General features: G+C 66.6%; 60 protein-coding genes and 1 pseudogene (1 of these 61 cut by a window edge). 23 read left to right on the top strand and 38 right to left on the bottom strand.

The window, feature by feature from the left end; translation table 11 throughout:
- Positions 1–575 carry the 3' portion of an A/G-specific adenine glycosylase gene (mutY, locus tag ACFQ4E_RS10180; protein WP_386803176.1) on the top strand. 463 nt of this gene lie to the left of the window's left edge, so only the last 575 of its 1,038 coding nucleotides appear in the window; its start codon lies beyond the left edge, outside the window; it ends in the stop codon at positions 573–575.
- 77 nt (positions 576–652) lie between these two features.
- Positions 653–1,777, top strand: a complete 1,125-nt coding sequence (locus ACFQ4E_RS10175; protein ID WP_386803174.1) for an alkane 1-monooxygenase — start codon at positions 653–655, stop codon at positions 1,775–1,777.
- 145 nt (positions 1,778–1,922) lie between these two features.
- On the opposite strand, the gene ACFQ4E_RS10170 is transcribed toward ACFQ4E_RS10175, so the two are convergent.
- The 7 genes from ACFQ4E_RS10170 to ACFQ4E_RS10140 form a co-directional block, all read right to left on the bottom strand.
- A complete protein-coding gene (locus ACFQ4E_RS10170; RefSeq protein ID WP_386803173.1) occupies positions 1,923–2,714 on the bottom strand; it encodes a prephenate dehydrogenase/arogenate dehydrogenase family protein in 792 nt (263 codons plus the stop codon).
- 373 nt (positions 2,715–3,087) lie between these two features.
- Positions 3,088–3,651: a F0F1 ATP synthase subunit B gene (locus tag ACFQ4E_RS10165; RefSeq protein WP_386803172.1), complete on the bottom strand. Its 564-nt coding sequence runs from the start codon at positions 3,649–3,651 to the stop codon at positions 3,088–3,090.
- Between the two features lie 5 nt (positions 3,652–3,656).
- Positions 3,657–4,196, bottom strand: coding sequence for a F0F1 ATP synthase subunit B' (locus ACFQ4E_RS10160; RefSeq protein WP_386803170.1), 540 nt, complete (start codon positions 4,194–4,196; stop codon positions 3,657–3,659).
- A gap of 83 nt (positions 4,197–4,279) precedes the next feature.
- Complete coding sequence (locus ACFQ4E_RS10155; RefSeq protein ID WP_386803168.1) at positions 4,280–4,516, bottom strand: F0F1 ATP synthase subunit C; 237 nt, start codon at positions 4,514–4,516, stop codon at positions 4,280–4,282.
- A gap of 65 nt (positions 4,517–4,581) precedes the next feature.
- Positions 4,582–5,349 carry a F0F1 ATP synthase subunit A gene (locus ACFQ4E_RS10150; protein ID WP_386803166.1) on the bottom strand — a complete coding sequence of 256 codons (768 nt, stop codon included), beginning with the start codon at positions 5,347–5,349 and terminating at the stop codon, positions 4,582–4,584.
- Positions 5,339–5,656: an AtpZ/AtpI family protein gene (locus ACFQ4E_RS10145; protein WP_386803164.1), complete on the bottom strand. Its 318-nt coding sequence runs from the start codon at positions 5,654–5,656 to the stop codon at positions 5,339–5,341. Before ACFQ4E_RS10145 ends, ACFQ4E_RS10150 begins: the two co-directional genes overlap by 11 nt.
- Positions 5,657–5,927: 271 nt before the next feature.
- Positions 5,928–6,197 carry a hypothetical protein gene (locus tag ACFQ4E_RS10140; protein WP_386803163.1) on the bottom strand — a complete coding sequence of 90 codons (270 nt, stop codon included), beginning with the start codon at positions 6,195–6,197 and terminating at the stop codon, positions 5,928–5,930.
- A gap of 300 nt (positions 6,198–6,497) precedes the next feature.
- On the opposite strand from ACFQ4E_RS10140, the gene ACFQ4E_RS10135 reads away from it, so the two are divergent.
- Complete coding sequence (locus tag ACFQ4E_RS10135; protein WP_386803162.1) at positions 6,498–6,845, top strand: ArsR/SmtB family transcription factor; 348 nt, start codon at positions 6,498–6,500, stop codon at positions 6,843–6,845.
- Here ACFQ4E_RS10135 and ACFQ4E_RS10130 read toward each other — a convergent pair.
- Together ACFQ4E_RS10130 and ACFQ4E_RS10125 are read right to left on the bottom strand one after the other, a co-directional pair.
- Positions 6,781–7,725 carry a DMT family transporter gene (locus ACFQ4E_RS10130; RefSeq protein ID WP_386803161.1) on the bottom strand — a complete coding sequence of 315 codons (945 nt, stop codon included), beginning with the start codon at positions 7,723–7,725 and terminating at the stop codon, positions 6,781–6,783. The genes ACFQ4E_RS10135 and ACFQ4E_RS10130 overlap by 65 nt on opposite strands.
- Positions 7,722–8,597: a LysR family transcriptional regulator gene (locus ACFQ4E_RS10125; RefSeq protein ID WP_386803159.1), complete on the bottom strand. Its 876-nt coding sequence runs from the start codon at positions 8,595–8,597 to the stop codon at positions 7,722–7,724. The genes ACFQ4E_RS10130 and ACFQ4E_RS10125 overlap by 4 nt, the downstream gene beginning before the upstream one ends.
- Positions 8,598–8,730: 133 nt before the next feature.
- On the opposite strand from ACFQ4E_RS10125, the gene ACFQ4E_RS10120 reads away from it, so the two are divergent.
- On the top strand, positions 8,731–9,315 hold the full coding sequence (locus ACFQ4E_RS10120; RefSeq protein ID WP_386803157.1) for an FMN-dependent NADH-azoreductase: 585 nt from the start codon (positions 8,731–8,733) through the stop codon (positions 9,313–9,315).
- A gap of 34 nt (positions 9,316–9,349) precedes the next feature.
- Here the strand turns inward: ACFQ4E_RS10120 and uvrC are convergent, their stop codons facing one another.
- From uvrC to ACFQ4E_RS10090, 6 genes are all read right to left on the bottom strand, one after another.
- On the bottom strand, positions 9,350–11,227 hold the full coding sequence (uvrC, locus tag ACFQ4E_RS10115) for an excinuclease ABC subunit UvrC (RefSeq protein ID WP_386803155.1): 1,878 nt from the start codon (positions 11,225–11,227) through the stop codon (positions 9,350–9,352).
- 871 nt (positions 11,228–12,098) lie between these two features.
- Positions 12,099–12,881, bottom strand: coding sequence for an SDR family oxidoreductase (locus ACFQ4E_RS10110; protein WP_386803153.1), 783 nt, complete (start codon positions 12,879–12,881; stop codon positions 12,099–12,101).
- 17 nt (positions 12,882–12,898) lie between these two features.
- Entirely contained in the window at positions 12,899–13,858 is a 960-nt protein-coding gene (locus ACFQ4E_RS10105; RefSeq protein WP_386803152.1) for a calcium/sodium antiporter, read from the bottom strand.
- Positions 13,858–14,022, bottom strand: a complete 165-nt coding sequence (locus ACFQ4E_RS10100; RefSeq protein ID WP_386803150.1) for a hypothetical protein — start codon at positions 14,020–14,022, stop codon at positions 13,858–13,860. The genes ACFQ4E_RS10105 and ACFQ4E_RS10100 overlap by 1 nt, the downstream gene beginning before the upstream one ends.
- A gap of 1 nt (position 14,023) precedes the next feature.
- Positions 14,024–14,821: a S49 family peptidase gene (locus tag ACFQ4E_RS10095; RefSeq protein ID WP_386803148.1), complete on the bottom strand. Its 798-nt coding sequence runs from the start codon at positions 14,819–14,821 to the stop codon at positions 14,024–14,026.
- An 86-nt stretch (positions 14,822–14,907) separates the two neighbouring features.
- Complete coding sequence (locus ACFQ4E_RS10090; RefSeq protein WP_386803146.1) at positions 14,908–17,097, bottom strand: primosomal protein N'; 2,190 nt, start codon at positions 17,095–17,097, stop codon at positions 14,908–14,910.
- A 104-nt stretch (positions 17,098–17,201) separates the two neighbouring features.
- Here ACFQ4E_RS10090 and fsa point away from each other — a divergent pair, with 104 nt between their 5' ends.
- Positions 17,202–17,855, top strand: coding sequence for a fructose-6-phosphate aldolase (gene fsa / locus ACFQ4E_RS10085; RefSeq protein WP_386803144.1), 654 nt, complete (start codon positions 17,202–17,204; stop codon positions 17,853–17,855).
- Between the two features lie 88 nt (positions 17,856–17,943).
- Here the strand turns inward: fsa and ispH are convergent, their stop codons facing one another.
- Positions 17,944–18,894, bottom strand: coding sequence for a 4-hydroxy-3-methylbut-2-enyl diphosphate reductase (ispH, locus tag ACFQ4E_RS10080; protein WP_386803142.1), 951 nt, complete (start codon positions 18,892–18,894; stop codon positions 17,944–17,946).
- Between the two features lie 134 nt (positions 18,895–19,028).
- On the opposite strand from ispH, the gene ACFQ4E_RS10075 reads away from it, so the two are divergent.
- Complete coding sequence (locus ACFQ4E_RS10075; protein ID WP_386803140.1) at positions 19,029–19,475, top strand: c-type cytochrome; 447 nt, start codon at positions 19,029–19,031, stop codon at positions 19,473–19,475.
- Here ACFQ4E_RS10075 and ACFQ4E_RS10070 read toward each other — a convergent pair.
- Together ACFQ4E_RS10070 and ACFQ4E_RS10065 are read right to left on the bottom strand one after the other, a co-directional pair.
- Positions 19,472–19,909, bottom strand: coding sequence for a YqaA family protein (locus ACFQ4E_RS10070; RefSeq protein WP_386803138.1), 438 nt, complete (start codon positions 19,907–19,909; stop codon positions 19,472–19,474). The two genes, ACFQ4E_RS10075 and ACFQ4E_RS10070, sit on opposite strands and share 4 nt — an antisense overlap.
- Positions 19,910–19,936: 27 nt before the next feature.
- Positions 19,937–20,524, bottom strand: a complete 588-nt coding sequence (locus ACFQ4E_RS10065) for a LabA-like NYN domain-containing protein (protein ID WP_386803136.1) — start codon at positions 20,522–20,524, stop codon at positions 19,937–19,939.
- A 109-nt stretch (positions 20,525–20,633) separates the two neighbouring features.
- Here ACFQ4E_RS10065 and folK point away from each other — a divergent pair, with 109 nt between their 5' ends.
- The 10 genes and pseudogenes from folK (at position 20,634) to ACFQ4E_RS10015 (ending at position 29,149) form a co-directional block, all read left to right on the top strand.
- Entirely contained in the window at positions 20,634–21,233 is a 600-nt protein-coding gene (folK, locus tag ACFQ4E_RS10060; protein WP_386803134.1) for a 2-amino-4-hydroxy-6-hydroxymethyldihydropteridine diphosphokinase, read from the top strand.
- A gap of 81 nt (positions 21,234–21,314) precedes the next feature.
- Positions 21,315–21,668: a DNA-directed RNA polymerase subunit omega gene (gene rpoZ, locus ACFQ4E_RS10055; protein ID WP_386803132.1), complete on the top strand. Its 354-nt coding sequence runs from the start codon at positions 21,315–21,317 to the stop codon at positions 21,666–21,668.
- A 36-nt stretch (positions 21,669–21,704) separates the two neighbouring features.
- A complete protein-coding gene (locus tag ACFQ4E_RS10050) occupies positions 21,705–23,849 on the top strand; it encodes a RelA/SpoT family protein (protein ID WP_386803130.1) in 2,145 nt (714 codons plus the stop codon).
- Positions 23,850–23,870: 21 nt separating this feature from the next.
- A complete protein-coding gene (locus tag ACFQ4E_RS10045; protein WP_386803128.1) occupies positions 23,871–24,524 on the top strand; it encodes a DUF2062 domain-containing protein in 654 nt (217 codons plus the stop codon).
- Between the two features lie 32 nt (positions 24,525–24,556).
- Entirely contained in the window at positions 24,557–25,306 is a 750-nt protein-coding gene (locus tag ACFQ4E_RS10040) for a pyridoxine 5'-phosphate synthase (protein ID WP_386803126.1), read from the top strand.
- Positions 25,303–25,761, top strand: coding sequence for a hypothetical protein (locus ACFQ4E_RS10035; RefSeq protein ID WP_386803124.1), 459 nt, complete (start codon positions 25,303–25,305; stop codon positions 25,759–25,761). Before ACFQ4E_RS10040 ends, ACFQ4E_RS10035 begins: the two co-directional genes overlap by 4 nt.
- Positions 25,758–26,210 (top strand): nucleoside deaminase, encoded by a 453-nt coding sequence (locus tag ACFQ4E_RS10030; protein WP_386803122.1) that lies wholly within the window; start codon positions 25,758–25,760, stop codon positions 26,208–26,210. Before ACFQ4E_RS10035 ends, ACFQ4E_RS10030 begins: the two co-directional genes overlap by 4 nt.
- Positions 26,207–26,620, top strand: a complete 414-nt coding sequence (acpS, locus tag ACFQ4E_RS10025) for a holo-ACP synthase (RefSeq protein ID WP_386803120.1) — start codon at positions 26,207–26,209, stop codon at positions 26,618–26,620. The genes ACFQ4E_RS10030 and acpS overlap by 4 nt, the downstream gene beginning before the upstream one ends.
- 284 nt (positions 26,621–26,904) lie before the next feature.
- Positions 26,905–27,861 (top strand): annotated as a pseudogene (locus ACFQ4E_RS10020) (IS1595 family transposase).
- 556 nt (positions 27,862–28,417) lie between these two features.
- Complete coding sequence (locus tag ACFQ4E_RS10015; RefSeq protein ID WP_386803118.1) at positions 28,418–29,149, top strand: hypothetical protein; 732 nt, start codon at positions 28,418–28,420, stop codon at positions 29,147–29,149.
- Between the two features lie 215 nt (positions 29,150–29,364).
- Here ACFQ4E_RS10015 and ACFQ4E_RS10010 read toward each other — a convergent pair whose 3' ends face one another.
- The 5 genes from ACFQ4E_RS10010 to recO form a co-directional block, all read right to left on the bottom strand.
- Entirely contained in the window at positions 29,365–29,691 is a 327-nt protein-coding gene (locus tag ACFQ4E_RS10010) for a hypothetical protein (RefSeq protein ID WP_386803116.1), read from the bottom strand.
- Between the two features lie 346 nt (positions 29,692–30,037).
- Positions 30,038–30,475: a molybdenum cofactor biosynthesis protein MoaE gene (locus tag ACFQ4E_RS10005; protein WP_386803114.1), complete on the bottom strand. Its 438-nt coding sequence runs from the start codon at positions 30,473–30,475 to the stop codon at positions 30,038–30,040.
- Positions 30,475–30,723: a molybdopterin converting factor subunit 1 gene (moaD, locus tag ACFQ4E_RS10000; protein WP_386803250.1), complete on the bottom strand. Its 249-nt coding sequence runs from the start codon at positions 30,721–30,723 to the stop codon at positions 30,475–30,477. Before moaD ends, ACFQ4E_RS10005 begins: the two co-directional genes overlap by 1 nt.
- Positions 30,720–31,385, bottom strand: a complete 666-nt coding sequence (gene pgsA / locus ACFQ4E_RS09995; RefSeq protein ID WP_386803112.1) for a CDP-diacylglycerol--glycerol-3-phosphate 3-phosphatidyltransferase — start codon at positions 31,383–31,385, stop codon at positions 30,720–30,722. The genes moaD and pgsA overlap by 4 nt, the downstream gene beginning before the upstream one ends.
- A gap of 44 nt (positions 31,386–31,429) precedes the next feature.
- Entirely contained in the window at positions 31,430–32,164 is a 735-nt protein-coding gene (gene recO, locus ACFQ4E_RS09990; RefSeq protein WP_386803110.1) for a DNA repair protein RecO, read from the bottom strand.
- Positions 32,165–32,283: 119 nt separating this feature from the next.
- Between recO and ACFQ4E_RS09985 the strand changes: the two genes are divergently transcribed.
- Positions 32,284–32,925, top strand: a complete 642-nt coding sequence (locus tag ACFQ4E_RS09985) for a Pr6Pr family membrane protein (RefSeq protein ID WP_386803108.1) — start codon at positions 32,284–32,286, stop codon at positions 32,923–32,925.
- Here the strand turns inward: ACFQ4E_RS09985 and ACFQ4E_RS09980 are convergent.
- From ACFQ4E_RS09980 to ACFQ4E_RS09935, 10 genes are all read right to left on the bottom strand, one after another.
- Complete coding sequence (locus ACFQ4E_RS09980; RefSeq protein ID WP_386803106.1) at positions 32,867–33,202, bottom strand: DUF1491 family protein; 336 nt, start codon at positions 33,200–33,202, stop codon at positions 32,867–32,869. The genes ACFQ4E_RS09985 and ACFQ4E_RS09980 overlap by 59 nt on opposite strands.
- A complete protein-coding gene (gene era / locus ACFQ4E_RS09975) occupies positions 33,195–34,106 on the bottom strand; it encodes a GTPase Era (RefSeq protein ID WP_386803104.1) in 912 nt (303 codons plus the stop codon). Before era ends, ACFQ4E_RS09980 begins: the two co-directional genes overlap by 8 nt.
- Before the next feature lie 74 nt (positions 34,107–34,180).
- The gene (locus tag ACFQ4E_RS09970) at positions 34,181–35,041 is read right to left on the bottom strand and encodes a DMT family transporter (RefSeq protein ID WP_386803102.1); all 861 of its coding nucleotides are present in this window, start codon (positions 35,039–35,041) and stop codon (positions 34,181–34,183) included.
- Complete coding sequence (rnc, locus tag ACFQ4E_RS09965) at positions 35,038–35,724, bottom strand: ribonuclease III (protein ID WP_386803100.1); 687 nt, start codon at positions 35,722–35,724, stop codon at positions 35,038–35,040. Before rnc ends, ACFQ4E_RS09970 begins: the two co-directional genes overlap by 4 nt.
- The gene (lepB, locus tag ACFQ4E_RS09960) at positions 35,721–36,560 is read right to left on the bottom strand and encodes a signal peptidase I (protein ID WP_386803098.1); all 840 of its coding nucleotides are present in this window, start codon (positions 36,558–36,560) and stop codon (positions 35,721–35,723) included. The genes rnc and lepB overlap by 4 nt, the downstream gene beginning before the upstream one ends.
- A gap of 78 nt (positions 36,561–36,638) precedes the next feature.
- Positions 36,639–37,952 (bottom strand): NAD(P)/FAD-dependent oxidoreductase, encoded by a 1,314-nt coding sequence (locus ACFQ4E_RS09955; RefSeq protein WP_386803096.1) that lies wholly within the window; start codon positions 37,950–37,952, stop codon positions 36,639–36,641.
- Entirely contained in the window at positions 37,949–38,770 is an 822-nt protein-coding gene (locus tag ACFQ4E_RS09950) for an ABC transporter permease (RefSeq protein WP_386803094.1), read from the bottom strand. Before ACFQ4E_RS09950 ends, ACFQ4E_RS09955 begins: the two co-directional genes overlap by 4 nt.
- An 82-nt stretch (positions 38,771–38,852) precedes the next feature.
- Positions 38,853–39,743: an ABC transporter permease subunit gene (locus tag ACFQ4E_RS09945; protein ID WP_386803092.1), complete on the bottom strand. Its 891-nt coding sequence runs from the start codon at positions 39,741–39,743 to the stop codon at positions 38,853–38,855.
- Positions 39,744–39,746: 3 nt separating this feature from the next.
- Positions 39,747–40,871 (bottom strand): ABC transporter ATP-binding protein, encoded by a 1,125-nt coding sequence (locus ACFQ4E_RS09940; protein ID WP_386803090.1) that lies wholly within the window; start codon positions 40,869–40,871, stop codon positions 39,747–39,749.
- A gap of 84 nt (positions 40,872–40,955) precedes the next feature.
- Positions 40,956–42,041 carry a polyamine ABC transporter substrate-binding protein gene (locus ACFQ4E_RS09935; RefSeq protein WP_386803088.1) on the bottom strand — a complete coding sequence of 362 codons (1,086 nt, stop codon included), beginning with the start codon at positions 42,039–42,041 and terminating at the stop codon, positions 40,956–40,958.
- Positions 42,042–42,186: 145 nt separating this feature from the next.
- Here ACFQ4E_RS09935 and ACFQ4E_RS09930 point away from each other — a divergent pair, with 145 nt between their 5' ends.
- From ACFQ4E_RS09930 to ACFQ4E_RS09920, 3 genes are all read left to right on the top strand, one after another.
- Complete coding sequence (locus tag ACFQ4E_RS09930; RefSeq protein WP_386803086.1) at positions 42,187–42,900, top strand: GntR family transcriptional regulator; 714 nt, start codon at positions 42,187–42,189, stop codon at positions 42,898–42,900.
- Between the two features lie 150 nt (positions 42,901–43,050).
- A complete protein-coding gene (locus ACFQ4E_RS09925; RefSeq protein WP_386803084.1) occupies positions 43,051–44,454 on the top strand; it encodes an aspartate aminotransferase family protein in 1,404 nt (467 codons plus the stop codon).
- Positions 44,455–44,516: 62 nt separating this feature from the next.
- On the top strand, positions 44,517–45,500 hold the full coding sequence (locus ACFQ4E_RS09920; protein WP_386803082.1) for a zinc-binding metallopeptidase family protein: 984 nt from the start codon (positions 44,517–44,519) through the stop codon (positions 45,498–45,500).
- On the opposite strand, the gene ACFQ4E_RS09915 is transcribed toward ACFQ4E_RS09920, so the two are convergent.
- From ACFQ4E_RS09915 to ilvD, 5 genes are all read right to left on the bottom strand, one after another.
- Positions 45,484–46,404 (bottom strand): DMT family transporter, encoded by a 921-nt coding sequence (locus ACFQ4E_RS09915; RefSeq protein ID WP_386803081.1) that lies wholly within the window; start codon positions 46,402–46,404, stop codon positions 45,484–45,486. The two genes, ACFQ4E_RS09920 and ACFQ4E_RS09915, sit on opposite strands and share 17 nt — an antisense overlap.
- Before the next feature lie 84 nt (positions 46,405–46,488).
- Complete coding sequence (locus ACFQ4E_RS09910; RefSeq protein ID WP_386803079.1) at positions 46,489–46,866, bottom strand: hypothetical protein; 378 nt, start codon at positions 46,864–46,866, stop codon at positions 46,489–46,491.
- A gap of 20 nt (positions 46,867–46,886) precedes the next feature.
- Positions 46,887–47,660, bottom strand: a complete 774-nt coding sequence (locus ACFQ4E_RS09905) for a DUF6478 family protein (protein ID WP_386803077.1) — start codon at positions 47,658–47,660, stop codon at positions 46,887–46,889.
- Between the two features lie 155 nt (positions 47,661–47,815).
- Positions 47,816–48,526, bottom strand: coding sequence for a dihydroxy-acid dehydratase (locus ACFQ4E_RS09900; RefSeq protein WP_386803075.1), 711 nt, complete (start codon positions 48,524–48,526; stop codon positions 47,816–47,818).
- Positions 48,507–50,240 (bottom strand): dihydroxy-acid dehydratase, encoded by a 1,734-nt coding sequence (ilvD, locus tag ACFQ4E_RS09895; protein ID WP_386803073.1) that lies wholly within the window; start codon positions 50,238–50,240, stop codon positions 48,507–48,509. The genes ACFQ4E_RS09900 and ilvD overlap by 20 nt, the downstream gene beginning before the upstream one ends.
- A gap of 109 nt (positions 50,241–50,349) precedes the next feature.
- Here ilvD and ACFQ4E_RS09890 point away from each other — a divergent pair, with 109 nt between their 5' ends.
- The 3 genes from ACFQ4E_RS09890 to ACFQ4E_RS09880 all read left to right on the top strand — a co-directional run.
- Entirely contained in the window at positions 50,350–51,261 is a 912-nt protein-coding gene (locus ACFQ4E_RS09890) for a CPBP family intramembrane glutamic endopeptidase (protein ID WP_386803071.1), read from the top strand.
- 87 nt (positions 51,262–51,348) lie between these two features.
- Positions 51,349–52,269, top strand: coding sequence for an acetyl-CoA carboxylase, carboxyltransferase subunit beta (accD, locus tag ACFQ4E_RS09885; protein WP_386803069.1), 921 nt, complete (start codon positions 51,349–51,351; stop codon positions 52,267–52,269).
- 21 nt (positions 52,270–52,290) lie between these two features.
- Positions 52,291–53,179, top strand: an 889-nt coding sequence (locus ACFQ4E_RS09880) for a bifunctional folylpolyglutamate synthase/dihydrofolate synthase (protein WP_386803067.1), incomplete at its 3' end; no start/stop codon positions are given.

The following is a 53,179-nucleotide window of genomic DNA, read 5'->3' as shown; positions in this document are numbered from 1 at the left end:
ACGAGCACCAGCCGCTGCCGCAGTCGAAGCCGGTGCTTACCCGCTATGCCGAGGCGCTCACCCCCGACACCCGCCCCGGCGATTACGCGCAGGCGGTGATGGATCTCGGCGCCACGATCTGCACGCCGCGCAGCCCGGCCTGCGGTCTCTGCCCCTGGCGCTCCGACTGCGCCGCCTGGGACGCGGGCACGGCGGCGGAGCTGCCGAAGAAGAGCCCCAAGAAGCGCAAGCCCACGCGCTTCGGCATCGCCTATCTCGCCCGCCGCGTCGACGGCGCCTGGCTCCTCGAGCGCCGTCCCGAGCGCGGACTTCTGGGCGGCATGCTCGGCTGGCCGGGGTCGGACTGGGGCGATGCCCCGTTCGAGGCCCCGCCGATCCGGGCCGAGTGGAAGGCCTTGCCCGAGGACGCGCGCCACACCTTCACGCATTTCCATCTCCGCCTCAGCCTCAGGACCGCGCTGGTGCCGATGGACCGCACCCCTGAGCGCGGCGAATTCATCCCGGCCGAGGCGTTTTCGCCCGACGATCTGCCCACGCTCATGCGCAAGGCCCACGCCCTTGCGTCAAAGGGCTGAGCGGGGCTTGGCGCGCGGCCCGGTTCGCGGCATTTTGGAGCCGAGGTGATACAGGCTCAGAACCCGGAGAATCGCATATGATACCGGCCGCCCGGCTGTCCGCCGCCCTGCCCTTCTGGATGTCGCTTCTCCTGCTGCCGATGCCCTGGATCGGCGCGGTCTGGGGCGGCTGGTGGCTGGCGCTGACACCGCTCTGCACCTGGTATCTCTTCGGGATGCTCGATGCGGCCCTGGGTCTCGAGACCGACAATGCCGATCCGAACACGCCCGAGGACCGGCTGCGCTGGTACCGGGTGATCACGCTGATCTGGGCACCGCTGCAGGCGGCGTCGCTCTTCGGTCTGATCTTTTACGCGACACGGGCCGAGCACCTGGGGTCTGGAGAGCGGATCGCGCTCTTCTTCGGCGTCGGCGTTCTGACCGGAACGGTGGGCATCAACTATTCGCACGAGCTCATGCACCAGAAGAACCGGCTGGAGCGGCGGCTGGCCGACGTTCTGCTGGCGATGGTGCTCTATTCGCATTTCCGCACCGAGCATCTGCTGATCCACCACCGCTATGTCGGAACGCCGCGCGACCCGGTGACGGCGCGCTACAACGAGGGCTTCCACCGGTTCTATCCGCGCGTGCTCTGGGAAAGCTGGACCTCTGCCTTCGAGGCCGAACGCGCGCTCCTGGCCCGCAAGGGCCTGCCCTGGCTGCATCACCGGAACCCCTTCGTGCTCTACTGGAGCCTGCAGGCACTGTTTCTCGGGCTCGCCTACGGGCTGGGCGGCTGGTCCGGCGTCGGGCTCTTCCTGGTGCAGGCGGGCGTTGCGGTCTGGCAGCTGGAGCTCGTCAATTACGTCGAGCATTACGGGCTGACGCGAAAGCATCTGGGCCACGGGAAATACGAGCACGTTCTGCCGCGCCATTCGTGGAACGCGTCCTTCAAGGCGTCGAACTGGCTCCTGATCAATCTCCAGCGCCATTCGGACCACCATTACAAGCCCGACCGACGCTTCCCGCTTTTGCAGAGCTATTCCGAGGACGAGGCGCCGCAGCTGCCCTACGGCTATCCGGTCATGTCCATCGCCGCGATGATCCCGCCCATCTGGCGCCGGGTGATGAACCCGCGGGTGCGGGCGTGGCGGCGACAGTTCTATCCCGAGATCGAGGATTGGTCGGACTACAACAAGGGCCGGACCCCGCTGCCCCGGTGACGCGGTGTCCCGCTGGCCCGGTGCGGGGCTCTTGGTGAGCGGCGCGCGGGGATGACAGCGCTGGTGCGTGCGGCAAAATCAGGAGTGTGGCTAGGAACGGGTCTGGTCAGCTCTGAGGATGGCGCTGCCGTTGGGCGCCGCTCACTCAACGTCCGCTGTCGTCGCATATCGGTGTTCGCAAGGCTGTTTCCAGCTCGGCACTCAAATCCGCGGCCAGATCAAAAAACCGTCGTCGCACTGTCTCGGCATAGGGGTTCGCCTTCTCGATCGCTTCGAACACTTCCGGTGCATCGTGCTGAACCATGGAGACTGCCTCGGACAACAAATCAAAACTCTTCGTTGTCATGCGCGTCGGCAAAGGCCCCATGCGCAGCAACACCTTGGCGATGAGATGTGTCAGCCCTTGGACAATCGCGGCGTCTTTGTCGTGATCTTCCGGGGTCGATATGAGGACGGTCAGACCCAGAGCCTTGCGCAGGAATGCAGCCAGCCGCGCATGCCGACTTCCCCGGATGGGGCAGACCGCGATTTTCAACCCCTCGATACCCCTCGCGGCGCTTTGAGGGCCGAACAAGGGGTGCGTTGCGACGATGTCCACATGGCTCGGTAGCCGCCGCCGCATGATGTCCGATGGGATGGTTTTGACCGAGCCAACATCGACAATCAGCGCCCCGGGTCGACACGCCACCGCGATCTCTCCGACAACCGTCTCAAACGAGGACACAGGCGCCGCAATGAGGATCACATCCGCCCGCGCGACCGAGCGCAACGATGTCAGCGTCACTCCGAGGCGCTTGGCGGACGCGGCAACGGACGGAGACGGATCGTGGGCCGTGATTTCGAAATGCTGGCCGAGATGACGGGCGGCAAGTTGTCCGAACGCACCGAACCCGGCGATGCCGAGCGTCGGCTTCTGAAAGCGATTGTTGTTTTTCATTTTTCGACCTCTGAAGTGCCGCCTGGCAAAAGGTCGAGTGGATGTTGACCGCTGTCAGGGGCAGCGGAAAACCAATGATGAATGATCCGCAGTTATGAAAGCTGCGGATAATAGTCCTGCGATGCGAAGAACATGTTCACCATGCGGGCAGAGATAGAGCACCCTGGAACGCAGCGTCAATGCGATTGCTCAACAGCGGTCCTTGGTCGTGGCGTAGCATCGGGGAGGTATGGGCTCGATGCCGAGCCGCGCTGCGCTTTGCCCAAAGGCTTCGATCCGTTGGATATGATCGACCGACGCTCCTCGCGGACAGTCGAACAAAAAAACCCGGGCCGATCGGCCCGGGTTTTTCAATAAAGTCTGGATCGAAAGATCAGTGCAGTTTCTGCCCGACCGTCTCGATCGACTCGTCGATCAGCTTGGAGCGCTGCTCGGCGCTCATCTGCTGCGCCATGACCTGGCGCGCCGCCTCGACGGCGACCGCGATGGCGCGTTCGCGCACTTCGCGGACCGCATCGTCCTGCGCGGATTCGATCTGCTCCTCGGCGGCCGCGAGGCGGCGTTCGATGGATTTCTGCAGATCGACCTTGGCCTGCTCGGCCTGCGCCTTGGCGTCTTCGCGGGCATGCGCGACGATACGGTCGGCCTGGTCCTGGACCTCGCGAGCCTTGCGCTCGTAGGAGGCCAGAAGGCTCTGGGCTTCCTCGCGCAGCGCGCGCGCCTCGTCGAGCTCCTTCTGGATGCCCTCGGCACGCTTGTCGAGCATGCCCGCCAGAAGCGTCGGGACCTTGAAGTAGATCAGGACCGCGATGAAGAGCAGGAAGGCCAGGAGCACAACGAAGTTGGTGTTGTGCAGCGAAAAGAACGGGCCGGACGCCGCGGCGGCGGGGCTTGCGACAGCCCCCAGCGCGGCAGCGGTCAGAGCAAGATGTCTCATGTCGCTCATCCTTTCAGCCGGTCGTTCACGGCAGCGTCGATCTGGCCCTTGTCGGCAGAGCCGCCCAGCGCGGCCACGAGGGCCTCGGCGGTGTCCTTGGCGACAACCTCCACGTTCTCCAGCGCCGAGGCGCGGATCTCCTGGATTGCCTTCTCGGATTCGGCGGTCTTCTCGGCGATGCGGGCGTCGGCCTTGGCCTGTTCCTCGGCCACCTGCGCCTTGATCTCCTCGCGGGTCTCTTCGGCGATCTTCTGAGATTCGGCCCGCGCGTCGGCGAGCGCCTTCTCATAGGCGGCCTCGGCCTCTTCGGCCTGCTTCTTGAGGTCTTCGGCCCGGGCGAGGTCGTTGGTGATCGTGCCCTGGCGTTCCGCGAGGATCGCCGCGATCCGCGGCAGCGCGATCCGCGACAGCACGAAGTAGATCACGACCAGCGTGACCACGAGCCAGAAAATCTGGTTGCCGAAGGTCGAGAAATCGAGCTGCGGCATGCCGGGTGCGGTTTCGGGGCTCTGCGCCACGCCCTCGGCTACTTGTTCGGTCGCCATGTCGTTCTCCGGATCAATCTGGTGTCACGGGCGGGCCGGGAGACCCGGCACCGCCCGCGCGTAAGGATCGGTGTCGGAGCGTCTTAGACGGCGAACATCAGCAGGAGCGCGACGAGAAACGAGAAGATCCCCAGCGCTTCTGCGAACGCGATGCCGATGAAGAGGGTCGCGGTCTGCGACGCGGCTGCGGACGGGTTGCGCAGGGCACCGGCAAGGAAGTTGCCAGCCACGTTGCCCACACCGACGGCTGCGCCACCCATGCCCATGCATGCGAGGCCCGCGCCGATGAATGCGCCCATTTGTACGATATCGCCTTCCATGATCTTCTCTCCTTACGATGGAATTGCGTGGATGTCGGAGGGGATGCGCACCCTGCGCACCGCCCTTAGTGATGCGGATGCAGCGCGTCCTTGAGGTAGACGCAGGTCAGGATGGTGAACACGTAGGCCTGGATGAAGGCCACGAGGATTTCCAGCCCGTACATGGCGGTGATCGCCAGGACCGAGAGCGGCGAGATCGCGGCGATGGCGGCGAAGGCCGCGAACACCTTGATCACCGCGTGACCGGCCATCATGTTGCCGGCAAGACGGATGGAGTGGCTCACGGGGCGCACGAAATACGAGATCACCTCGATCACGGCGAGGATCGGCCGAAGCGCCAGGGGCGCCGAGCTCACCCAGAACAGTTCGAGGAAATGCGCGCCGTGCTTGATGAAGCCGAGGATGGTGACCGCGAGGAACACCGCCATCGCTAGGATGCCGGTCACGGCGATGTGGCTGGTGGTGGTGAAGGCCATCGGGATCAGGCCCAGCACGTTCGCGAGCACGATGAACATGAAGAGCGTCATGATGTAGGGGAAGTACTTGACGCCTTCCTTGCCGGTGACGTCCTCGACCATCTTGTAGATGAAACCGTAGGCCAGCTCGGCCACGGATTGCAGACGGCCCGGGACGATCGAGCGGCCCGAGGAGCCGACGACCAGGAGCAGGATCACGGCGAGCACGGTGATCGCCATCCAGAGCGTGACGTTGGTGATGGTGAACATGCCCACCGGCCCGTCTCCGAAGAGCGGGCTGACGATGAACTGGTCCATCGGGTGGAAGACCAGACCGGTTTCCGCTTCGCCGTGCCCGCCTGCTGCTTCAGTCGCCATCGCGTGTTCCCTCGTTCTCTCCGGCCTGTTCGGCCAGCTTCGTCTCTTGGATCTCGTTGGCGCTGCGGATCATCGTTTTCACGCCCGCCACGAAGCCCAGCAATGTAAACAGCACCAAGGCCCAGGGACGCGTTCCCAGAAGGGCGTCCAACCCGAAGCCGATGCCGAAGCCGATCCCCAGACCGGCCACAAGTTCAATCACCATCCTCCAGGCAAGATGCGCCTGAGAATAGTGCTCCTCCTGGTGCTTTCGCTGCGGCGCTTTGGCCGCCTTGGCCGCTGCGATCCGGGCCTCGAGTGCGGCCATGCGGCTCTTGTCCTCGGGGTTAGCCACGGGCGCGAAGCTCCACTTGGAGTGTCGCGCTGGTGCTACGCGGAGAGTTGACAGGAGTCAACTTCGCGCAATTGACTGGATTCAAAGGAAATTTTCACCCGCACCGGGCATCCTCGACGCCATCTGGCGGAAATGCTTATTCAACCCGTCGGTTGAGGATCTGTGCGGGGGCCGGAAAAGAGAAAGGCGCGCCCATTCGAGCGCGCCTTTCAGGAAACCTTTGTGCAGCTATGCTGCGGGCAAATTACTCTGCGTCTTCTTCGGTCGAGGTGTCGCTCTCGTCGTCGTCCGACAGAACGGCTGCCAGAGCGGCCGCTGCGACGATGCCGCCTGCGACGAGCGCGCCGGTCGAGCCCATCGGGAAGCTCGAGGAGGAGGGAGCGACCATTTCGTCTTCGACGACGATCACGTCCGGCTCCATCATCACGGCATCTTTGCCGCCAGCGAAGGCCGAGGTTGCGGTCAGTGCGGTGGCTGCGGCCGCGGTGATCAGAGCCTTGATGGTCGTGGTCATGAGTCTCTTCCTCAATAACTATGGGTTCGCCTGGTCGCGTTTATACACGTCTCCGGCTTCGGGTTACCATCGCCCAAGCTATACTGGCAACACGCAAAGTCAAAAACTGCGGCCATGCAATCACACAAGTCTTGATAATGTGCCTATTCGCGCGGCTTTTCGCGCATTCCCGGAGAGTTTTCCGCAATTTTCCCACCGTCTGGCTCGGTTTTTGCCCCGATCCCGCCGCCTCCGGCGCACCGATGCTGCGCGACAGAATCGCGCTTGACCCGGAGCAAGGCGCGGCGTCTATGCTCCCGCATGCCCCGCCCCGCCCCGGATCTCGACGCCGTTTTCGCCGCTCTCGCGGACCCGACCCGGCGTCGCATCCTCGAGATGCTGCTCGAGGACGACATGGCGGTGACCGACGTGGCCGAACCGTTCGAGATGTCGCTGGCGGCGATCTCCAAGCACCTCGCGATCCTCGCCGCCGCCGGTCTGATCAGCCAGGACAAGCGCGGCCGGGTGAAGTGGTGCCAGCTCGATCCCGACGCGATGCGCCATGCCAGCGTCTGGATGCAGAGCTTCGGGCAGTTCGAGGCGATCAATCTCGATGCGTTCGAACGGTTCCTGACGCAGGAGCGGCTTCAGCCGCCCGAGGAGACCTAGCCTCCTCGTCCCGCAACAGGAGAAGCAGCGCGATGGCCGTCAGTCCGACGCCCACGAGGATCGTGCCCGCGGGCGTGCCGTTTCCGAGCGCGAGCTCCCAGACCAGCACCCAGCTCGGGACGAGATAGGTGTAAGCCATGACCTTGGCCGAGGGCAGATGCTGCGCGCCGAAGCGCAGGCAGGCGAAGCTGACCACGGTGGCGAAGGTCGCCGTGTAGCCGAGCGTGATCCAGACGATCGGCGGCAGGCGCGCCCAGTCCGTATCAACGATCGACGGCCCGCCCCAAAGCAGGAGCAACACCGCGCCGGTCACCAGCACCCCGGTATTGAACTCGGCCGCGCTCTCGCCGCGGTTCAGGCGTTTCAGGAGCGGGGTGTAGAGCGCATGGGCCAGGACGCCAGTGAAATAGATCGTCTCGCCCTGCCCAACCGCGAATCCGAGGAACGCCTGCCAGTCGGCGCGGAACACCACCCAGAGCGCACCGATGCCTCCGATGGTCAGGGCCAGCGCCATGCGCAGCGTCGTGGCCTGACGCAAGAGCCACCAGCCGAAGACCGCGCTGATCACCGGGGTCAGCGTGAACACCGCCGAGAGGCTGACCGGCGCCGCCGTCTTCAGCCCTTCGAACATGGTGACGAAGTAGAAGACGAAGAGCCCGGCGAGCAGCAGATAGCGCCAGGGCGCCGCGAAGGCCGCGGGACGGATCGGTCCGGAGGCCCGCAGCCAGACCAGCATGATGCCGCCCGCGATCACGAAACGCACCGCGTTGAACGCGTCGGGCGAGATCAGAGGCGCGGCCATGCGCCCGAGCGAGAACGACCCGGCCACGAGGGCCGAGAAGGCGAGCATCGCGAGATGGCCCCTGGCCGCGCCGCTCACGCCTCGCCCGCCGACTGCTCTTTGAGATGCTTGAGGAAGGCCTGCACCTTCGCGGTGCGGTGCAGGTCGACATGTGTGACGAGCCAGAGCTGCACGCTCCAGTCGTCCAGGGGCGGCATGATCTCGGTCAGGTCGGGATGCGCGGCCGCGGCGCGACCGCCGACGAAGCCGATGCCGATCCCCTCGACCACGGCGCGCTCGAGGACACGCGTGTCGGCCGAGCGGAAGACCACGTTCTCGCGCGGGACGGTCGACGACATCCAGCGGAAGAAGGGCGCGCGGTTCTCGTGATTGTCATGGCCGACGAAGCGGTGCTTGGCGAATTCCGAAGGCGCGGTCGGGAGGCCGTGCTCGGCGATGTAGGACTTGGCCGCGTAGAGACCGACCTGAGCGCGCTGGAACGGCTGGACCACGTTGTCCGGCTCCTGCGGCTGCGGTCCGGCCCGGAGCGCCACATGCGCCTCGCCATATTCGAGCCGGAAGACCCGGTCATCGGTCAGGTAGCGGAGCGTCACCTCGGGGTAGAGCTCGCGGAAGCTCGCAAGCGCGGGAAGGAGCTGCGGCGCGAAATTGATCAGCGAGGTCACGAGCAGCTCGCCCGAAACCTCGGAGCCGCGGCCCTTGATCCGCCCCGCAAGCTGCTGGAACTGGTCGTCGGTGGCCTGCGCCACGCGCATCAGGTCGGCGCCCGCCTCGGTCGCGGTGTAGCCGCGCGCGTGCCGCTGGAAGAGCTTGACCCCCAGCCGACCTTCCAGCGCGTCGATATGCCGGATCACCGTGGCGTGGTGGACGCCCAGCACCTCGGCCGCGCCCGAGACCGTGCCCATGCGCGCGACCTGAAAGGCCGTTCGGATCTCGTCCCAGTTTTCCATCGCGTCCTCTTATGTGCATCGATCCACGCTGTCTGTGTGTGTGGCGCGATTGCGTGATTTTTTGCAATACCCAACTCAGGCGGGAACGCGGCTGACACCGCTCATTGGCTCAGAAAACGAACTGGACAGACAGATGACCGCACATACCGTTCTCCGCATCGACAGCTCCGCCCGTCACCAGGACTCCGTGTCCCGCCGGTTGACCGACCAGGTGATCGAGCGCCTCGCCCCCGAAACCGTCGTCACCCGCGACCTCTCGAACACGCTGCCGCTGATCGACGAGGCCTGGATCGGCGCGAACTTCACCCCCGCCGACAAGCGCAGCCCCGAGCAGCGCGAGACGCTGGCGCTCTCCGACAGCCTGATCGACGAGCTGAAGGCCGCCGACACGCTGGTGATCGGCCTGCCGATCTACAACTTCGCCGCGCCCACCACCTTCAAGGCCTGGGTCGATCTGGTTGCCCGCGCCGGCGTGACCTTCCGCTATTCCGAGGCGGGCCCCGAGGGTCTTCTGACCGGCAAGCGCGCGATCCTCGTGGTGACCTCGGGCGGCACCGCCGTCGGCTCCGAGATCGACTTTGCCAGCGGCTACGTGAAGCACGTGCTGTCGTTCATCGGCATCACCGATATCGAGGTGGTGACGGCAGATCGTCTGGCCGTCGACCCCGAAGGCACGGTCAACAAGGCCGAAGAGCAGGTCGCGCGCCTGGCCGCCTGATCCTCCGCGCCCGGGTCACGGGCCCGGGCGCGCCCTACCCTTTTTCGTGGAAGAAGCCGTAGATCCGCTCTGCCAGCGCTTCGGACACGCCGTCCACCGCCTTCAGATCCGACAGGTTCGCCCGGCTGACCGCCTTGGCCGAGCCGAAATGCGCCAGAAGCGCCCGCTTCCGCGCGGCACCGACGCCCGGCACCTCGTCGAGCGGGTTGGCCGAGACCGCCTTGGACCGCTTCGCCCGGTGGGTGCCGATCGCGAAGCGGTGCGCCTCGTCGCGCAGGCGCTGCACGAAGTACAGGACCGGGTCGTTGTGGCGGAGCGCGAAGGGCCGCTCGCCCACGCGGTGGAACTCTTCCTTGCCCGCGTCGCGGTCGATGCCCTTGGCCACGCCGACCATCGCGACATCCTCGACCCCGTGCTCGACCATGATCTCGTGCACCGCGCTGACCTGACCGGCGCCGCCGTCGATCAGAAGGAGGTCGGGCCAGAGCCCCTTGTCGCGGTCGGGGTCTTCCTTGAGGAGCCGCTTGAAGCGGCGGGTCAGCACCTCTTTCATCATGCCGAAATCGTCGCCGGGCGTCAGATCGTCGCCGCGGATGTTGAACTTGCGATACTGGTTCTTCAGGAACCCGTCCGGTCCCGCGACGATCATCGCGCCGACCGCGTGCGCGCCCTGGATATGGGAGTTGTCGTAGACCTCGATCCGCTCGGGCGCGCCGTCGAGCCCGAAGGCCTCGCCCAGACCGCGCAGGAGCTTCGCCTGCGTCGCGGTCTCGGCCATCTTCCGGCCGAGGCTTTCGCGGGCGTTGCGCATCGCGCCCTGCACCAGTTCCGCCTTCTCGCCCCGCTGGGGCACCTCGATCGCGACCTTCCGGCCGAGCTTGCCCGACAGCGCCTCGCACATCAGGTCGGCATCCTCGATCCCGTGGGACAGGAGCAGGAGCCGGGGCGGCTCTTTCGTGTCGTAGAACTGGCCGATGAAGGCTTCGAGCACCTCCGCCTCAGACACGTCCATCCCGGCGCGGGGATAGAAATCCCGGTTGCCCCAGTTCTGGTTGGCGCGGATGAAGAAGACCTGCACGCAGGCCTGCCCGCCCTCCATATGGAGCGCGATGATATCGGCCTCGGTCACGCCGCGCGGGTTGATGCCCTGCGAGGACTGCACCTGCGTCAGCGCGCGGATGCGGTCGCGCAGGGCGGCGGCGCGCTCGAACTCCATGTTGTCCGAGGCCTCCTGCATCTGTGCCGCAAGCTGGCCCTGGATCTTGGTCGAGCGCCCCGACAGGAAGCGCTCGGCATCGCGCACGCTCTCGGCATAGTCCGCCTCGGAGACCTTGCCGACGCAGGGCGCGCTGCAACGCTTGATCTGGTGCAGGAGACAGGGCCGCGTGCGGCTGTCGAAGACCGAATCCGAGCAGTTGCGCAGCAGGAACACCTTCTGAAGCTGGTTCAGCGTGCGGTTCACCGCGCCCGCACTGGCGAAGGGGCCGTAATAGCTGCCCTTCTCGCGCTTGGCGCCGCGATGCTTCTTGATTTGCGCGAAGGTATGATCGCCGGTCACGAGGATGTTCGGGAAGCTCTTGTCGTCGCGCAGGAGCACGTTGAACTTGGGCTTGAGCTGCTTGATCAGGTTCTGTTCGAGCAGCAGCGCCTCGGTCTCGGTGCGCGTCGTCAGGAACATCATCGACGCGGTCTCGCGGATCATCCGGTCGATGCGCGGGCTGTGGCCCGCGGGGCGCGCGTAGTTCGACACCCGCGCCTTGAGGTTGCGCGCCTTGCCGACATAGAGCACGCGGCTCTGGGCATCGAGCATCCGGTAGACGCCCGGGCTGGTGTCGAGCGTCTTCAGATAGGACTGGATGCAGGCATGCCCGGTCGGACCCTGGGGCTCTGCTGTTTCGGTCGTTTCGGTCATGTCACCTTCACGAATCGCTGTCGGCCGTCCCTCGATTCGACACCGTCGGGCTGCCCCGAACGCCAGAGCCGATCAAGAGCCAATGCCGATTGAGCGCATGTGGATAAAGCTGCGGACGAAATCCGTCACGGGTAAGATTTTCTCATTCAATATAGGGACTTCGCGCGAAAATCCGACACCCCATCATTTTTGCAAGTCGCTATTTTCATTGGGAAAAAATTTCATGCAGATCTCTGAATGTTCCACTCGTGCGATTGGGCCGACCCGAAAGGCCCTTGTTCGGGACGGTGCGTAAGTCCGACACGTCCCATCGCGAGAGCCGCTCAACGCCGTCGCCCCGATAGGGAGAACCGATTCGCTCCATGCGAATCATGAAGCGTACCAGGGCTCTCCGCGCTGCCCCGATCAGCGGTCGTGTTCAAGTTCAAAGGCATCCACGGTTCCTGTGGATAAAGCTGCGGGCAAATTCCAAACTTTCCGGAATTTTCCTTTGAATATGACAACTTCGTAAATTTGCTTTATTTTTGGGCGGATTTTTAACGCCCTGTAATTATTGATAAAAAAAGGCCTTAGGCGCAGCTTTAGGCCATCCGAACGGATAGGATGACGCTAGGTGAACACGCGCGACACGCGGTGGACAATCCGATTTTGGAGAGTGAACGCGCACATGGCCCAACCCGGTTCGAGACCGGAGGAGCCTGTTGCACTGCCGCGCGATGCGATTTGATGCCTGCGACACGATGAAGAGTGATTCGCGCCAATCTGTCGCAGGTCCGGACATAAAGCCTGTCGGGCCCGCGTCTTCAAGTCCGGGATACGCCGCAACGCCGACATGGCAGACGGGACTGTGGCCCAAGGGCCACGCAGACCGTCACTCGACGCCCTGAACGTCCGGCGTCTGCCAGGCCAGATGCTGGCCGCCATCAATGCACAGAAGCTGGCCCGTGACCGAGGGCGCATCCAGGAAATAGCCGAGCGCGCCGGTGATGTCCTCGGGATTGGCCCCGCGCGAGAGCGTCGTGGCCTCGCGCTGGCGGGCGAAATGCTGTTCGGACTGGCGCTCGCCCTGCAGCGTCGGGCCGGGACCGATGCCGTTCACCCGCACCCGCGGGGCCAGCGCCATCGCCGTGGTGCGGGTCATCGCCCAGAGGCCCATCTTGGCGATGGTATAGGTCATGAAATGCGGCGTCAGCTTGCGCACCCGCTGGTCGATCATATTGACCACCAGCCCCTGCGCGACCGGCTCTCCGTTGGCGTCCTCGACCGGCTCGGGCACCTGCTCTGCGAGCTTCTGCGTCAGGACGAAGGGGGCGCGCAGGTTGCTTTCGAGATGCCGGTCCCAGCTCTCGCGCGTGGCGCTCGACACGTCGTCATAGTCGAAGATCGAGGCGTTGTTCACCAGGACCGAGATCGGACCACCCAGGGCTTCGGAGGCGCGCCCGATGAGGCCCTGCACCGCGTCTTCGTCCAGAAGGTTGGCGCCGACCGCCGCGGCGTTGCGGCCTTCGCCGCGCAGGATCCCCGCGACCTCTTCGGCGGCGTCGTCCGAGCTGTTGTAATGAACCGCCACGTCATAGCCGCGCCGCCCGAGGTAAAGCGCCATGGCACGGCCCAGCCGCTTTCCGGCACCGGTGACAAGGGCTCTTCGGCTCATGAGGACGCTCCTGCGGATCAGATCAACACGGTGACGACATAGCCCACATAGAGCGCCGACAAGATCACGCCCCAGGTCCGGCCGATGTCCTTGCGCAGGAAGACGAACGGGATGAGCAGGAGCGACGCGCCCAGCATCACCCAGAGGTCGAAGGTCAGGAATCCGCGGTCGACCTCCATCGGCGCGATCAGCGACGCGATGCCGATAATGGCCAGGAGGTTGAACATGTTGGAGCCGATGACATTGCCCAGCGCCACATCCGCCTGCCGCCGGATCGCGGCGGCCACGGTCGTCGCCAGTTCCGGCAGCGAGGTGCCGATCGCCACGAGCGTGAGGCCGATCACCGTGTCGCTGACCCCGAAGCGCTGCGCGATCTCGGTGGCGCTGTCGACCAGGAGGTCGGCTCCGAGCGGAAGGCCCGCGAGGCCAAGCACCAGGTAGAGCGCGATTTTCCAGCCGCTCATCTCGGGATCGGCGCCCTCGACCTCTTCCTCGTCCTCGGCGGCCAGCGCCGCCGCCTTGGCGCCCTTGCGGTGGCTCCGGGCATCGCGGATCGCGTCGATGAGCGCGACGGTCAGGATCGTCAGCAGGATCAGGCCGGAGAGCCAGTCGAAGACCCCCCGAAAGGCGAGGCCGATGAAGACGAACGTGCCCGCGAGCATCACCAGATAGCTCTTGCGGGTGTCGTATTCCGAGGTGTGCATCACCGCGATCAGCGCCGGGATGCCCAGGACCAGAAGCACGTTCGCGGTGTTCGATCCGACGACATTGCCGAGCGCGATGCCCGGCACATCGTCGAGCGCGGCCTTGATGGAGATCAGGAGTTCCGGCGCCGAGGTGCCGAAGGCGACGACCGTCAGGCTCACGATCAGGGCGGGAATGCCGATCCTGAGCGCGAGGTTCACCGCGCCCTTGACCAGCGCGTCACCGGCCAGGAGCAGGATGACGAGACCCAGGACCGCGGTCAGCCAGACCATCAGCCCTTGCCTCCGCAGGGGCACGGGCCCTTGCCGATGCGGTGACGCCCGCAGGCGGGACATTTGGTCTGGGCCAGTCCCGGCAGCTTGGGCATGCGCAGTTTTCCGAACATGCCGAGCACGCCCATGAAGATCAGGAACAGAAGGACGATCTTGACGATCACGTCAGAGGCCAAAGCGCGCGAAACCCGCGCGCTCCTCGATCTCGCCCAGCCCGTCGCGCAACAGCGTCGCGCCGAAGCGGCCCAGGAGAGGCTTCCGGCGCTCGTAGCGGCGGAAGCGCACCTTGTCGCCGAAGCGCTCTTTCATCACCGGCACCAGATGGCCGATCCCGTCGGCCAGGCCGATGGCGACCGCGCCCGCGCCGATCCAGACCTCGCCGGTGAAGAGATCGTCGGTCTCGGCGAGCTTGGCGCCGCGGCGGTCCTTCACATGGGCGATGAAGCCGTCATGGAGCTGCGAGAGGATCCGGTTCAGGCGCTCGACATCCTCTTCCTTCTCGGGCTGGAACGGGTCGAGCATGGATTTCGACTGGCCCGCCGTGTGCACGCGCCGCTCGAGCCCCTGCCGCTGCAGGAAGACATGCGCACCGAACCCCGCCGAGATCACCCCGATCGAGCCCAGGATCGAGCTCTGGTCGGCATAGATCTCGTCGGCGGCGCTGGCGATCCAGTAGCCGCCCGAGGCCGCGACATCCTCGACGAAGGCGAAGACCGGCACGTTCTTCTCAGCGGCGAGGCGGCGGATGCGCGATCCGATCAGCGCCGATTGCACCGGCGAGCCGCCCGGAGAGTTGATCTCGAGCGCGACGGCGGCGGGCTTGCCGCGCGAGAACGCCTTGTCCAGCACCTCGGCGACCGAGCGGTCGGAGAGGCTGCCGCGCCCGCCCGACGAGATCATGCCCTGCAGGCGCACCACGGCCACGACGGGGTCGTGCTTGATGAAGGGGATGAAGCGTTTCATTGTCGCCGATGTAGCCTCGGGTCCGGCGACAAACAAGGCAGGGGCCGAGAAACCCGCCCCGAGACCCGGTTCCGGCGAGCGGCGCGTCAGAAGAAGCTTTGCGGATCTATGTCGATGGCGCGGCGCAACTGGCCGCGCAGGGGGAAGCGCGCGGCCCATTCTGCGAGCGCGCTCTGCAGCGCGACGCCCTTCGGCGCCTTCACCAGAAGCCGGACGCGGTGGCGGCCCCGGACCCGCGCGATGGGCGCGGGGGCCGGTCCGAAGACCTGCGCGCCGAGCGCGCGGAGCGGGCCGTCGCCCCGGGCCATTGCGTTGCCGAGATCGAAGACCTCCTGCACATCGGTGCTCGACAGGATCACCCCGGCCATGCGCCCGTAGGGCGGCATGCCGGCCTGCCGACGGGCGTCTGCCTCGGCGCGCCAGAAGCCCTCTTCATCGCCCGAGAGGATCGCGCGGATCACCGGGTGCTCGGGCTGGAAGGTCTGCATCAAGGCCTCGCCGGGCTTCTCGGCCCGACCGGCGCGGCCCGCGACCTGCCGCATCAGCTGGAACGTGTGCTCGGCGGCGCGCAGGTCCGACCCCTGCAGCCCGAGATCCGCGTCGATCACGCCGACCAGCGTCAGGAGCGGGAAGTTGTGCCCCTTGGCGACGAGCTGCGTGCCGATCACGATATCGGCGGCCCCCTCCGCGATGGCCCCGATCTCGGCCTTGAGCGCCCGCGCCGAGCCGTAGAGATCCGAGGACAGGACCGCGATCCGGGCATCGGGGAACAGACCGCGCGCTTCCTCGGCCAGGCGTTCGACGCCCGGGCCGACGGCGGCGAGCTTGCCCTCGACCTCGCAGGAGGGGCAGGTCTCGGGCACGGGGCGCGTCTCGCCGCATTGGTGGCAGACGAGCCGCTTGAGGAACCGGTGCTCGACCATGCGCGCGTCGCAGTGCTGGCAGCCGATCTGGTGCCCGCAGGCGCGGCAGATGGTGACCGGCGCGTATCCGCGACGGTTGAGAAAGAGAAGCGCCTGCTCGCCGCGTTCCATCCGCACTCTGACCGCCCCGGCAAGCCGTGGCGAGATCCAGCGCGAGCCGGGCAGATCCTCGGCGCGCATGTCGATGGCGCGCATCTCGGGCATCACCGCCGCGCCGAAGCGGGCGGTCAGGTCGAGCCGGTCGTATTTGCCCGCATCCGCGTTGGCCCAGCTCTCGAGGCTCGGCGTGGCCGAGGCGAGGATCACGCGCGCGTCCAGGATCGAGGCGCGCAGCACCGCCATGTCGCGGGCATTGTAGAGCACGCCCTCTTCCTGCTTGTAGGAGCCGTCATGTTCCTCGTCGACGACGATGAGACCGAGCCGTTCGAAGGGCAGGAACAGCGCCGAGCGGGCGCCCACGACAAGCTGCGCGCCGCCCTCTCCGACCATGCGCCAGACGCGGCGGCGCTCGGTCACGGTCACGCCGGAATGCCACTCGGCGGGGCGCGCGCCGAAGCGGGCCTCGACGCGGGTCAGGAAATCGGCCGAGAGCGCGATCTCGGGCAGAAGCACCAGCGCCTGCCGTCCCTTGCGCAGGCATTCGGCGACCGCTTCGAGATAGACCTCGGTCTTGCCCGAGCCGGTCACGCCTTTCAGAAGCGTGGTGCCGTAGCCGCCCTCGCGCAGACCGGCGACGAGCTTCGCGGCGGCGGCGCCCTGGTCCTCGGTCAGGTCCTTTGCGCCGTGATCGGGATCGAGCCGCGGGAAGGGGGTGTCGCGCGGGCTGTCCTCTTCGCGCACCACGCCCTGCTTGACGAGCCCCTTCACGACCGAGGAGGTGACGCCCGCGGCCTCGGAAAGCTCGCCCAGCGTCAGCGCGAGCCCGCCCATCTCGTCGAGCACCTGCAGGACCCGCCGCCGCGCGTCGGTCTCGCGGTCGGGCTGGCCCTCGCCCCGGCGGTAGATCTTTCGCGTTGCGGGCGCATCGCCGAGGCCCGGCGTCCGGGTCGCGAGACGCAGCATCTGCGAGAGCGGCGTCAGCGTGTACTCCCCGGCGCGGGCCAGAAAGACACGCATCTCCTCGCGCATCGGGCGCGCGTCGAGAACCCGCGTGACGGGGCGCAGCTTCTCGAGCGGGTAGCCGCCCTCGCCCGCGTCCCAGACCACGCCCAGGACCTTGCGCGGCCCGAGCGGGACCTCGACGAAATCGCCCAGCGCGCATCCGCCTTCGGGCGCGCGGTAATCCAGCACGCGATCCAGCGGCTGGGCGGTCAGGATTCCAACCCGCTCTCCATTTTCGAAAAACCGCTCCATCAGGCTCCGCCCGTTAGCGCCAACCCAAGGCCCTTTTGACCCGGCTCCGCATGGGGTATGACACGGGTCAGCAAATGCCAAGCAAGGCCCAAGGGAGGTTTGCCATGAAATTCTTCGTCGACACCGCCGACATCGAGGCGATCCGGGAACTGAACGATCTCGGGATGGTGGACGGGGTCACCACGAACCCCTCCCTGATCAAGAAATCCGGCCGCGATATCCTCGAAGTGACCAAGGAAATCTGCGAAATGGTCGACGGTCCGGTCTCGGCCGAGGTCGTCGCGCTCGCGGCGGAGGACATGATCACGGAAGGCCGCAAACTTCTGGAGATCGCCGACAACATCGCCGTCAAGGTGCCGCTGACCTGGGACGGTCTCCGGGCCTGCAAGGTGCTGACCAGCGAAGGCTACATGGTCAACGTCACACTCTGCTTCACCGCCAACCAGGCGATTCTCGCCGCGAAGGCGGGCGCGACCTTCATCTCGCCCTTCATCGGGCGCCTCGACGACCTGAACATCGACGGTCTCGACCTGATCTCGGACATCCGCGAGATCTACGACAATTACGGCTACGAGACGCAGCTTCTCGCCGCGTCGATCCGCTCGGCCAACCACATGTCGGAATGCGCCAAGATCGGCGCCGATGTCTGCACCGCGCCGCCGAACGTGATCAAGGCGATGGCCAACCACGTGCTGACCGACAAGGGTCTCGACCAGTTCGTGAAGGACGCGCAGGACGCGGGCATCAAGATCGTCTGATCGCGGGTCGCAGGCAAAACTTTATCTAAAGTTTTGCAGACCGCGCCGGACCCGGGAGCTGGGCCTGAAAAATCTTAGTTAAGATTTTTCAGGCCGGTTCGCGCAGCACCCGCGGCACCTTGAATTCGATGTGCTCCTCGGCGGTGACGACCTTGTTCACCGTGACCTCGTAGCGGTCGCGGAAGGCGTCGATCACCTCCTCGATCAGCACTTCGGGCGCGGAGGCCCCCGCGGTCAGGCCAACCGAGGCGATCCCGTCGAGCGCGCGCCAGTCGATATCCGCCGCGCGCTGCACGAGCTGCGCGTAGGGGCAGCCCGCCTTCGCCGCGACCTCGACCAGCCGCTTGGAGTTCGAGGAGTTCGGCGCTCCCACCACCAGAAGCGCATCGCACTCCGGCGCCATCGCCTTGACCGCTTCCTGCCGGTTGGTCGTGGCGTAGCAGATATCTTCCTTGTGCGGTCCCACGATCTTGGGGAAGCGCGCTTTCAGCGCGGCGACGATCTCGGCGGTGTCGTCGAGCGACAGCGTCGTCTGGGTGACAAAGGCCAGCCGTTCGGGATCGCGCACCGACACGGTCGCGACATCCGCGACGGTCTCGACCAGCAGCACCTCGCCCTCGGGCAGCTGGCCCATCGTGCCGACCGTCTCGGGGTGGCCGGCATGGCCGATCATGATCATCTGGAGGCCGTTCTCGTGATGCCGCGCGGCCTCGATATGGACCTTGGAGACCAGCGGGCAGGTCGCGTCGACATAGAGCATCTCGCGCCGCGCCGCCTCGGCCGGGACCGCCTTGGGCACGCCATGCGCCGAGAAGATCACCGGCCGATCCTCGGGGCAGTCGTCGAGATGCTCGACGAAGACCGCGCCCTTGTCGCGCAGCCCGTCGACGACGAAGCGGTTGTGCACGATCTCGTGGCGGACATAGACCGGCGCGCCCCATTTCTCGAGCGCCATCTCGACGATCTTGATCGCCCGGTCCACGCCCGCGCAGAAGCCGCGCGGCGCGGCGAGGTGAAGGGTCAGGGGCGGTTTGCTCATCGGTGGCTCTCCTTTCGCCCAGAGCTATGCGAAGCGTCGCGGGGAATCCAGCCTCCGGCCCGCTCACACCAGGGTGACTTGCCAGCCCCGGCCTTTTCGCCTTGATCTTGGGGCATTCCTGTTCGGAGACCCCCATGGCGCCTTCCCTGCCCACCCTCGTATCGACGCTGGCCCTCGCGGTGACCCTGGCGGCCCCGGAGCGGGCCCGCGCCGAGGCGCTCTTTCCCTATACCGAGCCTGAGCGGGTCGCGGCGGGCGAGGCGCTTTATGCCGAGCATTGCGCGGCGTGCCACGGCGCCGATCTCGAGGGGCAGCCGAACTGGATGGAGCAGGATGCCGAGGGCTATCTGCCCGCCCCGCCCCATGACGAGACTGGCCATACCTGGCACCACCCGGACCGCCTGCTCTTCGACATCGTGAGTCAGGGGACCGAGGCGCTGGTCGGCGGCGAGTACCGCTCGCGCATGGCGGGCTATGGCGACGTCCTGACCGAGCAGGAGATCATCGACGTCATGGCCTTCATCAAGAGCACCTGGTCCGAACCGATCCAGCGCCGCCACGACGCGATCAACGGCGGCTAGGCCGCCGCCGCGTTCGTCACCCAGGCGAGAACGATGTAGCGGCCGGTCTTGGCCAGCGTGACCAGCGCCACGAAGAGCCAGGCGGGACAGCGCATGATCCCGGCGATGACGGTGAAGGCGTCTCCGAACGGGGCCCAGCTGAGCAGAAGCGTCCAGACGCCCCAGCGCGCATACCAGCCCTGGGCGCGTTCAAGATGCGCGTCCGAGACCGGGAACCAGCGACGCCCGCGGAAATGTTCGGCGAACATCCCGAGCACGTAGTTCACGACCGCGCCGAGAATGTTCCCGGCGCTCGCCACCAGGACGATCACCCAGATCGGCGCCGCCTCCTTCAGCTGCAACGCGACGAAGACGACCTCGGATTGGAACGGCAGGATGGTCGCCGCACCGAAGGCGGCGGCGAACAGTCCAACAAGCGCGGCGACATCCTGCATCCCTGGCGTCGTGTCGCGCGTGCCGGATCAGCTGTTCGAGCTGGCGACTTCCAGATTCCGCCCGCTCCCGCCGGTGCCCTGCTGATCGCGCGGAGGGCGGCCGATGGTTTCGCGCAGATCGTCGAGCTCGATGAAGTTATCGGCCTGGCGGCGCAGTTCATCGGCGATCATCGGCGGCTGCGAGCGAATGGTCGAGACGACCGACACCCGAACGCCCTGACGCTGGAGGCTTTCGACCAGGGGCCGGAAATCGCCATCGCCGGAGAAGAGCACGATATGATCGACACGCGGCGCCAATTCCATGGCGTCGACCGTCAGCTCGATATCCATGTTGCCCTTGACCTTACGTCGGCCCTGGCTGTCGGTGTATTCCTTGGCCGGCTTGGTCACCATGGTGAAGCCGTTGTAGTGCAGCCAATCAACCAGAGGACGAATCGGTGAGTAGTCGTCGTTCTCGAGCAGGGCCGTGTAGTAGAAGGCTCGGAGCATCTTGCCGCGGCGCACAAACTCCTGTCTTAGAAGCTTGTAATCGATATCGAATCCCAGCGCTTTCGCAGCTGCATAAAGGTTCGACCCATCGATGAACAACGCCAATCGCTCATCTTTGTAAAACATCAAATTTCCTTCCGACAATTGAAGGGGCGTCACATGCCAGTGTTCGAATATTATCGACGCCGTTGGTGAAGTAATTATTCAAAACATCAGACGGATCAAGACGTGGACCTTGTCGCAAAAGGATAGAACCATTCCATATTTCGGGCAACACTCGATCATCGCGCTGGGATCAAACATGGCTCTCGGAGACGTGTCTCCGATCGGGATTCTCGGCGCGGCCATTCGCGAACTCGGGCACGAGGGATTGCGGCTGCGTCGCCTCAGCCGCTTCTATTCCACCCCCTGTTTTCCGCCCGGCGCGGGTCCGGATTACGTCAATGCCGCCGCGCTTATCGCCCCCGAGAGAGACGGATACACGCCTGAGGAGATCCTCGCCGCGCTCCATCGGATCGAGGCGCGCTTCGAGCGCAGGCGCGAGCGGCGATGGGCGTCGCGCACGCTCGACCTGGACCTGATCGCCGCCGGAGACGCCGTCCGCCCGGACCGCGCCACCTGGGAGGACTGGCGCGACCTAACGCTCGGTGAGCAGCAGCGTCTCGCGCCGGGCGAGCTGATCCTGCCGCATCCGCGGCTGGCCGACCGCGCCTTCGTCCTGGTGCCGCTTGCCGACATCGCGCCCGGCTGGCGCCACCCCGTCACGGACCTGAGCGTGACCGAGATGCTGGCCGCGCTCGGACCCGGTGCGCGGGCGGAGATCACGCCGTTTTAACCGGAAAGGCGGCTTGTCAAGACATTTCATTCGGGTTAGGGGTGCCACTTCTGACGACAGACCGATTGACTGGAGACATCCATGGCCCGCGTGACGGTAGAAGATTGCGTCGACAAGGTCCCGAACCGCTTCGAGCTGGTGATGCTCGCCGCGCATCGCGCCCGCGAGATCTCTTCCGGCGGTGCGCTCACCGTCGACCGGGACAACGACAAGAACCCCGTCGTTGCCCTGCGCGAGATCGCCGAGGAGACCCAATCGGCCGACGAGCTGCGTGAGCGGCTGATCGAGTCGAACCAGACCCAGATCGAGGTCGACGAGCCCGAGGACGACGCCATGGCGCTCCTGATGGGCTCCGAGCCCGACAAGCCTCAGGACGACGACATGTCCGAGGAGAAGCTCCTGCGCGCGCTCATGGAGGCGCAGGGCGAAGGCTGAAACACGCCCCCCGGGGCCGTTTGGGAACTGTAGTGGATGATCGCGGCCGAAGACCTCATCGCGCTTGTCCGCAACTACAACCCCAAGACCAATGAGACGCTGATCCGCGCGGCCTATGATTACGGCCGCGCGATGCATGAGGGGCAGGTGCGCCGCTCGGGCGAGCCCTATTTCACGCATCCGGTCGCCGTCGCGGCGATCCTGACCGAGCAGCAGCTCGACGATGCCACCATCGTCACCGCGCTCCTGCACGACACCATCGAAGACACCAAGTCGACCTATGCCGAGATCTCCAAGCGCTTCGGCGAGGAGATCGCACTTCTGGTCGACGGCGTCACCAAGCTGACCAACCTCCAGCTCTCCTCGACCGAGACCAAGCAGGCCGAGAACTTCCGCAAGCTCTTCATGGCGATGTCGCGGGACCTGCGGGTGATCCTCGTGAAGCTCGCCGACCGTCTGCACAACATGCGCACCATCAAGGCGATGGCGCATGAGAAGCAGGTCCAGAAGGCGCGCGAGACGATGGACATCTACGCGCCGCTGGCGGGCCGGATGGGCATGCAGTGGATGCGCGAGGAGCTCGAGGACCTCGCCTTCCGCGTCCTCAATCCCGAGGCCCGCGCCTCGATCATCCGCCGCTTCATCACGCTCCAGCGCGAGACCGGTGACGTGATCCACCGGATCACCTCGGACATGCGCATCGAGCTCGACAAGATGAAGATCGAGGCGGATGTCTTCGGGCGCGCCAAGAAGCCCTATTCGATCTGGCGCAAGATGCAGGAAAAGGAGATGGGCTTCTCGCGCCTCTCCGACATCTACGGCTTCCGCGTCATCACCCGCTCCGAATCCGACTGTTACGCCGCGCTCGGCGCCATCCACCGCCGCTGGCGCGCGGTGCCGGGCCGGTTCAAGGACTATATCAGCCAGCCCAAGTCGAACGGCTACCGCTCGATCCACACCACCGTCTCGGGCCGCGACGGCAAGCGTGTCGAAGTGCAGATCCGCACCCGCCAGATGCACGAGGTCGCCGAGACCGGCGTCGCGGCGCACTGGTCCTATCGCGACGGCGTGCGTGCCCAGAACCCCTTTGCGGTCGATCCGGCGCGCTGGATCGCGTCGCTGACCGAACAGTTCGACGCCGAAGAGGATCACGACGCCTTCATGGAGGCGGTGAAGCTCGAGATGTATTCCGACCAGGTCTTTTGCTTCACGCCCAAGGGCGACGTGGTGCGGATGCCCAAGGGCGCGACGCCGCTCGATTTCGCCTATGCGATCCACACCCGGATCGGCGCGGGCTGCGTCGGCGCCAAGGTCGACGGGCTGCGCGTGCCGCTCTGGACCCGGCTCAAGAACGGGCAGTCGGTCGAGATCATCACCGCCGAGGGCCAGACCCCGCAGGCGACCTGGCTCGACATCGCCACGACCGGCAAGGCCAAGTCCGCGATCCGCCGCTCCCTGCGCGAAGCCAACCGCGAGCGCTACATCAAGCTCGGGCGCGAGCTGGCCCGCTCGGCCTTCGAGCATGTCGGCAAGAAGGCCTCCGACAAGGTGCTCGACACCGCCGCGCGGACGCTCCGGCTCGACGACGCCGACACGCTGCTGGCACGGCTCGGCTCAGCCGAGATCACCGCCCGCGATGTCGTGGAGGCGGTCTATCCGGACCTCGCCCCGCGCAAGCAGACCGGCGTCGAGCCCAGCCGCGCGGTGATCGGCCTCGAGCCCGACCAGGGTTTCGAGCGCGCCTCCTGCTGCCAGCCGCTCCCCGGCGAGCGCATCGTCGGCATCGTCCGGCGCGGCCAGGGCGTGATCGTCCACGCCATCGATTGCGCGCGCCTCGCCGATGTCGAGAACGAGCCGGATCGCTGGATCGACCTGCATTGGGCCTCGGGCGACCACGCGCCGATCTACCCCGTCAGCCTCGAATTGACGATCGGCAATGACGCTGGCGTGTTGGGACGGATTTGCACATTGATCGGCGAACAGAACGCCAATATCTCAGACCTGCAGTTCATCGACCGGAAACCGGACTTTTATCGCCTCACGATCGACATAGCCCTGAGCGATGCTGAGCACCTTCATTCGGTGATGTCCGCGCTCGAAGCCGAAAGCGATGTCGCCGCCGTGGTTCGCGTCCGAGACCGCGACCATGAACAGGATCGACCGCGCAACGCGGCGGAGTGACGGGACGAAAGGGAGCGGGACTTGGTCTTCAAGCGCCGCGACAGGCAGCCGATCTGGAAGCGCATGCTCCGCGCGCTCTGGCCCAAGGGCGGCTGGGGCCGCGCCGCGCGCTATGTCCAGCATCGCCTGCACCGGCTTCCAGACCCGCCCGAGCGGATCGCTCGCGGCATCTTCGCCGGGGTCTTCACCACCTTCACCCCTTTCTACGGCCTGCATTTCGTCATCGCGGGCCTCCTGGCGCTGGTCCTGCGCGGCAACGTCCTCGCGGCGCTTCTGGCGACCTTCTTCGGCAACCCGCTGACCTATCTGCCCATCGGCATGGTGTCGCTCCAGACCGGCTACTGGCTCCTTGGCGTCGATCGCGACCCCGAGACCCATCACGGCCTCGCCCGCGCCTTCTCGCAGGCGGGCCACGATCTTTGGGAGAACATCGCGGCGCTCTTCACCCGCGCCGAGGCCGACTGGACCGGGCTGTCGATCTTCTACCAGGAGGTCTTCTACCCCTATCTCGTGGGCGGCATCCTGCCCGGCATCATCACCGCGCTCGTCTGCTACTACCTGTCCGTGCCGCTGATCCGCGCCTATCAGAACCGCCGCCGCGGCATCCTCAAGGCCAAGTTCGCCGCCTTGAAAGCCAAGAAGAAACAGGCTGACGGCGGCTCCGCCGCGGATTAGGTATCGACCAGCACCACCCGGAGGATCGCCCCGTGACCGCATCCGAGAAATTGCGCCTCGGCGTCAATATCGACCATGTCGCCACCGTCCGGAACGCGCGCGGCTCGGCCTATCCCGATCCCGTGCGCGCCGCGCTCCAGGCCGAACAGGCCGGGGCCGACGGCATCACCGCGCATCTGCGCGAGGATCGCCGCCACATCCGCGACAGCGATATCGACGCGCTGACCGAGGCGCTGTCGGTGCCGCTCAATTTCGAGATGGCCGCGACCGACGAGATGCAGGAGATCGCGCTGCGCTACCGCCCGCACGCCGTCTGCATCGTCCCCGAGAAGCGCGAGGAGCGCACCACCGAGGGCGGTCTCGAGGTCGCGAAGGACGAGAACCGCCTCGCGCATTTCATCGCGCCCTTGCGCGACGCGGGCTGCCGGGTCTCGATCTTCATCGCCGCCGACCGCCCGCAGATCGAAGCCGCGCGCCGCATCGGTGCGGCGGTCGTCGAGCTGCATACCGGCGCCTATTGCGACTTCCACGCCGAGGGCCGCTTCGACGCGCGCGACGCCGAGCTCGAGCGGCTGCGCGAGATGTCGGCCTTCGCCCATGAGCTCGGTCTCGAGGTCCATGCCGGGCACGGGCTGACCTATGACACGGTCGGCCCGATCGCCGCGTTCCCCGAGCTGCGCGAGCTGAATATCGGGCATTTCCTGATCGGCGAGGCGATCTTCCGCGGCCTCGACGCCTCCATCGCCGAGATGCGCCGGGTGATGGACGCGGCGCGCGGATGAGGCGCGCGGTCCTCCTCCACGCGCTCCTGCCGCTGGCGCTTGCCGCCGCGCCCGCCTCAGCCGCGAGCCTGCGCAGCTGCGACACGTTCGAGGCCGGCGCGCAGTTCCTGATCCTGCCCGCGGACGAGGGCGTGCGAAGTTACGCCAACGGCGCGATCAGCCTCCTCCATCTCGACACCGATGGCGAACCGGCCTGCTGCTCCTCGCATCTTCTTGTCCGCCATCCCGACCCCTCCGCGCCCTTCCAGGCCTGCACGCTGATCTCGCATGAGGGCGAGATGGGATTCCAATGGCTGTTCCTCTCCGAGGCCGAGGCCCGCTACGACCCCGCCACCGGGCTCAGCGTCGGGAGCCCTGCATTTCTCTACGGCGAGACCGCCCCCCGCCCCGCCCGCCTGACGATCACCGTGAACCAGGCGCAAGGCACGGTCCGCGCCGAGAACGCGCTCCGATGATCGAGCCCACCGCCGCAGAGACCCACGCGCTCGAGGCCGTCATCGACCTCGCGCTGGCGCGCCACCAGGAGACGGGCGGCGTGGTCTTCACCGCCGCCGTCCTGCAGGGCGACCGCATTCTCGCGCTCGAGGCCAACGAGGTCTCGACCACCTGCGACCCGTCGCGCCACGCCGAGATCGTCGCCATCGCCCGCGCCGCGGAGGCCCGGGGCGACACCGATCTCTCAGGCGCGACGCTCATCGCCTCCATGCAGCCCTGCGAGATGTGCCTCGCGGCGATGCGCTGGGCCGGGATCGACCGGCTCCTCTTCGCCATGACCCAGGACGAAGCCCCTGCCTTCTTCCAGTTCCCGGCCTTCTCGATCGCGGATTTCGCCGCCGCCTCCAAAGAGCCCTTCCACTGGCGCGGCGGGCTCGGGCAGGAGCGCGTCCGGGAGATCTACAGGTGATCCTCGGCATCGGCACCGATCTCTGCAATATCGAGCGGATCGAGCGCACGCTGGCGCGGTTCGGCGACCGCTTCCGCAACCGGGTCTTCACCGAGACCGAACAGCGCAAGGCCGAGGCCCGCGCCGACACGCCCGGCACCTATGCCAAACGCTGGGCCGCCAAGGAGGCCTGCTCCAAGGCGCTCGGCACCGGCCTCAGGATGGGCATCGCCTGGAAGGACATGGCCGTCTCGAATCTGCGGACCGGGCAGCCGGTAATGCAGGTGACCGGCTGGGCCGCCGAGAGGCTGGCCGCGATGACACCGCCGGGTCACGAGGCGATCATCCACGTCACGCTCACCGACGATCACCCCTGGGCGCAGGCCTTCGTGGTGATCGAAGCGCGCCCCCTGACCCCCACCTCCGCCTGAGCCGACCGACGCCGCTCAAGCGCCGCCCGCCCCAGGCTTCATCTGTCCAGAAATATTCCTCGGGGGGTCTGGGGGACAGACAGCCCCCCAGCGCGCGCCACAGGCACCGTCGCCAACCAGCGACGCGCGACCAGCGCCCCCCAGCCTCTGCCTCCGCCTGAGCCGACCGGCGCCGCTCAAGCGCCGCCCGCCCCAGGCTTCATCTGTCCAAAAATAGGCGATTGTATATTTGACAAACCCAAGCGGGATTCCTATATTTAAGTCATAGAGTTGAGGAACCCGCCATGTCTGTCCTATCCGCCCCCTACATGCACGATGAAGCCGCAGCGTTTGCGCACGTTGAGAGCATCATCTGGCAGGACGGTCCGGTGTGCCCGCACTGCGGCGTCGTGGACTGCGCTTATCGCCTGACGGGCGTTCGCACCAAGCCGAGCAAGAAGCACCCGGAAGGCAAAGAGCGCCACGGCCTGTGGAAGTGCCGCGAGTGCCGCAAGCAGTTCACGGTTCGCAAGGGCACGATCTTCGAGGAAAGCCACATTGAAATGCACCTGTGGCTACAGGCGATCCACCTCATGGTTTCCAGCAAGAAGGGCATCAGCAGCCACCAGCTGCACCGCGTTCTCGGCATCACCTACAAGAGCGCCTGGTTTCTGACCCATCGCATCCGTGAGTGCATGCGCTCCGGCGCGCTGGCCCCGTTTGGCTCTGGTGGCGGCACCGTCGAAGTGGACGAGACTTTCATCGGCACGGCCTAAAAGAAGCCCGCTAAGGCCCGTGGTGGCGCGCACAAGAACAAGATGCTGACGCTCGTAGATCGCACTACCGGCACCGCCAAGAGCATCATTGTGGACGACCTCAAGAAGTCTACGCTGGTGCCGATCCTGCGCGAGAATATCGCCGCAGAGGCGCACGTTATGACCGACGAGGCGCTCCAGTATCGCACTCTTGCCGACGACTTTGCAGGCCACGGTTGGACGAACCACAGCGCAGGCGAGTATGTGAACCTTGAGAACCGCGCGATCCACACCAACACGGTCGAGGGCTTCTACAGCATTTTCAAGCGCGGCATGAAGGGCGTGTACCAGCGCTGTGACAAGCAACATCTGCACCGCTACGCTGCCGAGTTTGACTTCCGTTACAACAACCGCATGGCGAACGGTGTGGATGATGCGGAGCGAGGCGCGATTGCGCTGCGTGGTGTGGTCGGGAAGCGGCTGACCTACGCAAGGCCTGATTGCTAAGTAGACTGCGTTAAAATGACTCTTTATCAGTGAGTTATGTCAGTCAGCGAAAAACAGCTTGAGGATGTAGACGCCTACCTGTCCAGCACCGATAAGGAACTGGAGTGGCCGCAGCCTGAGTGGGTGAATACTGGGCGTGATGACTTCCAGTGCACTTGGGGAATTGTGGAGAGTGGCGAGGTTCAGAGGTCTTATCTCAAGCTGCGCATACCCGCAGCGAGCTTTGAGAATCCGTCCGTCGGGTTGATTTTCCGTGGTAATCCTGTGGCACGCCTAGACCGCGCAAAAGACTCGCAGTGCGAGGGCAACCCTCCCTACGCCACCAGACTTGGCTTGCCTTATCAAGTTTGCGGTCCGCACGTTCACGCGTGGGAGCACAACCGCCAGCACGTGGCAATGTCAGGGCTCTGGGAGCTGCCCGCCCGAGCCCCCGTGACGGACAATATGTCCCGACTAAACCAGATGTTTTTCTGGTTTTGCGATCATATTTCGCTTAAGATTCCAACAGATTGCAGGCAGCTTCACCTGCCGGATCGCGGGCTTTTCGGAGACCCAAATGCTTGATTGTCATGAAATAACAAGCGCTCTGGGCGAGTTTGGTCTTTGCGAAAAAACTGAACGCGGCACACGTGTTACCACCCATTGCCTTTATCCATCATTCGAGCCTGTCAGCGTTATGGTGGTGTCGGGGAAGGTTGGCTTTGAGGTCCACGACAACGCTGGCGCTGTGACCTCTGCTTGGCTCCACGGTCGGGATCGGGCGGCTATCGGTAAGATACTCGCAAAGTCAGCCCGCACCTATGGCTGCGACTTCGAGAAGGATGTTATCTCGTGTCGAGCCTTCGAGGTTCGCGGCCTTTATGGAGCCATCCTCTCTGTCGCGAATGCGTCGGCAGACGCTGCACGAGCCGCTTTAGGAAAAGAAACAGTTCAAAGTGAAGAGAGTCTTGTGGCTCGAACTCATGCAGTCTTAGAGCGATCGCATCAGAATTTAAAACTGCGCAAAGGTTTCGATTACCCCGGCCAAAGCGGGAAGCATTACAAATTTGACATCGCGGCATTTCGAGAAGATGAATTGGCGTTGTTTGAAGCCGTGTTACCGCACCCATACTCTATCGCTTCGAAATACCTGGCATTCTCAGATACAGAAACACGTCCGGGCCTTTACAAGTATGCCGTGTATGACCAAGCGCTACCATCAGAAGATCGCGCGCTTATTTCCAATGTCGCCGATCTCGTTTCCTACAACTCTTTTGTAAAGACGGGCGGAAATGTCATCTTCACCTAAATCCCAGATTGAACGCTTCAGGGAAGCCGCCCGCCAGCTAGAGGCGGACGACGACGAAGAACGGTTTAATCAGAAGCTGCGGAAGCTGTCGAAGCAGAAGCCAAGCGAGAAGGCCAAAGACAATGGTTCTGACTAGATCAAAGCGCCTTCGGCTTGCCGTGGTAATGCAGGCAGCTCGTCTGCTGCGAGTGCCGGTCTGCCTGCACCAAGAGTTCTTATCCAAGGAGCGTCCGCCGGACGTTGCTCTGAGACAGCACGCTGGCGAGAGTGGCCGGATACTTCACTTCGCCCCTCGTGGCGAAGATACCAGTCGAAGCGTTAACAACTAGCAGCGTGTCTAATAGCGACATTTCCGAGCCCAGGTAGATTGCACCAGCCAGTTGCTCTGCTGTCTTCGACGACCTGATTATGATGAGCGACGTGGTTTCTTCCCAAGCTAAGCCGTCTTCGGCCTCGAACTTGACCCTTTCAACGAGAGAGTTGTAACGGTTCAGGTAGGTTGAGTTGTTCGCAATGCGAAACGATATCATGTAAGAAGCCATTCTGGCGTCCTTTCGCTTGATGCGACGGACCGCCTTGACTTGCTGGAGTCCTCCCAGTTAGGATTCCCCTACCTTATCCAGCTATCCGCAGCGGCCCGTCTCAAAGGGTTGCGGAGATCGGAAAGTTAGCGCCGCCTTGGTTCCCGCCTCGGCGGCGCATCCGTTTCCAAACGTCGCCGTTAGTCTCGATTCGTTCTTGTGTCGAGTCAAGCGCCAGGCACAAGATATATGATATCTGGTTACGGGTTTGTCAAATATACAATCGCCCAAAAATATTCCTCGGGGGGCTGGGGGGCAGACAGCCCCCCAGCGCGGGCCAAACAGACCGACATCGGAAACGGAGGCGCTACCAGCGCCCGAGCGCCGCCTCGTCCTCGTCCTTGGCCGCGACCCAGCTCTCGCCATCGGCGCCGCGTTCCTTCTTCCAGAAGGGCGCCCGCGACTTGAGGTAGTCCATAAGGAACTCCGCCGCCTCGAAGGCGTCGCGCCGGTGCGGCGCGGCGGTGGCGACCATCATGATCCGCTCGCCGGGCCGGAGCGGGCCGTAGCGGTGGATCACCAGAACGTCGCCCAGCGACCAGCGCGTCTGGGCCTCGCGCGCAATGGTCTCGAGCGCGCGTTCGGTCATGCCGGGGTAATGCTCGATCTCCATCACCTCGAGATCGCCGTCGCCGCGCACCTGGCCCGCGAAGGTGACCACCGCGCCGATATCGCCGCGCCCCGCGGCGAAGCGGTCGCATTCCGCGCCGAAATCGAACGGCGCCTCCTGCACGACGATCCGCATTAGCCGCCGGTCATCGGCGGGAAGAACGCGACCTCGCGCGCGCCCGCGAGGGGCGCGTCGAAATCGGTCAGTTCCTGATCGACCGCGACCCGCACCGCGGCGAGATCGGAAAACGCCAACGCGTAACGCTCCTCGCGCGCGCGCAGCTCCTCGACCAGTTCGGCGACCGTCTGGGCTTGGGTCTCGATCCGCTCCTTGGGCAGTCCGATCCGCTCGCGCAGCCAGGCGAAATAGAGCACGTCCATCAGCGCGTCTCCCGCAGGTAGGGCATGGCCTTGGCGAAGTAATCCCAGCCGGTGATCAGCGTCAGGGCCGCCGCGACCCAGAGAAGCGCGATGCCGAGATGCCCGGCCCAGACCATCCCGGCCTCCTTCCAGCGCAGCCCCTCGGGGTCCGGCGCCGAGCCGTTCAGGACCGCGCCGACGCTCTCGGGCGTCATGCCGAGAACCGAGAGACCGAGGTAATGCTCGAAGACGCCCTGCGCGAAGAGCACCGCGATGGCGACCATCTGCAGCGTCGTCTTCCACTTCGCCAGTTTCGTCACCTTGAGCGTGCCCGCGGTGTCGCCGAGATACTCCCGGAGACCCGAGACGAAGACCTCGCGGAAAAGGATGACCGTCGCGGGCAGCACGAGCCAAGGTGACATCGAGGAATAGCCGACGATCACCATCAGCGCGATCACCACCATCGCCTTGTCGGCGATCGGATCGAGCATGGCGCCCATCTTGCTTTCCTGCCCCCAGGAGCGCGCCAGATAGCCGTCGAACCAGTCGGTGACAGCGGCGGCGATGAAGAGCATCAGCGCGAACCAGTCCGCGAAGGGGCGGGTGAAGTAGAGAAACATCACCGCCACGCCGGGAGCGGCGAGCAGACGCAGGACAGTGAGGATATTCGGCAGGTTCCAACGCATGGGACCTACCTATCCCTTAACCCCGGCAAGCGAAAGACGCCGTGTCATCCCTGCGCCGCCCGCCGCGCGAGACGGTCGAGAAACTGCGCACGCGCGCTCGGCAGGGGCCGGGAGCCGAGCGACGGGGCGAGATGGTGCTCGAGGAAATGGCCGGTGGTTCCAAGCGCCGTCAGGACCTCGGCATCCTCTCCCGGCCCGGCGCCCAGCATCACTTCGGGGAGCGGCAGGAGCCGCGACGCCCATTCGCCCGCGCCACGCTCCGACACGGCGCGCCCGGTCTTGGGCGAGACGTAGGCGAGCGCGTTGGCCTGCCCCGTGACCGCGCAGGCGCGCAGGTCGAGCCCGAAGCCCAGATCGTCCAGCAGCGCCATCTCCCAGCGCAGATAGGCGAGCGGCCAGATCTCGTGCCGGTCGAGCAGATCGAGAAGCGTCCGGGTGCGTTCGTAGAGATCGGGCGCGGCCTCGCGCTCCGGCAGCGCGAAGGCCAGGAGCGTCACCACCGCGTTCAGCCCTGCAAGCGACACCCGGTCTGCCATTGCCGCCGCGGCGCGCGAGCGCTTGAGCTCGATCGTGTAGCTGCCCAGGTGATCCTCGAGCCGCGCGCGCCAACTGAGGTCCAGCTCGGCGCCCGGCTGAAGCACCGGTGCGATGCGGCGGCTGGTGGCGCCGCGCACAACGCCCGCATGGCGACCGCGGGTCTCGGTGAAGACCTCGAGGATCGCCGAGGTCTCGCCGTGGCGTCTTGTGCTCAGAAGGATGCCGGTGTCGCGCCACTCCATGGCCGCGACTATCCTCCGCCGCCCTGCCCTGCACAAGCCGGAGGCGGCGCGCCGCCACGCGCGAGACTGTGAACGCCCCGAGCCTTGCCGCACGCGCCCCGGATCGGCAGATCAGGCGCATGGTCACTCGTCACCGCTTCGCCGCGCTCCTTGTTGCGCTGATCGCCCTGGGCGCGCTCGCGCTGCAGCTCCATGTCGGGCTCGACCGCCGCCCGGGCCGCGCGGCGCTGGAGGAGCTCTGGCGGATGGGGCGCTACTTCACCAACCTGACCGCGCTGCTCGTGGGCCTGTCGCTTCTGATCGAGGCGGCGGGGCGCCGGTTGCCCGCGACCTGGATCGGCGGGCTGGTGCTCTGGGAGATCGTCGTCGCGCTGGTCTACCATGGCCTGCTGGCGCGCGATCTGGCCGGGCTTCGCGCCGTGGCCGACCAGCTTCTGCACAGCGCCGTCCCGGCGGTGGTCGCGCTTTACTGGCTGGCGATCCGGCATGTCCGGCTCGACTGGCGCGCCGCGCTCCTGTGGCTCGGCTGGCCTGCGCTTTACCTGCTCTACGCGATCGGACGCGGGCTTGCGGGCGACCGCTACCCGTATTTCTTCCTCGATCCGGTGCGGCAGGGCGGCTGGGATGGCGTCGCGCTCTGGATCCTGGGCCTCGGAACCGCGATCTGGCTTCTGGGGATCGGGCTCATCGCCCTGTCGCGGCTCAGCCCAGACCGTCCTCGGTCAGGCAATGGCGTCCCTGCCGATCCTCGACCTCGATGACCCAGAGATCGGGATCGTAGCCGCGCTGGCGCGCGATCGCCGCGTCGACCTCGGGTTCCGCCCCGTCGCAGAGCACCACCCAGGCACGCTCGCCGCTCATCAGGTCGAAGCTGCGCTCGAAGGCGCAGGCCTTGCCGTCGAGCGTCGAGAGCTTGACCAGGACCGCGCCGGCGGTGTCGTCGCCATGGGCCACGACGAAACAGGGGATGTCCCGAAGCGCCAGCCTGCGCCGGTAGGCGTCGACCCAGAAGCGCGCGGTGAGGCGTGGCTCAGCCATCGCCGTCGCGGAAATCGAGACCCATCTCGGAATAGCGCTCGGCCTCTTCCAGCCAGCGCTCGCGCACCTTCACCTGCAGGAAGAGATGCACCTTGCGGCCGAGAAACTCTTCGAGCTCCGCCCGCGAGGCCTGCCCCACGGCCTTGATCGTCTCGCCCTTGCGGCCAAGCACGATGCCCTTGTGGCCGTCGCGGCTGACATAGACGATCTGGTCGATCCGGGCCGAGCCGTCTTCGCGCTCTTCCCAGTTCTCGGTCTCGACTGTCAGCTGGTAGGGCAACTCCTGATGCAGGCGCAGGGTCAGCTTCTCGCGCGTCATCTCGGCGGCGATCATGCGCATCGGCAGATCGGCGATCTGGTCCTCGGGATAGAGCCACGGGCCCTCTGGCACCTCGCCCGCGAGCCAGCGCTTCAGGTCCTCGACGCCGTGGCCCTTCTCGGCGGAGATCATGAAGGTCCGCTCGAACCCGGGATAGGCCGTGTTCATCTCTTCCGAGAGCGCCAGCAGCTCTTCGGCCTTCACCCGGTCGATCTTGTTGATGGCGAGCGCCATGCGGCGGCCCTTGCCGATCTCGTTCAGCCGGTCGAGGATCGTGCGCACCCCGTCGGTGATGCCGCGATGCGCTTCGATCAGGAGCACCGTGATATCGGCATCCGCCGCCCCGCCCCAGGCCGCCGCGACCATCGCCCGGTCGAGACGGCGGCGCGGCTGGAAGAGCCCCGGCGTGTCGACGAAGACGATCTGGCTCTCGCCTTCGAGCGCGACGCCGCGGATGCGGGCGCGCGTGGTCTGCACCTTGTGGGTCACGATCGACACTTTCGCGCCGACCATGCGGTTCAGGAGCGTGGATTTGCCCGCATTGGGCTCTCCGATGAGGGCGACGAAGCCCGCGCGTTGGGTCATGGTGGTGCGATTCCCGGTCTCGAAGCCCCGTGCCTTACACCGCTCCCGCGCGCTTGGCCATGCCCCGGGCCGTCTCAGGCCCGGCCGCTGCGCCAGAGCGTGTAGACGCCCGACACGACGATCAGCGTCGCGCCCACGAGCATCAGACTATCGGGCCGCTCTCCGAAGAAGGCATAGGCGAAGACCAGCGCCACGAGGAGCCGCGAATAGCGGAACGGCGCGACGACCGAGACCTCGCCGCTGCGCATCGCGCGCGTCAGCGCGGTGTAGGCCAGAACGCCCGCCAGGGCGACGCCGCCGATCTTCATGAGTTGGAGCGGCGCGGGTGCGGCGGGCAGCGCGCCTTCGGAGACGAGGATCAGCAGCCCCGCCACGCTCACCACGCCGAAGCCCAGGACGCCGAGCTGCGCCGAGGAGATCTCGGGCGGGCTCGCCCGCGTCGCCAGGTCGCGCCCGGCAAAGCCGATCATCCCGAGGATCGGCAGGAGCGCCGCGATGCCGAGGCTGTCCGGCCCGGGTCTCAGGATCAGAAGGACGCCGCAGAACCCCACCGCCATGGCCGCCCAGCGCCGCGGGCCCACCTGTTCGCCCAGCGCCAGCGCCGCGCCGAGCGTCACGACCAGGGGCGTCGCCTGCAGGATCGCCGAGGTCGTGGCGAGCGGCGTGTAGGCGAGGCTCAGCGCGAAGAAGACCCGGCCCAGGATCTCGAAGCCGGTGCGGATCAAAAGCCAGCCGCGCAGGAAGGCGGGCGACCAGACCGGCCCCTTGCGGCGCGCCTGCACGAAGAAGGCCGTAAATCCCAGCAGCCCGAAGATCAGCGTTCCGAGGCCCGGAGACAGCCCCGCGCCGGTCGCCGATTTGAAGAGCGCGTCCTCGATCGCGAAGCCGATCATCGCGAGCACCATGAAGAGCGCCCCGCGAAGGTTGGCGCTCATGCGCCGCCCTCGACCCGATCCAGCAATTCACGCGCCGCCGCCTGTTCGGCCTGCCGCTTGGACCCGGCCTTCGCCGAGGCCGTTTCACCGGACGCGAGACGCGCCTCGATGGTGAAGACCGGCTGGTGATCGGGCCCGGAGCGGTCGGTCTGGATATAGGCGGGCGGTTCCTGCCCGCGCGCCTGCGCCCATTCCTGCAGCGCGGTCTTGGGGTCGCGCGCATCCTCGTCGACCGAGTCGATACGGCCGTTCCAGAGGCGCAGGATCATGTCCCGCGCCGCCTCGAACCCGGCATCGACATAGACCGCCGCGATCACCGCCTCCATCGCGTCGCCCAGAAGCGCCATCTTGCGCCGCCCGCCCGAGAGCCGCTCGGAGCGGCCGAGCTTCAGCGCCTCGCCGATGCCGATCTCGCGGGCGACCTCGGCGCAGGCCTCCTTGCGCACGAGCGCGTTGAAGCGCGGGGCAAGCTGGCCCTCGCTGGCGCTGCTGTCACGCTCGAGAAGCGCCTCGGCCATGACGAGGCCCAGGACGCGGTCGCCCAGGAACTCGAGCCGCTGGTTGTCGTCGCGATTGGGGCCGGAGATCGAGGCATGGGTGAGCGCGCGCCGCAAAAGCTCAGGCCGGTCGAACCGGTGCCCGAGCCGCTGTTCCAGCGCGGCAAGCTCCGCGCTGCGCTTCACTCGATGCCCTTGAAGAAGCGGTCGCTGCGCCAGGTCCAGAAGTAGAGCATCGAGCGGCCCGCCGAGGAGAACATGATCCGGTCCGCGCGGCCCACGAGGTTCTCGTAGGGCACGAAGCCTACGCCGCCCGCCACCGCGGGCACGCGGCTGTCCGAGGAATTGTCGCGGTTGTCGCCCATGAAGAAGTAATGCCCCTCGGGCACCGTGTAGACCGGCGTATTGTCGGAGCCCTGGTTGCCGATGTTCAGGATGTCGTGGCTGACACCGTTCGGCAGGGTCTCGATGAATTTCTCTTTCTCGCAGACCCCGCCATCGCCCACCGGGCCGTTGGCGCAGCGCGGGCGCAGGGCCTGCGGACCCTGCGGCTCGGCGGTCTCGGTGAAGGTGCCCGCGGGCTCGACCTCGACCGGCTCGTCATTGATGTAGAGAAGGCCCTGCTTGACCTGCACCCGGTCGCCCGGGAGGCCGATCAGGCGCTTGATGAAGTCGCGGCCCGTGGTCGGATGGCGGAACACCACCACGTCGCCCCGCTGCGGCTCGCCCGCGAAGAAGCGCGTGTTGTCGCCGTCGAGCCAGCCGCAGAGGTCGGAGGCGTCGATGTCGATGCCGATCTGCGGCAGGTAGACCGACGGGCAGGAAGCGTAGGAATAGCCATAGGCCATCTTGTTGACGAAGAGGAAATCGCCGATCAGCAGCGTGTCCTTCATCGAGCCCGAGGGAATCCAGAAGGGCTGGAAGAACAGCGTCCGGAACACGCCCGCGATCAGAAGCGCGTAGACGATGGTCTTGACGGTTTCCAGAATCCCGCCGCCGCTTTTCGCCTCGTCCTTGGCCATGATGCCCGTAATCCTGCCTGCCCTTGGTCTGCGCGCTTCTTGCGGGGCGGGCGGGCGCGAGTCAAGCGCGCCCCGGCGCTAGAGGTCGAGCGTCTCCGCCGCCGCATAGGCCGGAGCCAGGAGCCAGCGCCGGAAGCGCCCCAGCGGAAAGCGCCGCGGCGGGGCCGAGAGCACCGCGGGGACAGGCGCGCCTGTGGTCATCTGCGCAGCCAGGAGTCTGCCCGAATGGCTCGACATCGCGACGCCGTTGCCGTGATAGCCCAGGGACGCGTGCAGGCCGGGATGACCGGGCACCGGGCCGACATAGGGGGTGAGATTGGCCATCAGGCAGATCAGCCCCGACCAGTCATGGGTGATCTCGACATCGCGCCACTCGGGAAACATCGCGTGGAAATCGCGCCGGATGCGTGCCCTGAGCCGCGCGACGCTCGCGGGGCGCGCGGAGAGCCCGCCCCGCATCCCGAAGAGGAACCGCCCGTTCGGGAGCTTCCGGAAATAGTGCAGAAGCCTCCGCGAATCGTAGGACATCTGCGCACTGGTCCAGCCCTGCCGCTGCTGTTCCTCCGGCGTGAGCGGGCGCGTCACGATGATCGAGCTTTGCACCGGCAGGGTCCGCGCCCTGAGCCAGTCGGGCAGATCCTCGGACGAGTAGCCGTTGGTGGCAATGACCACCTGGTCGGCGCGGATCTCGCCCTCAGGCGTGGTCAGCCGCCAGTGCGCCCCGTCGCGGACAAGCCCGGTGACCGGGCTTTCCGAGAAACAGGCGACGCCCGCCTCCATCGCCGCGCGCGCGAGACCGTGATGGTATTTGCGGGGGTTGAGCGCGAAGCCGATGGGAAGGGTCAGCGCGCCGTGGAACGTCCCGCCGAGACCCTCCTGCCGCAGCGCGTCCCGCTCGGTCAGGCGCGGCTCGGTGCCGTAGGCTTGGGCGGCCTCCTCGGCCTCGGCGCGCAGCCGCGCCATCGCCCGGGGTGTGTGGGCGAGGCAGGTCTCGCCCTCCGAATGGGTGTCGGCGTCGATCCCGTGCTCCGCCAGCCGTCCCGCCACCGTGTCGATCGAGGCGATCTGCGTGGCGTGCCACTCCGCGAGCCCTTCGGCCCCGAAGCGGCGGCGCAGGAGCGCCTCGGGCGCCTTGGCGCCGCCCAGGCAGCAGAACCCGCCATTGCGCCCCGAGGCGCCCCAGCCGGGCGTCTCAGCCTCGAGAAGTGCGACCCGCGCGCCGGAGGCCGCGAGGTCGAGCGCGGCGTTCAACCCGGTGAAGCCACCGCCGATCACCGCGACATCGGCCCGTTCGGAGCCCCTGAGACGCGGCCAGTCGGGCGCGCTCACGGTCTCGGCCCAGTAGCAGCCGGGCTCGGGACCGTAGGCGGCGCTCTCGTAGATGCGCCTCATTCGGTGACGCGGACCGCCGCCTGTTCCTCGCGCGCCCGGTTGGTGGCCTGCCGCTTCGAGATGATCGACGCGGTGATCACGCCGACCGTCACCACCGCGATCATCAGGGTCGAGAGCGCGTTGATCTGCGGGCTGACGCCGAGCCGGACCGAAGAGAAGATCTTGATCGGCAGGGTCGTCGCCGAGGGGCCGGTGGTGAAGCTCGCGATCACCAGGTCGTCGAGCGACAGGGTGAAGGCCAGAAGCCAGCCCGAGATCACCGCCGGAGCGATGATCGGCAGGGTCACGAGCCGGAAGGCCTGGAAGGGCGAGCAGCCGAGATCGAGCGCCGCCTCCTCGAGCGCCTGGTCGAAGCTCGCGAGCCGCGAGGAGACGACGACCGAGACGTAGCACATCGAGAAGGTCGTGTGCGCGAGCACGATGGTGAAGATGCCCCGGTCGAGGCCGATCCCGATGAAGAGCAGGAGGAGCGAGAGGCCGGTGATGACCTCGGGCATGACAAGCGGCGCGTAGATCATGCCGGAGAAGAGCGTGCGCCCCGGAAAGCGCCCGGCCCGCACGATCACCGCCGCCGCCATGGTGCCCAGAAGCGTCGCGAGCGTGGAGGAGAAGACCGCGACCCGGATCGTGACCCAGGCGGCGTCGAGGAACTCCTGGTCGCGCAGAAGCTCAGCGTACCACTTGGTCGAGAACCCCGCCCAGACGGTGACGAGCTTCGATTCGTTGAAGCTGTAGATCACCAGGATCAGCATCGGCAGGTAGAGAAAGGCAAAGCCCAGCGTCAGCGAGGTGGCGTTGAACCACGAAAACCGTCTCATGCCGCTCTCCCCTTGGCGCCCGGTCGGATCGGTGCCGGATTTCGAACCGAAATCCGCGCGAAATTCGGATCGAATTTCGGCCTCATCCCTCGGCCTCCCGCGCTTTCTGCTCGTTGCGCTGGAACAGCACGATGGGCACGATCAGGATCAGCAGGAGCACGATCGCCACCGCCGATGCCACCGGCCAGTCGCGGTTCGAGAAGAACTCCTCCCAGAGCACCTTGCCGATCATCAGCGTGTCCGACCCGCCCAGAAGCGACGGGATCACGAACTCGCCGATGGCCGGAATGAAGACCAGGAAGCACCCCGCGACGATGCCGGCCCGCGACAGCGGGATCGTCACCAGCCAGAAGGCCGAGAGCTTCGAGCAGCCCAGATCCTCGGCCGCCTCGAGCAGGCTCTCGTCCATCTTCTCGAGCGTGGCGTAGATCGGCAGGATCATGAACGGCAGGTAGGTGTAGACGATGCCGATATAGACCGCCGTGTTCGTGGCGAGGATCTGCAGCGGCGCGTCGATCAGGCCCGTCCACATCAGGAACTGGTTCAGGAACCCCTCGCCCGAGAGGATCCCGATCCACGAGTAGACCCGGATCAGGAAGGACGTCCAGAACGGCAGGATCACCAGCATCAGGAGCGTCGGACGCCATTCCGGGGCCGCGCGCGCCATGCCGTAGGCGATGGGATAGCCTACCGCGAGGGTGATCAGCGTCGAGACCCCCGCGATCTTCAGGGACGACAGGTAGGAGCGCCAGTAGAGGTCGTCCCCCGTCAGGAACACGAAATTCTCGAAATCGAGCGCGCCGAAGAAGTTCTTGATGCCCTCCCAGCCGGCCGAGAGATCGAGCGTCGGCGTGTAGGGCGGGATCGCCAGGGCGATGTCCGAGAGCGAGATCTTCAGGACGATCAGGAACGGCACCAGGAACAGCGCCAGGAGCCAGAGATACGGCAGCGCGATCAGGGCGAAGCGGCGCATCCCTCAGCGCTCCAGGAGGACACCGGCGGTGTCCGTGAAGCTCAGGTAGACCTTGTCCTCCCAGGTGATGCCGCGATTGGCGAGACGGCGCGTGTTGGCGGTCTGCGCCTTGAAGATCTGCCCGTTGGCGAGCCGCACGTGATAGGTCGAGATGTTGCCGAGATAGCCGATGTCGATCACCTCGCCCTCGAGCACGTTGTTGCGCCCCTCGGGCCGCTCCTTGGCGATGGCGACCTTCTCGGGGCGGATGGCGAAATGCACCCGCTCGGCCCCTGTGAGCGGCTGGGACGGCGTGCCGGTGATCGGCGGCTGGCCCTCGGCCCAGTGCAGCTTGATCTGCTCGCCCTCGGGCTCGGCCCGGCCGTCGACGATGTTCACGTCGCCGATGAAATCCGCGACATAGACCGAGTTCGGCGCCTCGTAGATGCGATCCGGCGTGTCGACCTGCACGAGCCGTCCCTCGTCCATCACCGCGACGCGCGAGGCCACGGTCATGGCCTCTTCCTGGTCATGGGTCACGATGACGAAGGTGGTCCCGGTCGATTCCTGGATGTCCATCAGCTCGAACTGCGTCTCCTCGCGCAGCTTCTTGTCGAGCGCGCCCAGGGGCTCGTCGAGAAGCAGGAGCTTCGGCGCCTTGGCGAGGCTGCGCGCCAGCGCCACGCGCTGACGCTGGCCGCCGGAGATCTGGTGCGGCTTGCGCTTTTCGAATTTCTTCAGACGGGTCAGCCGCAGCATCTCGTCGACGCGGGCCTCGATCTCGTCCTTGGGCTTGCCCTCGCGCTTCAGGCCGAAGGCGATGTTCTCCCAGACCGACAGGTGCGGAAACAGCGCGTAGCTCTGGAACATCATGTTCACCGCCCGCTTGTTCGGCGGCACCGGCGCCATGTCCTGCCCCGAGAGCAGGATCTTGCCCTCGGTGATGGTCTCGAACCCCGCGAGCATCCGCATCATCGTGGTCTTGCCGCAGCCCGACGGCCCGAGCAGCGCGAAGAACTCCTTCGCGTAGATATCGAGCGTCAGGTCGTCGATGGCGGTGAAATCGCCGAACCGCTTGGTCACGCCCTTGAACTGGATCAGGGGCTCTTCGTTCGGGTCGTCCCAGGGGGCAAAGACCTTCTGGTTCATGGGGCGCGTCTCCGCTCGTCCGGGGGGATGGTCACATACGAAGCGGCCCGCACCGTGGTGGTGCGGGCCGCGAGGATCAGGCGATCAGACGCCCGATTTGATCTCGGTCCAGAGCCGGGTCACGTCGCGCTGAACGCGCGGCGGGTAGGGCGTGGTGGTGAAGAGATTGTCGAGCGTCTCCTGATCCGGGTAGATCGCCGGGTCGCCGATGACGTCCTCGTTCAGGAACTCCTGCGACGCCTTGTTGCCATTGGCGTAGTAGACGTAGTTCGACGCCGCCGCCATGTTCTGGGCATCCATGATGAAGTTCAGGAACGCGTGCGCCTGCTCGGGGTTCGGTGCGTCGACCGGAATCGCCATCTGGTCGAACCACATCTGCGCACCTTCGGTCGGGATCACGTATTCCACGGTCACGCCGTTATCGGCCTCGACCGCGCGGTCGCGCGCCTGAAGGATGTCGCCGGACCAGCCGACGGCCACGCAGATGTCGCCGTTGGCGAGCGCGTTGATGTATTCCGACGAGTGGAACTTCTGGATGTGCGGACGGATCGGCTCGTAGACCTCCATCGCGCGGGCGATCACCTCGGGATCGTGGCTGTCGGGGTTCTCGCCCAGGTAGTTCAGCGCCGCGGGGATCATCTCTGCGGGCGCGTCGAGGAAATGCACGCCGCATCCTGCGAGCTTTTCCATGTTCTCGGGCTTGAAGACGAGATCCCAGGAGTTCATCGGCACGTCTTCACCGAGCGCTTCCTTGACCTTGTCGACGTTCACGCCGATGCCGGTGGTGCCCCACATGTAGTTGATCGAGTACTCCGCGCCCGGGTCATAGGCCTCGGTGCGGTCGGTGACGACGGACCACATGTTCTCGATATTGGGCAGCTGGCTCTTGTCCAGCTTCTGGAACGCGCCGGCCTGGATCTGACGCTGCAGGAAGGTGCCGGTCGGAACCACGACGTCGTAGCCCGAGGAGCCGGCGAGCATCTTGGTCTCCAGCACTTCGTTCGAATCGAACACGTCGTAGGTCAGGTCGATTCCGGTCTCTTCCTCGAACTTGGTCAGCAGGTCCTCGTCGATATAGTCGGACCAGTTGTAGACGCGCACTTCCTGCGCCTGAACGGCGCCAGCCGCGAGCGCGGCGGCGGCGGTCAGTGTGAGCAGCGTTTTTGTCATCTTCTTCTCCCAGGTGCAGACAGAGCCTCTTGCTCTTTGCTGACCAAATTTGATCAAATGTTGTCTCAAGAGGCAACAGGCAGATGTTTCCATGCTGCCCTAGACCATGCAAGATGGACCGATCGGGCCGGGAGGACAGGTGCTTATGGTCGCGAAAGTGATGGATTTTCGGGCAGATCGCGACGACAGCGGCGCAGGCGCGGGTCTGCCCGCGCATGAGCAGGTCTACCGTCGGCTGCGCGACATGATTCTCTTTGGCGAGCTCGAACCGGGGCAGCCGGTGACGATTCAGGGTCTCACCGTCACGCTCGCGGCGGGCATGACGCCAGTGCGCGAAGCGCTGCGGCGGCTGACCGCCGAGGGCGCGCTCGAGTTCCAGGGAAACCGCCGGATCTGCGTGCCCGTGCTGAACGCGGCGGCCGTCGAGGAGCTGACCGTGGCGCGCGGGGCGCTCGAGCCCGAGCTGGCGCGCTGCGCCACGTCGCGGGCAACGCCCGAGGATCTCGACCGCCTGACCGAGATCGACGCCCGGCTCGACCATGCCATCGCGCGCGGCGATCTCGCGGGCTACCTGCGGGAAAACCACAGCTTCCACGAAGAGCTGAACCTCCTCGCCGCCGCGCCGATCCTGACCTCGGTCGTCGAGGGGCTCTGGCTGCGCTTCGGCCCCTCTCTGCGCGTCGTTTGCGGACAGGTCGGCACGCGCAACCTGCCCGACCAGCACAAGGCGCTGCTCGACGCAATGGCGCGCAAGGATGCCGAAGAGGCCGCCCGCGCGATGGCCGAGGACGTCGCCCAGGGCATGGCGCAGATCGCCGAAGCGCTGCAGGACAGCGACGGCGGCGCGCCCCGCGCCTGACACCTGGCGCGTCGACATCCGCCTGACCAAAACCTGACGCCGCCGCGCAATGCCGCCTTGCAGAGGCACAATTCGTCGATTCCATTGACCTTCCAAAAATTTGATCATATTTTTCCGCCAACCCTCCCCTCAATCAGGAAAGGCGCGCGCATGGCCCAGATCACCAATTCGATGCCGACCGCCGAAATGCAGGCGCTCGATGCCGCACATCACATGCATCCCTTCACCCACGGCGCCGATCTCGGCAAGAAGGGCGCCCGCATCATCACCCGCGCCGACGGCGTCTGGCTGACCGACAGCGAAGGCCACCGCATCCTCGACGGCATGGCCGGTCTCTGGTGCGTGAATGTCGGCTACGGCCGGCAGGAGCTTGTCGATGCGGCGACCCGGCAGATGTCCGAGCTGCCGTTCTACAACACCTTCTTCCAGACCTCGCACCTGCCCGCGATCAAGCTCGCGGAGCGGCTGGCGCAGCTGGCGCCCGGCGATCTGAACCACGTCTTCTTCGCCGGATCGGGTTCGGAGGCCAATGACACCAACCTGCGCATGGTCCGCACCTATTGGGAGCTGAAGGGTCAGCCCTCGAAAAAGGCGGTGATCTCGCGCTGGAACGCCTATCACGGCTCGTCGGTGGGCTCCGGCTCGCTCGGTGGCATGAAGGGCATGCACGCGCAGGGCGGCATGCCGATCCCCGACATCCACCATATCGACCAGCCCAACTGGTGGGCCGAGGGCGGCGACATGTCGCCCGAAGAGTTCGGCCTCGCCCGGGCGCGGCTTCTCGAGGAGAAAATCCTCGAGCTCGGCCCCGAGAACGTCGCCGCCTTCATCGCCGAGCCGGTGCAGGGCGCCGGTGGCGTGATCATCCCGCCCGAGACCTACTGGCCGGAGATCAGCCGGATCTTGAAGGAATACGGCATCCTCCTGATCGCCGACGAGGTGATCTGCGGCTTCGGGCGCACCGGCAACTGGTTCGGCAGCCAGACCATGGGGATCGAGCCCGACATCATGACCATCGCCAAGGGCCTGTCCTCGGGCTACCTGCCCATCGGCGGCTCCATCGTGTCCTCCGAGATCGCGCAGGTGATCGGCGATGCCGAGTTCAACCACGGCTACACCTATTCGGGCCATCCCGTGGCCGCCGCCGTGGCGCTGGAAAACCTGCGCATCCTCGACGAGGACGGCATCGTCGACGCCGTGCGCGACCGCACCGGTCCCTACCTGCAGAAGAAGTTCAAGGGTCTGACCGAGCATCCGCTCGTCGGCGAGGCGACCATCGTCGGCATGATGGGCTCCATCGCGCTGACGCCGGACAAGGACAGCCGCGCCGCCTTCGAGGCCGAATCCGGCACCGTCGGCTATATCTGCCGCGAGCGCTGCTTTGCCAACGACCTGGTGATGCGCCATGTCGGCGACCGCATGATCATCTCGCCGCCGCTGGTCATTTCCGAGGCCGAGATCGACACGCTGATCGAGCGCGCCTGGACCAGCCTCGACGAATGTCACGCCGAGTTGAAGCGGCAGGGGCTGATGAAAGCCGCCCGCGCCGCCTGAGAAACGGGAACCGGAGCGCGCCGCGCGCGGTTCGCTCCGGCACCCTTTCTTTTCGAGGCGTCATGCAAGTCTTCACCTGTCCGCTCTGCGCGGCCGATCTCTACTTCCACAACACGGTCTGCAACTGCGGGCACGAGATCGTCTTCAATCCCGGCTCGCAGACCATGATCGCCGCGACGGACACCTGCGCCAACCGCGACCGGATCGGCTGCAACTGGCGCACCGAGGGCGACGCGCTCTGCCGCGCCTGCGAGACCACCGAGACAGTGCCGGATCTGGGCGCGTCGGAAAATCTCGGGCGCTGGAGAGAGACCGAACAGGTCAAGCGGCGCATGTTCGCCAACCTCGCCCGCTGGGGCTGGTTCACGCCGGGCGACCCCGGCGCGCGCCCGGTCTTCCGCCTGCTGTCCGAGGAGACCGCGAGCGGCGCGGCGCAGGTGACGATGGGCCATGCCGACGGTCTCATCACCATCAATGTCAGCGAAGCCGACGAGGCGACCCGCGCGCAGCGGCAGGAGGACATGGGCGAGCTCTACCGCACCATGCTCGGCCATCTCCGCCACGAGACCGCACATTTCCTTTTCGTCAGGCTCTCGGAACAGCCCGAATTCCTCGACGCCTTCCGCGCGCTCTTCGGCGACGAGCGCGAGGATTACGGCGCCGCGCTCAAGGCCCATTACGCCGATCCGGACGCGCCCGGTTCGGACCATGTCTCGAGCTACGCCACCGCCCATCCGCACGAGGACTGGGCCGAGACCGTCGCGCATCTTTTGCATCTCGTCGATCTTCTGGACAGCGCCGTCGCGGTCTCCATCGCCGGGCCGGACCTGCCCGGACCGGGTTACGACGCCTATGCCGACAGCGACACCGATGCGCTGATCGAACGCGCGATCTCGGTCTCGATCGCGGTCAACCATGTCAACCGCGCGCTCGACCTGCCCGATCTCTACCCGTTCGTTCTGAGGGACGGCGTGCGCACCAAGCTCGCCTTCGCCCATCGCTGGCTCCGGCATGGCCCCGAAAGCGGCCTCAGCCCTGCGGCGTGAGGCCCGCCTTCCGCGCCCGTCCCCGCTCCAGTCCCAGCTGACGCTCGCGCCAGATGATCAGGCAGCCCGCCGCGATCACGATCAGCGTGCCGACCAGCATCCAGCCCGTCGGCACGTCGCCGAAGACCACGTAGCCGATGGCCGTGGCGAAGAGGATCGAGGCATAGTCGAACGGTGCCAAGAGCCCCGCCTCGCCGAACCTGTAGGCCGAGGTCAGCAGGATCTGCGCCACCCCGCCGATGAGCCCCGCGATGATCAGCATCGCCGCCTGCCCGGGCTCGGGCATGACCCAGCCGAAGGGCACGGTCGCGAGCGAGAACACCGTCGCGGTCAGCGAGAAATAGAAGACGATGGCCGAGGTCTCCTCGACCTTGGCGAGCCGCCGGATCTGGATCTGCGCCAGCGCCCGGAAAACCGAGGACAGAAGCACGACGCCCACCCCCATCGCCGCGCCGGTGCCGAGATCGTCGAAGGTCAGCCGCGGCCAGAGGATCACGAGCACGCCCAAGAGCCCGAGCGCCACCGCGCTCAGGCGGAACCGGCGCACCACTTCGCCCAGGAAGATCGCGCCGAAGATCACCGTGAGGAGCGGCGCGGCGAAGCCGATGGCCGTGACCTCGGGCAGCGGCAGCAAGCCGAGGCCGGTGAAGGCAAGCCCCATCGCCGTCACACCGATCAGCCCGCGCCAGAGATGGCCGAGCGGGTCCTGGGTCTTGAGGCCGGTGCGCAGCTCGCGCCGCCACAGGAGCCAGGCGACGATCACCCAGAGCGCGAAGAACGATCGGAAGAACACCGCCTCGCCCGCCGGGACATCCGTGGCCGTCGCCTTGATCAGGGCCGCCATGACGACGAAGAGCACGACGGAGCCGAGCTTGAGGAGGATGGCGAGGCTGGCCTGCGACATGAGGGGTCCCGGTGGTGGTTGGCGCGACACTGCTCCCGGGCCGTCACAAGGTCAACCCACCTGACCTGTCTCGACCCGCCCCGGTCAGCTCGTCTCCAGGCAGTGCCGCCGAAACGCGCGTTTGAGCATGTCGAGCTCTTCGCGCAGAAGCGCCACCTCGGCGCGCAGGTCGTCGCCCAGCGCCTCGCCCGAGATCATCGAGAAGCTGCCGAGTGTCACGCCGCTATCGGCCTCGGAGATCAGCACCGTCTGCACGCCGTCGCCGATCATCTCGGGCGGGATCGGCACCCTGAGAAGCCAGCGCCCGGCCTCGTCGGTCTCGGAAATCGACGCCCCATCGACGGGCCGGTCGTAGAGCGACACCGCAACCTGCGGCGTGCGCGCCTCGGCGTCGGCGGCCAGGATCAGCCCTTCCCAGACGCCCGAGGCGAAGCGGAGTTTCTCCAGCGTGTAAGTGTCCATGCGCGCCCCGTCCCTCCGGTTCAGATCTCCGCCCGCGGGCGGCGGCTGAAGGTCAGATCGCGCAGGATGACCTGGTTCATCTCCGGTCCCTCGAAAATGATGTCGAGCCAGAGCTTCTCGATCCGCTTCTCGTTGAGTTTGGTGTAGGCGAGGTCGAACTCGACCCGCCTGTCGGCCTCGTGCAGCGGCAGCTCGCGGACCAGCTGTTCGACATTCGGCCCGTGCTTGATGTTGAGCCGCAGGAAGATCTCGAGCGGCTTCTCCATCTCGACGATGGCGTCAACCCGGATCAGGTGGCGGCGCTTCAGGCCTTGCGCCGCCTGCTCCGGCAGGTCGAGCGCGAGCGACAGGTAGGAGCCGTCGAAGCGGAACACGTCGAGCCGGAGCGCATAAGGCGCCAGATCGGCCTCGCGGGTGTTGCGCAGCTGGCGGAGCGTCAGCTCCGAGATGGCGCAGTCGTGAAAGAGCGTCGCCTCGCGGCCCAGCATCTCGCCCGAAGGCACGGTCGACCGGCCCGGCCGCGCCAGGGGCCCGGTCCAGATCTCGGGCCGCCAGGCCCAGTCGGCGTCATGCGGGCGCGGAAAGGACTGGCTGCCGATCATCGGCAGCGCCAGACGGCCATCGGCAAAGTGGATCAGGCGGTCGAGCGGTTCGCGAAGGGCCCGCGCGGCGCTGCGCTGGCGCCGGAGCTCAACCGGGTCGGCACCGGTCATGCCCGCGGCTGCCGCGCGCCAGCGCCGCAAAGCCGCAAGATGAACCACACGGTCCCAGAATCGACGTCGCTGCCCTGCCATGCGCCTACCGCTCACCCCTCCGCCGGCCTGTCGGCGGGGCCGCGCTTCCCGCGCGGCATTTGCCGCATCATGGCATGTTACGGCTTGACGATAAACGGGGAATTACCGTGAGGCGGCGGGGCTGTGACCGCCGCCTCACGGGACATGCAAAGGCCTCAGCCGCCCGACCCTGCGGCATCCGCCGCGTTCGACCGGTCGCTGAGCGTCGAGATGCTCTCGTAGACCTCGATCATCAGCCGCTGGCCCTGGTCGCCCGCGAGAACGCTGTCGCGCGGCGCGTAGAGCGCGAGGCTCACGAGCCGGCCGTTCTGCTGGAAGACACCCCGCCAGTGGCGCGGATCGCCGTCTTCCAGCGCCTGGTCGCCGCCGGTGTCGAGACGCACCAGCACGAAGCCCTCGGGCGCCTCGGCGGGCCGCGCCGGGGCGCCGGTCAGCCGCGCGAAGGTCTCGGCGCTCGGCAGGTCGATCCCGCGCCGACGCGGGCCGACGGTGACCGTCAGGAGAAGCGGCTCCACCACCGGCGGTGCCTCGGCATCGACGATCCGCGCGCAGGGCCCCAGCGCGGCAAAGGCGCCCTGGCGGCTGGTGCGCAGCGAGCGGGGGTCGATGCAATAGCCCTCGAGCCCGCCCACGACGATGTCGCCCCGCGCAAGTTCGACGGCAGCGGGCGGCTCGACGCCGGTGCCGCCATTGGGATCGGACATGGCCTCGAGCCCGGCCCCGGCCTCGGGCCCGACAAGACCCGAGAGGAAGCCGCGCGTCGGGGCGACCGTGCCGTCGGGCGCGACTTCGCAGGCCGCGAGGCCCAGCGCCAGGGCGCCCGCTGAGAGCGCGCGGGCTGCGCGATCAAAGATCGGCATAGACATGGCGCTCGGCCTCCGCCCCGGGATGGGTGACCGCGCCCTTGTAGGTCTCGCCAACGAGCTGCGCGTATTTCCAAAGCGCGCCCGAGGCATAGATCGTCTCGCGCGGACCGGCCCAGGCCTCCTTGCGCTTGGCCATCTCGTCCTCGGTCAGGTCGACGCTGATCTCGCCCTTGATGGCGTCGATGGTGATGACGTCGCCGTTCTCGAGAAGCGCGATCGGGCCGCACTGCGCCGCTTCGGGACCGACATGGCCCACGCAGAAGCCGCGGGTCGCGCCGGAGAAGCGGCCATCGGTGATCAGCGCCACCTTCTTGCCCATGCCCTGGCCCGAGAGCGCGGCGGTCGTCGCCAGCATCTCGCGCATGCCGGGGCCGCCGGCCGGACCCTCGTTGCGGATGACGAGCACCTCGCCCTCCTTGTATTCGCGCGCCTTCACCGCGGCGAAGGCATCCTCTTCGCATTCGAAGACCCGCGCCGGACCCGAGAAGACCTGCTCTTCGGGGCTCATGCCCGCAACCTTCACGATGGCGCCCTGCGGCGCGAGGTTGCCCTTGAGACCCACGACACCGCCGGTCTTGGTGATCGGCGTCTCGATCGGATAGATCACCTTGCCGTCGGCCTCGCGCTCGATCAGGTCGAGCTCCTCGCCCATCGAGCGGCCCGAGGCGGTGATGCAGTCCTCGTGGAGAAGCCCCGCCTTGCGCAGCTCCTTCATCACCACCGGAACGCCGCCGACCTCGTAGAGATCCTTGGCGACATACTGCCCGCCGGGCTTCAGATCGACGAAATAGGGGGTGTCGCGGAAGATCTCGCAGACATCGTCGAGGAAGAAGTCGATCCCCGCCTCATGCGCGATGGCCGGAAGGTGCAGGCCCGCATTGGTCGAGCCGCCCGTGCAGGCCACGACCCGCGCCGCGTTCTCGAGCGATTTGAGCGTGACCACGTCGCGCGCCCGGATGCGCTTTTCGAGCAGGTTCATCACCGCGATGCCCGAGGCGGTGCCGTACTGGTCGCGGCTCTCGTAGGGCGCGGGCGCACCCGAGGAGTTCAGGAGCGCCAGGCCAATCGCCTCGGAGACGCAGGCCATGGTGTTGGCGGTGAACTGGCCGCCGCAGGCCCCCGCCGAGGGGCAGGCGACGCGCTCGAGCGCGGCGAGCTCCTCGTCCGAGTTCTGGCCCGCCTGGTGACGGCCCACGGCCTCGAAGACGTCCTGCACGGTCACGTCGCGGCCCTGGAACCGGCCCGGCATGATCGAGCCACCATAGATGAAGACCGACGGCACGTTCAGACGCACCATCGCCATCATCATCCCCGGCAGCGACTTGTCGCAGCCCGCGAGACCGACGAGCGCGTCATAGCAATGCCCGCGCATGGTCAGCTCGACCGTGTCGGCGATGGCCTCGCGCGAGGCGAGCGAGGAGCGCATCCCCTCGTGGCCCATCGCGATGCCGTCGGTCACGGTGATGGTGGTGAACTCGCGCGGCGTGCCCGAGGCTTCCTTGACCCCGAGCTTCACCGCCTGCGCCTGACGGTTCAGCGCGATGTTGCAGGGCGCGGCCTCGTTCCAGCAGGTGGCGACGCCGACGAGCGGCTGGTGAATCTCGTCTTCGGACATGCCCATCGCGTAGTAATACGAACGGTGCGGCGCGCGGGCCGGACCCTCCGTGACATGGCGGCTGGGCAGTTTCGACTTGTCGAAGGGGCGCTTGAGCATGGGGGACCTCCCGGGAAACGTTGCACCACGGCATACAAAAGCGCCCCAACCTTCACAAGCATTGCCGCTTGCGCTTGCGGCGAACGGCCAATGACTTACCTCTCGTCCGATGTCCGGACCCGCTCCTTCCGCCCCCGCGCCCCGGCGCTATGCCGCACACGAGGCGCTGGTCGCCCCGGGGCGGTCGCGTCCCGAGCTCTGGCGGCTGGGCCTCGGGATCGTGCTGGCGGTGGCCACGACCTTTTTGATCGGCCAGATCGCGCTGACCACCGCGCTGATCCTCGGCGGCACCGACACGCTGACCACGCTCATCACCGGAGAAGGCCCGCAGGGGCTGATCCTGCTCCTGATGGCGATGGGCGGCATGGCGCTCGGCGCGGCGCTCGCCGCACGGCTTCTCCATTCGCGGAGCTTCGGGAGCCTTCTCGGACCGCGCGCGGCCTTCGTGCCGCAGTTCCTGAACGTGCTCCTCTGGACCGGCGCGATCAATCTGGGCGTGGTGGTCTTCGTCTACGGGCTCGGCGACATGGAGCTGCAGGAGAATCTGCCGATGGGGCGCTGGCTCGGGCTTCTGCCGCTTGCCATCGTCGCGATCCTGATCCAGACCGGTAGCGAGGAAATCCTCTTCCGCGGCTACCTGCAAAGCCAGCTCGCCGCGCGGTTCCGAAGCCGCCTCGTCTGGATGCTGGTGCCGTCGGCGGCCTTCGCGCTCGGGCATTTCGCCCCGGCGGCCTATGGCGGCAACGCGCTCAGCATCGTCGCCTGGACCTTTGCCTTCGGCCTCGCCGCCGCCGATCTCACGGCGCGCGCGGGCACGCTCGGCCCGGCCATCGCGCTGCATTTCACCAACAACGCGATCGTCCTCCTCTGGGTGTCGCTCGACGGTCCGATGTCGGGCCTCGCGCGTTACACCCTGCCCTTCGGGGCCGACGACGTCGACGCGGTCTCCGCCGCGATGCCGGTGGATTTCGCGCTTCTGGGGATCGGCTGGCTCGCCGCCCGGGTCGCCATCCGCCGCTGACCCCGGAGGCCGCCGCACGCCACGCGCGATTGCAATTCCCGCCTGCGCCGCCTAGATCCGCCCCAAGGATCGCAACGGAAGCGGCGCATGAACTGGATCAGCAATTACGTCCGGCCTCGGATCAACTCGATCTTCTCGCGCCGCGAGGTGCCCGAGAACCTCTGGACCAAGTGCCCGTCCTGCGGGACCATGCTGTTCCACCGCGAACTGGCCGACAATCTCAATGTCTGCGGCGATTGCGGGCATCACATGCAGATCACGCCGCGCCAGCGCTTCCATGCGCTCTTCGACAGCGGCGTCTACTCGACCGTCGATATCCCCGAGCCCCTGCCCGATCCGCTGCATTTCCGCGATCAGAAGCGCTATCCCGACCGGATGAAGGCCGCCCAGCGCGACACCGGCGAGGTCGAGGCGATGCTGGTCGCGACCGGCGAGATCGGCAAGACGCCCATCGTCGCCGCCGCGCAGGACTTCTCGTTCATGGGCGGCTCGATGGGGATGTTCGTCGGCAACGCCATCATCAAGGCCGCGGAAGAGGCCGTGCGCCTCAAGCGCCCGCTGGTGCTTTTCTCGGCCGCGGGCGGCGCCCGCATGCAGGAAGGCATCCTGTCGCTGATGCAGATGCCGCGCACCACGGTCGCGGTGCAGATGCTGCGCGAACACAAGCTTCCCTACATCGTCGTGCTGACCCACCCCACCACGGGCGGCGTCACCGCGTCCTACGCCATGCTAGGTGATGTCCATATCGCCGAGCCGCAGGCGCTGATCTGCTTCGCGGGCCCGCGCGTGATCGAACAGACCATCCGCGAGAAGCTCCCCGAGGGCTTCCAGCGCGCCGAATACCTGCTCGAGCACGGGATGCTCGACCGCGTCACCGACCGCCGCAAGATGCGCGAAGAGCTGATCGTGATCCTGCGCATGCTGATGGGCATGCCGCCGCCGGTCTGGGGCGAACTGCCCGCGCCGGAGACGCTGGAGACCAGCGATCCGGCGAAATCCGACGACTGACCCGGCACGGACAGGCCCCACATGGACGCCCGCACTTCCGACCTCATCCTCGCGCGGATGATGGCGCTGCATCCCAAGGTCATCGACCTGACGCTCGACCGCGTGCATCGGCTCCTGGCCGCGCTCGACCACCCCGAGCGCAGCCTGCCGCCGGTGATCCATGTCGCCGGGACGAACGGCAAGGGCTCGACCCTCGCGATGATCCGCGCCGGGCTCGAAGCCTCGGGCAAGACCGCCCATGTCTATACCTCGCCGCATCTGGTCCGCTTCCACGAGCGCATCCGGCTCGCCGGTGAGCTGATCACCGAAGAGGCGCTGACCGCGCTTCTGGACGAGGCCTATGCCGCCAATGGCGCCGATCCGATCACCTATTTCGAGATCACGACCTGCGCCGCGCTCCTGGCCTTCGCCCGCACGCCCGCCGATCACACGCTTCTCGAAGTGGGTCTCGGCGGACGGCTCGACGCGACCAACGTGATCGACCGCCCGGCGCTGACGGTGATCACGCCCGTGGCGATGGATCACGAAAGTTTCCTTGGCGACACGCTCGAGAAGATCGCCTTCGAAAAGGCCGGGATCCTCAAGCGCGGGGTTCCCTGCGTGGTCGGCCGGCAGGACGAGCGCGCGCTCGCCGTGATCGAGGCGCGCGCCGCCGAACTGGGCGCGCCGCTTCTGGCGCGCGGGCAGCACTGGCATTCCTGGGAAGAGCGCGGGCGGCTGGTCTACCAGGACGAGACCGGCCTTCTGGACCTGCCGCTTCCGAACCTTCCCGGCCCCCACCAGATCGACAACGCGGGCGCCGCGCTGGCCGCGCTGCGTCACCTGGGGATCGGCGACGAGGCCTGCGAGGCCGCCGTCACCCGCGCCGAATGGCCCGCGCGGATGCAGCGCCTGCGCCGGGGTCCCTTGG

It is taken from the genome of Litorisediminicola beolgyonensis, from assembly GCF_042679605.1.
Taxonomy (GTDB): Bacteria; Pseudomonadota; Alphaproteobacteria; order Rhodobacterales; family Rhodobacteraceae; genus Litorisediminicola; species Litorisediminicola beolgyonensis.
The sequence above is the reverse complement of the archived record's forward strand: the minus strand, read 5'-3'. Positions and strand labels throughout refer to the sequence as shown.

What these genes read in the sequence shown, in the direction of transcription:
- ACFQ4E_RS10175 (WP_386803174.1), top strand. Translation starts at nt 653, where the DNA reads ATGATACCGGCCGCCCGGCTGTCCGCCGCCCTGCCCTTCTGGATGTCG.
- ACFQ4E_RS10170 (WP_386803173.1), bottom strand. Translation starts at nt 2,714, where the DNA reads ATGAAAAACAACAATCGCTTTCAGAAGCCGACGCTCGGCATCGCCGGG.
- ACFQ4E_RS10165 (WP_386803172.1), bottom strand. Translation starts at nt 3,651, where the DNA reads ATGAGACATCTTGCTCTGACCGCTGCCGCGCTGGGGGCTGTCGCAAGC.
- ACFQ4E_RS10160 (WP_386803170.1), bottom strand. Translation starts at nt 4,196, where the DNA reads ATGGCGACCGAACAAGTAGCCGAGGGCGTGGCGCAGAGCCCCGAAACC.
- ACFQ4E_RS10155 (WP_386803168.1), bottom strand. Translation starts at nt 4,516, where the DNA reads ATGGAAGGCGATATCGTACAAATGGGCGCATTCATCGGCGCGGGCCTC.
- ACFQ4E_RS10150 (WP_386803166.1), bottom strand. Translation starts at nt 5,349, where the DNA reads ATGGCGACTGAAGCAGCAGGCGGGCACGGCGAAGCGGAAACCGGTCTG.
- ACFQ4E_RS10145 (WP_386803164.1), bottom strand. Translation starts at nt 5,656, where the DNA reads ATGGCCGCACTCGAGGCCCGGATCGCAGCGGCCAAGGCGGCCAAAGCG.
- ACFQ4E_RS10140 (WP_386803163.1), bottom strand. Translation starts at nt 6,197, where the DNA reads ATGACCACGACCATCAAGGCTCTGATCACCGCGGCCGCAGCCACCGCA.
- ACFQ4E_RS10135 (WP_386803162.1), top strand. Translation starts at nt 6,498, where the DNA reads ATGCCCCGCCCCGCCCCGGATCTCGACGCCGTTTTCGCCGCTCTCGCG.
- ACFQ4E_RS10125 (WP_386803159.1), bottom strand. Translation starts at nt 8,597, where the DNA reads ATGGAAAACTGGGACGAGATCCGAACGGCCTTTCAGGTCGCGCGCATG.
- ACFQ4E_RS10120 (WP_386803157.1), top strand. Translation starts at nt 8,731, where the DNA reads ATGACCGCACATACCGTTCTCCGCATCGACAGCTCCGCCCGTCACCAG.
- uvrC (WP_386803155.1), bottom strand. Translation starts at nt 11,227, where the DNA reads ATGACCGAAACGACCGAAACAGCAGAGCCCCAGGGTCCGACCGGGCAT.
- ACFQ4E_RS10110 (WP_386803153.1), bottom strand. Translation starts at nt 12,881, where the DNA reads ATGAGCCGAAGAGCCCTTGTCACCGGTGCCGGAAAGCGGCTGGGCCGT.
- ACFQ4E_RS10105 (WP_386803152.1), bottom strand. Translation starts at nt 13,858, where the DNA reads ATGGTCTGGCTGACCGCGGTCCTGGGTCTCGTCATCCTGCTCCTGGCC.
- ACFQ4E_RS10095 (WP_386803148.1), bottom strand. Translation starts at nt 14,821, where the DNA reads ATGAAACGCTTCATCCCCTTCATCAAGCACGACCCCGTCGTGGCCGTG.
- ACFQ4E_RS10090 (WP_386803146.1), bottom strand. Translation starts at nt 17,097, where the DNA reads ATGGAGCGGTTTTTCGAAAATGGAGAGCGGGTTGGAATCCTGACCGCC.
- fsa (WP_386803144.1), top strand. Translation starts at nt 17,202, where the DNA reads ATGAAATTCTTCGTCGACACCGCCGACATCGAGGCGATCCGGGAACTG.
- ispH (WP_386803142.1), bottom strand. Translation starts at nt 18,894, where the DNA reads ATGAGCAAACCGCCCCTGACCCTTCACCTCGCCGCGCCGCGCGGCTTC.
- ACFQ4E_RS10075 (WP_386803140.1), top strand. Translation starts at nt 19,029, where the DNA reads ATGGCGCCTTCCCTGCCCACCCTCGTATCGACGCTGGCCCTCGCGGTG.
- ACFQ4E_RS10070 (WP_386803138.1), bottom strand. Translation starts at nt 19,909, where the DNA reads ATGCAGGATGTCGCCGCGCTTGTTGGACTGTTCGCCGCCGCCTTCGGT.
- ACFQ4E_RS10065 (WP_386803136.1), bottom strand. Translation starts at nt 20,524, where the DNA reads ATGTTTTACAAAGATGAGCGATTGGCGTTGTTCATCGATGGGTCGAAC.
- rpoZ (WP_386803132.1), top strand. Translation starts at nt 21,315, where the DNA reads ATGGCCCGCGTGACGGTAGAAGATTGCGTCGACAAGGTCCCGAACCGC.
- ACFQ4E_RS10050 (WP_386803130.1), top strand. Translation starts at nt 21,705, where the DNA reads ATGATCGCGGCCGAAGACCTCATCGCGCTTGTCCGCAACTACAACCCC.
- ACFQ4E_RS10035 (WP_386803124.1), top strand. Translation starts at nt 25,303, where the DNA reads ATGAGGCGCGCGGTCCTCCTCCACGCGCTCCTGCCGCTGGCGCTTGCC.
- ACFQ4E_RS10030 (WP_386803122.1), top strand. Translation starts at nt 25,758, where the DNA reads ATGATCGAGCCCACCGCCGCAGAGACCCACGCGCTCGAGGCCGTCATC.
- ACFQ4E_RS10015 (WP_386803118.1), top strand. Translation starts at nt 28,418, where the DNA reads ATGCTTGATTGTCATGAAATAACAAGCGCTCTGGGCGAGTTTGGTCTT.
- ACFQ4E_RS10010 (WP_386803116.1), bottom strand. Translation starts at nt 29,691, where the DNA reads ATGGCTTCTTACATGATATCGTTTCGCATTGCGAACAACTCAACCTAC.
- ACFQ4E_RS10005 (WP_386803114.1), bottom strand. Translation starts at nt 30,475, where the DNA reads ATGCGGATCGTCGTGCAGGAGGCGCCGTTCGATTTCGGCGCGGAATGC.
- pgsA (WP_386803112.1), bottom strand. Translation starts at nt 31,385, where the DNA reads ATGCGTTGGAACCTGCCGAATATCCTCACTGTCCTGCGTCTGCTCGCC.
- recO (WP_386803110.1), bottom strand. Translation starts at nt 32,164, where the DNA reads ATGGAGTGGCGCGACACCGGCATCCTTCTGAGCACAAGACGCCACGGC.
- ACFQ4E_RS09985 (WP_386803108.1), top strand. Translation starts at nt 32,284, where the DNA reads ATGGTCACTCGTCACCGCTTCGCCGCGCTCCTTGTTGCGCTGATCGCC.
- ACFQ4E_RS09980 (WP_386803106.1), bottom strand. Translation starts at nt 33,202, where the DNA reads ATGGCTGAGCCACGCCTCACCGCGCGCTTCTGGGTCGACGCCTACCGG.
- era (WP_386803104.1), bottom strand. Translation starts at nt 34,106, where the DNA reads ATGACCCAACGCGCGGGCTTCGTCGCCCTCATCGGAGAGCCCAATGCG.
- ACFQ4E_RS09970 (WP_386803102.1), bottom strand. Translation starts at nt 35,041, where the DNA reads ATGAGCGCCAACCTTCGCGGGGCGCTCTTCATGGTGCTCGCGATGATC.
- lepB (WP_386803098.1), bottom strand. Translation starts at nt 36,560, where the DNA reads ATGGCCAAGGACGAGGCGAAAAGCGGCGGCGGGATTCTGGAAACCGTC.
- ACFQ4E_RS09955 (WP_386803096.1), bottom strand. Translation starts at nt 37,952, where the DNA reads ATGAGGCGCATCTACGAGAGCGCCGCCTACGGTCCCGAGCCCGGCTGC.
- ACFQ4E_RS09950 (WP_386803094.1), bottom strand. Translation starts at nt 38,770, where the DNA reads ATGAGACGGTTTTCGTGGTTCAACGCCACCTCGCTGACGCTGGGCTTT.
- ACFQ4E_RS09945 (WP_386803092.1), bottom strand. Translation starts at nt 39,743, where the DNA reads ATGCGCCGCTTCGCCCTGATCGCGCTGCCGTATCTCTGGCTCCTGGCG.
- ACFQ4E_RS09940 (WP_386803090.1), bottom strand. Translation starts at nt 40,871, where the DNA reads ATGAACCAGAAGGTCTTTGCCCCCTGGGACGACCCGAACGAAGAGCCC.
- ACFQ4E_RS09935 (WP_386803088.1), bottom strand. Translation starts at nt 42,041, where the DNA reads ATGACAAAAACGCTGCTCACACTGACCGCCGCCGCCGCGCTCGCGGCT.
- ACFQ4E_RS09930 (WP_386803086.1), top strand. Translation starts at nt 42,187, where the DNA reads ATGGTCGCGAAAGTGATGGATTTTCGGGCAGATCGCGACGACAGCGGC.
- ACFQ4E_RS09925 (WP_386803084.1), top strand. Translation starts at nt 43,051, where the DNA reads ATGGCCCAGATCACCAATTCGATGCCGACCGCCGAAATGCAGGCGCTC.
- ACFQ4E_RS09920 (WP_386803082.1), top strand. Translation starts at nt 44,517, where the DNA reads ATGCAAGTCTTCACCTGTCCGCTCTGCGCGGCCGATCTCTACTTCCAC.
- ACFQ4E_RS09915 (WP_386803081.1), bottom strand. Translation starts at nt 46,404, where the DNA reads ATGTCGCAGGCCAGCCTCGCCATCCTCCTCAAGCTCGGCTCCGTCGTG.
- ACFQ4E_RS09910 (WP_386803079.1), bottom strand. Translation starts at nt 46,866, where the DNA reads ATGGACACTTACACGCTGGAGAAACTCCGCTTCGCCTCGGGCGTCTGG.
- ACFQ4E_RS09905 (WP_386803077.1), bottom strand. Translation starts at nt 47,660, where the DNA reads ATGGCAGGGCAGCGACGTCGATTCTGGGACCGTGTGGTTCATCTTGCG.
- ACFQ4E_RS09900 (WP_386803075.1), bottom strand. Translation starts at nt 48,526, where the DNA reads ATGTCTATGCCGATCTTTGATCGCGCAGCCCGCGCGCTCTCAGCGGGC.
- ilvD (WP_386803073.1), bottom strand. Translation starts at nt 50,240, where the DNA reads ATGCTCAAGCGCCCCTTCGACAAGTCGAAACTGCCCAGCCGCCATGTC.
- ACFQ4E_RS09890 (WP_386803071.1), top strand. Translation starts at nt 50,350, where the DNA reads ATGTCCGGACCCGCTCCTTCCGCCCCCGCGCCCCGGCGCTATGCCGCA.
- accD (WP_386803069.1), top strand. Translation starts at nt 51,349, where the DNA reads ATGAACTGGATCAGCAATTACGTCCGGCCTCGGATCAACTCGATCTTC.